General features: G+C 61.4%; 41 protein-coding genes and 1 tRNA gene (1 of these 42 only partly in view). 28 read left to right on the forward strand and 14 right to left on the reverse strand.

The annotated features are described in order from the left end of the window. The 10 genes from BFQ00_RS13910 to BFQ00_RS13955 form a co-directional block, all read left to right on the forward strand. Positions 1 to 403: the 3' portion of a fimbrial protein gene (locus BFQ00_RS13910; protein WP_065933827.1), read on the forward strand. It extends 119 nt beyond the left edge of the window; the window shows 403 of its 522 coding nt (coding positions 120-522); its start codon lies off the left edge, out of view; it ends in the stop codon at positions 401 to 403. A 51-nt stretch (positions 404 to 454) separates the two neighbouring features. Continuing rightward, complete coding sequence (locus tag BFQ00_RS13915) at positions 455 to 1,015, forward strand: fimbrial protein (protein ID WP_065933828.1); 561 nt, start codon at positions 455 to 457, stop codon at positions 1,013 to 1,015. 20 nt (positions 1,016 to 1,035) lie between these two features. Then, the gene (locus tag BFQ00_RS13920; RefSeq protein ID WP_163032686.1) at positions 1,036 to 3,639 is read left to right on the forward strand and encodes an outer membrane usher protein; all 2,604 of its coding nucleotides are present in this window, start codon (positions 1,036 to 1,038) and stop codon (positions 3,637 to 3,639) included. Next, positions 3,636 to 4,397 carry a fimbria/pilus periplasmic chaperone gene (locus tag BFQ00_RS13925; protein WP_065883291.1) on the forward strand — a complete coding sequence of 254 codons (762 nt, stop codon included), beginning with the start codon at positions 3,636 to 3,638 and terminating at the stop codon, positions 4,395 to 4,397. Before BFQ00_RS13920 ends, BFQ00_RS13925 begins: the two co-directional genes overlap by 4 nt. A gap of 17 nt (positions 4,398 to 4,414) precedes the next feature. Then, positions 4,415 to 4,996: a fimbrial protein gene (locus tag BFQ00_RS13930; protein WP_065933856.1), complete on the forward strand. Its 582-nt coding sequence runs from the start codon at positions 4,415 to 4,417 to the stop codon at positions 4,994 to 4,996. Positions 4,997 to 5,006: 10 nt separating this feature from the next. Next, the gene (locus BFQ00_RS13935) at positions 5,007 to 5,489 is read left to right on the forward strand and encodes a fimbrial protein (RefSeq protein WP_065883289.1); all 483 of its coding nucleotides are present in this window, start codon (positions 5,007 to 5,009) and stop codon (positions 5,487 to 5,489) included. Positions 5,490 to 5,517: 28 nt separating this feature from the next. Continuing rightward, positions 5,518 to 5,997 (forward strand): fimbrial protein, encoded by a 480-nt coding sequence (locus BFQ00_RS13940; protein WP_065933829.1) that lies wholly within the window; start codon positions 5,518 to 5,520, stop codon positions 5,995 to 5,997. An 11-nt stretch (positions 5,998 to 6,008) separates the two neighbouring features. Next, positions 6,009 to 6,545, forward strand: coding sequence for a fimbrial protein (locus BFQ00_RS13945; RefSeq protein ID WP_065883286.1), 537 nt, complete (start codon positions 6,009 to 6,011; stop codon positions 6,543 to 6,545). 37 nt (positions 6,546 to 6,582) lie between these two features. Further along, positions 6,583 to 7,551: a fimbrial protein gene (locus BFQ00_RS13950; RefSeq protein ID WP_065933830.1), complete on the forward strand. Its 969-nt coding sequence runs from the start codon at positions 6,583 to 6,585 to the stop codon at positions 7,549 to 7,551. Positions 7,552 to 7,626: 75 nt separating this feature from the next. Beyond that, positions 7,627 to 8,580 carry a DMT family transporter gene (locus BFQ00_RS13955; RefSeq protein WP_065883282.1) on the forward strand — a complete coding sequence of 318 codons (954 nt, stop codon included), beginning with the start codon at positions 7,627 to 7,629 and terminating at the stop codon, positions 8,578 to 8,580. A gap of 423 nt (positions 8,581 to 9,003) precedes the next feature. Here the strand turns inward: BFQ00_RS13955 and BFQ00_RS13960 are convergent, their stop codons facing one another. Beyond that, positions 9,004 to 10,392 (reverse strand): class II fumarate hydratase, encoded by a 1,389-nt coding sequence (locus tag BFQ00_RS13960; RefSeq protein WP_065895472.1) that lies wholly within the window; start codon positions 10,390 to 10,392, stop codon positions 9,004 to 9,006. 181 nt (positions 10,393 to 10,573) lie between these two features. Here BFQ00_RS13960 and BFQ00_RS13965 point away from each other — a divergent pair, with 181 nt between their 5' ends. The 3 genes from BFQ00_RS13965 to BFQ00_RS13975 all read left to right on the forward strand — a co-directional run bounded on the left by BFQ00_RS13965 (position 10,574) and on the right by BFQ00_RS13975 (position 14,511). Beyond that, positions 10,574 to 11,092: a DUF2059 domain-containing protein gene (locus tag BFQ00_RS13965; protein ID WP_003175221.1), complete on the forward strand. Its 519-nt coding sequence runs from the start codon at positions 10,574 to 10,576 to the stop codon at positions 11,090 to 11,092. A 6-nt stretch (positions 11,093 to 11,098) separates the two neighbouring features. Next, on the forward strand, positions 11,099 to 11,392 hold the full coding sequence (locus BFQ00_RS13970) for a BolA family protein (protein ID WP_065933831.1): 294 nt from the start codon (positions 11,099 to 11,101) through the stop codon (positions 11,390 to 11,392). A gap of 137 nt (positions 11,393 to 11,529) precedes the next feature. Continuing rightward, positions 11,530 to 14,511, forward strand: coding sequence for an RHS repeat-associated core domain-containing protein (locus tag BFQ00_RS13975; protein ID WP_065933832.1), 2,982 nt, complete (start codon positions 11,530 to 11,532; stop codon positions 14,509 to 14,511). Between the two features lie 65 nt (positions 14,512 to 14,576). On the opposite strand, the gene BFQ00_RS13980 is transcribed toward BFQ00_RS13975, so the two are convergent. Genes BFQ00_RS13980 through BFQ00_RS13990 form a run of 3 tightly spaced genes read right to left on the reverse strand, consistent with a single transcriptional unit; the run spans position 14,577 to position 26,775 of the window. Then, positions 14,577 to 19,133: a SpvB/TcaC N-terminal domain-containing protein gene (locus BFQ00_RS13980; RefSeq protein ID WP_065933833.1), complete on the reverse strand. Its 4,557-nt coding sequence runs from the start codon at positions 19,131 to 19,133 to the stop codon at positions 14,577 to 14,579. Then, a complete protein-coding gene (locus tag BFQ00_RS13985; protein WP_065933834.1) occupies positions 19,130 to 23,950 on the reverse strand; it encodes a Tc toxin subunit A-related protein in 4,821 nt (1,606 codons plus the stop codon). Before BFQ00_RS13985 ends, BFQ00_RS13980 begins: the two co-directional genes overlap by 4 nt. A gap of 2 nt (positions 23,951 to 23,952) precedes the next feature. Beyond that, entirely contained in the window at positions 23,953 to 26,775 is a 2,823-nt protein-coding gene (locus tag BFQ00_RS13990; RefSeq protein ID WP_065933835.1) for a Tc toxin subunit A, read from the reverse strand. A 184-nt stretch (positions 26,776 to 26,959) separates the two neighbouring features. Between BFQ00_RS13990 and BFQ00_RS13995 the strand changes: the two genes are divergently transcribed. The 6 genes from BFQ00_RS13995 (at position 26,960) to BFQ00_RS14020 (ending at position 36,756) form a co-directional block, all read left to right on the forward strand. Then, positions 26,960 to 29,866 carry an RHS repeat-associated core domain-containing protein gene (locus tag BFQ00_RS13995; RefSeq protein ID WP_065933857.1) on the forward strand — a complete coding sequence of 969 codons (2,907 nt, stop codon included), beginning with the start codon at positions 26,960 to 26,962 and terminating at the stop codon, positions 29,864 to 29,866. A gap of 131 nt (positions 29,867 to 29,997) precedes the next feature. Then, complete coding sequence (locus BFQ00_RS14000) at positions 29,998 to 30,939, forward strand: oxygen-dependent tRNA uridine(34) hydroxylase TrhO (protein WP_065883266.1); 942 nt, start codon at positions 29,998 to 30,000, stop codon at positions 30,937 to 30,939. A 3-nt stretch (positions 30,940 to 30,942) separates the two neighbouring features. Continuing rightward, positions 30,943 to 31,581, forward strand: a complete 639-nt coding sequence (locus BFQ00_RS14005) for a DsbA family protein (protein ID WP_065895479.1) — start codon at positions 30,943 to 30,945, stop codon at positions 31,579 to 31,581. A gap of 7 nt (positions 31,582 to 31,588) precedes the next feature. Beyond that, positions 31,589 to 33,373 (forward strand): ABC transporter ATP-binding protein, encoded by a 1,785-nt coding sequence (locus BFQ00_RS14010; protein WP_165386135.1) that lies wholly within the window; start codon positions 31,589 to 31,591, stop codon positions 33,371 to 33,373. Between the two features lie 71 nt (positions 33,374 to 33,444). Beyond that, positions 33,445 to 35,907, forward strand: a complete 2,463-nt coding sequence (locus tag BFQ00_RS14015; RefSeq protein WP_065933837.1) for an EAL domain-containing protein — start codon at positions 33,445 to 33,447, stop codon at positions 35,905 to 35,907. 75 nt (positions 35,908 to 35,982) lie between these two features. Beyond that, entirely contained in the window at positions 35,983 to 36,756 is a 774-nt protein-coding gene (locus tag BFQ00_RS14020) for a TenA family transcriptional regulator (RefSeq protein WP_262411909.1), read from the forward strand. Positions 36,757 to 36,780: 24 nt separating this feature from the next. On the opposite strand, the gene BFQ00_RS14025 is transcribed toward BFQ00_RS14020, so the two are convergent. Continuing rightward, the gene (locus tag BFQ00_RS14025; RefSeq protein WP_065933838.1) at positions 36,781 to 37,707 is read right to left on the reverse strand and encodes a GGDEF domain-containing protein; all 927 of its coding nucleotides are present in this window, start codon (positions 37,705 to 37,707) and stop codon (positions 36,781 to 36,783) included. A 305-nt stretch (positions 37,708 to 38,012) separates the two neighbouring features. After that, positions 38,013 to 39,149, reverse strand: a complete 1,137-nt coding sequence (gene lldD / locus BFQ00_RS14030; RefSeq protein ID WP_065933839.1) for an FMN-dependent L-lactate dehydrogenase LldD — start codon at positions 39,147 to 39,149, stop codon at positions 38,013 to 38,015. A gap of 100 nt (positions 39,150 to 39,249) precedes the next feature. Between lldD and BFQ00_RS14035 the strand changes: the two genes are divergently transcribed. The 5 genes from BFQ00_RS14035 (at position 39,250) to BFQ00_RS14055 (ending at position 43,671) form a co-directional block, all read left to right on the forward strand. Beyond that, positions 39,250 to 40,152 (forward strand): LysR family transcriptional regulator, encoded by a 903-nt coding sequence (locus BFQ00_RS14035; protein WP_065883255.1) that lies wholly within the window; start codon positions 39,250 to 39,252, stop codon positions 40,150 to 40,152. A 54-nt stretch (positions 40,153 to 40,206) separates the two neighbouring features. Then, positions 40,207 to 40,282: transfer RNA gene (locus tag BFQ00_RS14040), tRNA-Asn, on the forward strand. Positions 40,283 to 40,782: 500 nt separating this feature from the next. Next, positions 40,783 to 41,994: a YeeE/YedE family protein gene (locus tag BFQ00_RS14045; RefSeq protein ID WP_065933840.1), complete on the forward strand. Its 1,212-nt coding sequence runs from the start codon at positions 40,783 to 40,785 to the stop codon at positions 41,992 to 41,994. Positions 41,995 to 42,128: 134 nt separating this feature from the next. Further along, on the forward strand, positions 42,129 to 42,671 hold the full coding sequence (locus BFQ00_RS14050; protein WP_065933841.1) for a cysteine hydrolase family protein: 543 nt from the start codon (positions 42,129 to 42,131) through the stop codon (positions 42,669 to 42,671). Between the two features lie 4 nt (positions 42,672 to 42,675). After that, positions 42,676 to 43,671: a GlxA family transcriptional regulator gene (locus BFQ00_RS14055; protein ID WP_065933842.1), complete on the forward strand. Its 996-nt coding sequence runs from the start codon at positions 42,676 to 42,678 to the stop codon at positions 43,669 to 43,671. On the opposite strand, the gene BFQ00_RS14060 is transcribed toward BFQ00_RS14055, so the two are convergent. The 8 genes from BFQ00_RS14060 to BFQ00_RS14095 all read right to left on the reverse strand — a co-directional run bounded on the left by BFQ00_RS14060 (position 43,643) and on the right by BFQ00_RS14095 (position 51,512). Beyond that, complete coding sequence (locus tag BFQ00_RS14060; protein ID WP_065933843.1) at positions 43,643 to 43,813, reverse strand: DUF2986 domain-containing protein; 171 nt, start codon at positions 43,811 to 43,813, stop codon at positions 43,643 to 43,645. The genes BFQ00_RS14055 and BFQ00_RS14060 overlap by 29 nt on opposite strands. Before the next feature lie 86 nt (positions 43,814 to 43,899). Next, entirely contained in the window at positions 43,900 to 44,928 is a 1,029-nt protein-coding gene (locus BFQ00_RS14065; protein WP_065933844.1) for an alpha/beta hydrolase family protein, read from the reverse strand. A 100-nt stretch (positions 44,929 to 45,028) separates the two neighbouring features. Continuing rightward, positions 45,029 to 45,640 (reverse strand): transferase, encoded by a 612-nt coding sequence (locus tag BFQ00_RS14070; protein WP_065933845.1) that lies wholly within the window; start codon positions 45,638 to 45,640, stop codon positions 45,029 to 45,031. Between the two features lie 83 nt (positions 45,641 to 45,723). Further along, complete coding sequence (locus BFQ00_RS14075; RefSeq protein WP_065933846.1) at positions 45,724 to 46,380, reverse strand: hypothetical protein; 657 nt, start codon at positions 46,378 to 46,380, stop codon at positions 45,724 to 45,726. Further along, the gene (locus BFQ00_RS14080) at positions 46,377 to 47,669 is read right to left on the reverse strand and encodes an AAA family ATPase (RefSeq protein WP_065933847.1); all 1,293 of its coding nucleotides are present in this window, start codon (positions 47,667 to 47,669) and stop codon (positions 46,377 to 46,379) included. The genes BFQ00_RS14075 and BFQ00_RS14080 overlap by 4 nt, the downstream gene beginning before the upstream one ends. Positions 47,670 to 47,980: 311 nt before the next feature. Further along, complete coding sequence (locus BFQ00_RS14085; RefSeq protein WP_065933848.1) at positions 47,981 to 48,316, reverse strand: DUF6124 family protein; 336 nt, start codon at positions 48,314 to 48,316, stop codon at positions 47,981 to 47,983. Between the two features lie 489 nt (positions 48,317 to 48,805). Further along, entirely contained in the window at positions 48,806 to 50,131 is a 1,326-nt protein-coding gene (gene gudD, locus BFQ00_RS14090; RefSeq protein WP_065933849.1) for a glucarate dehydratase, read from the reverse strand. Between the two features lie 19 nt (positions 50,132 to 50,150). Then, entirely contained in the window at positions 50,151 to 51,512 is a 1,362-nt protein-coding gene (locus tag BFQ00_RS14095; protein WP_065933858.1) for an MFS transporter, read from the reverse strand. 326 nt (positions 51,513 to 51,838) lie between these two features. On the opposite strand from BFQ00_RS14095, the gene BFQ00_RS14100 reads away from it, so the two are divergent. The 4 genes from BFQ00_RS14100 (at position 51,839) to BFQ00_RS14115 (ending at position 56,271) form a co-directional block, all read left to right on the forward strand. Continuing rightward, complete coding sequence (locus tag BFQ00_RS14100) at positions 51,839 to 52,549, forward strand: FadR/GntR family transcriptional regulator (RefSeq protein WP_065933850.1); 711 nt, start codon at positions 51,839 to 51,841, stop codon at positions 52,547 to 52,549. A 13-nt stretch (positions 52,550 to 52,562) separates the two neighbouring features. Beyond that, complete coding sequence (locus tag BFQ00_RS14105; protein ID WP_065933851.1) at positions 52,563 to 53,258, forward strand: tRNA (adenine(22)-N(1))-methyltransferase; 696 nt, start codon at positions 52,563 to 52,565, stop codon at positions 53,256 to 53,258. Between the two features lie 1,164 nt (positions 53,259 to 54,422). Then, positions 54,423 to 55,577: a methyl-accepting chemotaxis protein gene (locus BFQ00_RS30465; RefSeq protein ID WP_371914197.1), complete on the forward strand. Its 1,155-nt coding sequence runs from the start codon at positions 54,423 to 54,425 to the stop codon at positions 55,575 to 55,577. Between the two features lie 67 nt (positions 55,578 to 55,644). Continuing rightward, positions 55,645 to 56,271, forward strand: a complete 627-nt coding sequence (locus BFQ00_RS14115; RefSeq protein WP_065933853.1) for a glutathione S-transferase family protein — start codon at positions 55,645 to 55,647, stop codon at positions 56,269 to 56,271. Positions 56,272 to 56,491 lie beyond the last annotated feature (220 nt).

The following is a 56,491-nucleotide window of genomic DNA, read 5'->3' on the forward strand; positions in this document are numbered from 1 at the left end:
CTCAATCAAGCCTGACTCCGTCGACCAAACCGTTCGCCTGGGTGCGATTGCAAAGCATCAGTTGCAAGCGGGTGGCAAATCGGAAGCTCGACGCGTGCTGATCGAACTGGAAGGTTGCGACCTGGCCGGCCTCACTGACAACACCGTCACCACGACCTTCACCGGCGCGCCCTCCACGGTTGTGCCCGGTGCCATCGGTACGGTCGGCGGTGCAGGCAACCTGGGCATCATGATGACCCATGGCGGTGACCTGGTTAAGTTGGGTGTTCCCACCAACCCGCAAGTCATCAGCGTGGGTGACAACACGCTGGAGTTTGGAGCCTACGTACAAGGCGCCGCCACTGGGGACATCATTCCCGGCGACTTCAGCGCGGTCACCAATTTCACTTTGGCTTATCAGTAAGTTTCACCCCCGCCACCCGGTGTGGCGGGGGGACGCTGACGGGAGATCCAGGTGAACACATTCATACGTCTGGCTATCGCCTCTTCATTAACGACACTCATCAGCCCTTGTGCCGTCGCCGAGGCGACTGCGCAAGGCGATGGGGTCGTGCTGCTGGGAGGGGAAGTGGTTGATTCCGCCTGCGGGCTGGAGCTTGCCAGTATCGATCAAACCATCGAGATGCCGCCCGAGCCGGTGGGTCGGCTGTTGCGCAACACGCGGGGCGAAGACCATCCCTTTCAACTGCGTCTGGTCAATTGCTCGTTGAGCCGCCCGGACCCTTCGCGCCCAGGTGCAAGCCTGCCGGATTGGGAACACATGCGCGTGACGTTCGAAGGCCCCACCGACAGGGCAGGGCTCTCCTTCGCAGTGTCTGGCGACTCCCAGGGGGTGGCCTTGCACATCATCGACGCCGCCGGCCAGGAAAGCCTGCCGGGGCAACGCATGGCGCCGGTCCCGCTGGCCGAAGGCGACATGACACTCAACTACCGGTTTTTCCTGGTCGGCAACGGCTTGCCATTGGTGGTCGGGGCTCACAGTGCCGCAGTGCGGTTCAAGTTGGAATACTTTTGAACAGTGATGGACAGGCTTGCATGTTGAATACGTCGAAGATCAAAAAAACGCTGCGTCCCGGGCTGTTCGGCGGGTTGATGTCACTGGCAGGCACGGCGATGGGCGCTGGGGATATCGAGTTCAATACCGACGTTCTCGACCTGAGCGATCGCGCCAATATTGACTTGTCCCAATTTGCGCGCAGTGGATTCATTCTGCCGGGCACTTACTCGATGGCCGTGCACCTCAATGCCCAGCCTATTGCTGAGCAATCGGTGGCGTTCTATCCCCCCGATAACGACCCCAAGGGCAGCCAGGCCTGTTTGTCGAGCAGTCTGGTCGAACAACTGGGGCTGAAAGTGTCCGCAGCCGGCCAACGGCTGTGGTGGAAGGACGGCGAGTGCCTGGATATAACCAGCTTGCCCGGCATGGAGGTCAGGGGTGATTTGGCCACCTCTACCCTGAGCATCAACGTGCCCCAGGCCTACCTTGAATACAACGCTATCAATTGGGACCCGCCTTCCCGATGGGATGAAGGGGTACCGGGGCTGCTGGTGGACTACAGCCTGACGGCGCAGTCCAATTACCAGCGCAACGATGGCCGGCGGCAAAACCTCAGCGGCAATGGCACCGTGGGCGCCAATGCCGGTGCCTGGCGGCTCAGGGCGGATTGGCAGGGGCGCGTGGAGAAGGGCCGGCAGGAGGCCGCCGGCCCGCAAAAGCTGGAGTGGAGCCGCTACTACGCGTATCGCGCCATTCCGGCGTTGCAGGCGCGCCTGGTGGTGGGCGAGAACTATCTGTACTCGGACCTGTTCGACAGCTTCCGCTTTACCGGCGCCGCGCTCAACTCGGATCAAAGCCAACTGCCCCCCAACCTGCGCGGTTACGCGCCGGAAGTGGTCGGTGTGGCCAGGACCAACGCCAAAGTCATCGTCAGCCAGCAGGGCCGTGTGCTCTACGAAACCCTGGTTGCGGCGGGCCCCTTTCGCATTCAGGACCTTAATGATGCGGTGACCGGCAAGCTGGATGTGCGGGTGGAAGAACAGGACGGTTCGGTGCATACCTTCCAACTCAATACCGCCGGTGTGCCTTACCTGACGCGCCCGGGCCAGGTCCGTTACAAACTGGCAAGCGGGCGACCGTCCAACCTTCAGACGGGCTCCGATGGTGCCGTCTTCGGTACCGGAGAGTTTTCCTGGGGCGTGAGCAATGGCTGGTCGTTGTTCGGTGGCGGTATCACCGATAACAACTATCGGGCGTTATCCGTGGGCGCCGGGCGGGACTTGCTGGCGTTCGGCGCCGTCTCGCTGGATGTCACGCAGTCGCGCGCCAACGTATGGAACGAGACGCTCTCGGGTAAATCCTACCGCCTTCAATATTCGAAGAACTTCGAAGAGTACGACAGCCAGGTGACCTTCGCCGGCTACCGCTTTTCCGAGAAGAACTTCCTGAGCATGAGTGAGTACCTGGATGCCCGGCATTACGGGTTGAACGGCGAACTCGGCGGACGAGGGGATTATCGCGACCCCAACGAGGGCTGGAAGCCTATCGGCGGCAGCAAGGCGCTGTACACGGTGACGGTCAACAAGCAGTTTCGTGACCTGGGCGCCACCGTCTACGCCAGCTACAACAAGCAAACCTACTGGGACCGGCCGGACACGCATCGCTGGAACGTGTCGCTGTCGCGCTACTTCAATGTGGGCACGGTCAAGAACATGAGCCTGTCCCTGAACATGTACCGCACCCAGGAATATAACTACAAGGACAACGGCATGGCGCTGACGGTCAGCCTGCCGCTGGGGCGTACCGGCACGCTGTCGCTGGACGCCAATCGAGCCGCCGGCAAAAACGGCTTTACCTCGCGCTACAGCGATCGCCTCGATGAGCGCAACAGCTACCAGCTCAGTGCCAGCGACACCTCCGCCAGCGGATACCTGAGCCATATGGGCGACAACGTCGACCTCGATGTGAGCGCCAGCAGGCAGCAAGGCGGTTCCAGCAGCCTCGGCGTCTCCGCGCGCGGCGGTGCCACGCTCACGGCCCAGGGTGCGGCGCTCCATCGAACCACCAGTACAGGCGGCACCCGGCTGATGGTCGACACCGCCGGTGTGCCCGATGTGCCGGTGCGCGGTTATGGCGCGCCGACCCGCAGCAATGCCTTCGGCAAAGCGGTGATCTCGGACATCAGCAGCTATCAGCGCACTGCCGCCAGTGTCGATCTGGAGCGCTTGCCGAGCAATGTCGAAGCCACTCAATCCGTCACGCAATTGACCCTCACCGAAGGCGCGATCGGTTATCGCTCGCTGGATGTGATTGCCGGTGAAAAGGCCATGGCGGTGCTGCGCCTGGCGGATGGCAGTTCGCCGCCTTTCGGCGCGACGGTGCAGAACCTCAAGCAACAGGACACCGGCATCGTGAATGACGGCGGCGAGGTCTACCTGAGCGGCATTCAGGCCGGCGAGCAGATGACCGTCAGTTGGGGCGGGGACGCGCGGTGCCTGCTCACGCTGCCGGCCACTTTGCCTGCCGATGGTTTGACCGATGCCCTGCAACTGCGCTGCCAGCCGGTAGCCGCCGATCCATCCCTGCCCGAGCCCGCCGGGCTGTCCGGCACGCCTATCGATACGGAGAACACAGCCTCATGATGCCCACTACACGTCGCCTCTTCCCAGCCTTCGCGCTGTTGGCCCTGGCCTTGAGCCAGAACGCCAACGCTGCCGTGGGCCTGGACCGTACCCGTGTGATTTTCGACGGTGGCAAAGACGCCACCAGCGTGAATATCACCAACAACAATACCCAGTTGCCCTATCTGGCCCAGGGCTGGATCGAGGATGAAACCGGCAAGAAAATCACCTCGCCGTTGATTGTGCTGCCACCGGTCCAACGCCTGGAGCCGGGTAAACAAAGCCAGGTGAAGGTCCAGGCGTTGCCGGCGGCCAAGGCGCTGCCGCAGGATCGGGAGACGGTCTACTACTTCAACTTGAGGGAAATTCCACCGCGCAGCGACAAGTCCAACACCCTGCAGATCGCGCTGCAGACCCGCATCAAGTTGTTCTACCGCCCGCAAGCCATCGAGCCGAGCCAACAGGACTTGTCCAACCCGTGGCAGGAAAAACTGACCCTGACCCGTGAAGGCGATCAATACCGGGTGAATAACCCTACGCCGTATTACGTGACGCTGGTGGATGCGCGTGACAGCAAGGACGGCAAAACCGTGCCGGGTTTCGTGCCACTGATGGTTCCTCCCAAAGGCACTCTGGCCTTGGGCACCACCGCCAAGGCGTTGGGCACCAGCCCTTATCTGGCCTATGTGAATGACTACGGCGGTCGCCCGCTCCTGGCCTTCACCTGCACGGGGGACACTTGCACAGTGAACCGGCAGGCCGCGCCGGCGAATGAGTAATGGTGCGGGAGAACGTCATGACGTCGCAAAAAGTGAAAGTGCTGGGCGGCCTGTTATGGGCCTTGGCCATGGGCGCACAGGCCGCGGACGAGGAGGATGTCGAAGGCATGAGCGGCATGCTCAATGTGCTCGGGTCCATGCATGAGTCGCCGTGCAGCCTGGAAATGACCTCGCTGCATCAGACCGTCGATCTGGAGGCCGTGTCGACCAGCCAGTTGCAACGTCCCGGTGACCAGGCGACGCCCAAGGCGTTTCAACTGCGCTTCACCGACTGCCTGCGCACCGCCGGTCGTATACGCAATGAGCGTACGGGCAACCTGACCTGGAGCGCCTACCAACCGGTGCTGTCGGTCACGTTCGAGGCGCCGGCCGATGCCGACGATCCACGCCTGGTCAGAGTGCAGGGCATTACCGGCATGGGCCTGCAGTTGACCGATGCCCTCGGCCGCGACGTGCAGTTGGGCTCGAGGGGCCAGCCGCTGTTTTTGCCCGTGGGCCGCAATACCCAGACCTGGCATGTACGGCCCACGCGCACCGCTGCGCCGTTGACCAGCGGGGCATTCAGGGCGGTGGTGGATTTCAGGCTCACTTATGAGTAAGGGTGCAACGATGGCTAAATCAATCGGCTTGATCGCCACCGGCGTGTTGCTGGCGGTCAGCCAGGGCCTGCAGGCCGACACCAATTTGACCATTCGCGCGGTGATCATCGCGCCCCCGCCGTGCGTCATCAACGGTGGCAGCACGCTCGACGTACCGTTCGGCAATGACCTGCTGACGTCACGGGTCGATGGGGTCAATTACCGGCGAGGGGTACCGTATACCGTCACCTGCAATTCGCCTTTCAACAATGCGTTGAGCCTGGAGCTCAAGGGCACGGCGGCGGCGTTTGACAACCGCGCGCTCGCCACCCGCAAGGCGGACCTGGGCGTGCGGCTGTTCGTGAATGGCGCTGACTGGCCGCTCAATACCGCGGTGAATTTTACCTACCCCAATTTTCCCGTGGTGCAGGCGGTGCCGGTCAAACGTGCGGGCAGCCAGCTGACCGGCGGGGTCTTCGACGCGACTGCGACCCTGGTGGTCGATTACCAATGACGGTTACCGATAAAGAGAGGAACGACCCATGACAGCTTGGCAGCCGCGAGCGCTACTCGCCCTGTGTGCCATCGGCCTGTGCAGTGGCGCGTCGGCCAACTTGACGTTCAGCGGAACGCTGAACGAACCGCCTCCCTGCACGATCGATGCGGGCAACACCATCGAGATCGACTTTGGCGATGTCGGGGTAAAACGCGTCGATGGGGTGAGGTATCGCAGAGGGGTCGGTTACGTCATCAATTGCGGCGCCGACACCCTGCCGTGGGCATTGAAGCTGAGCGTCAACGGCACGCCCACGGCGTTCGACGGTTCAGCGGTGCAGACCAGCGTGCCGGCGCTGGGCATCCGGGTTTTTCAGAACAGCCTGCCATTTGCACTCAATACGCCCATGGACATCACCTTGTCGTCACCGCCGACCCTTGAGGTCGTGCCGGTGCAACAGCCCGGAGCAACGTTGCCTCCCGCCAGGTTCACGGCGGTGGCCACGTTGTTGGCCGAATACCAGTAGGAGCTTATTCGATGCGATATCAAAGGGTTCAACAGGCAGGCCTGGCCGTTCTGCTCGCCGTCGGCCTGACCCCCGTGGGGCAGGCGGCGGACAATCTGCGTTTCAAAGGCAATCTGGTTGAAGAGGCCTGCACCCTGCGCCCCGGCGACGAGGCCATCACGCTGGAACTCTGGGACCTCACCAGCAAGTACCTCTATATCAACACGCGCTCGGTGGGTAAGCGTTTCAAGCTGCACCTGGAAGACTGCGATACCACGATCGGCAACTCGGTGACCATCACCTTCGGCGGCACGGAGAACAGAGAGCTTCGCGGCTTGCTCGCGCTGGACGGTGGCAGCGGTGCCTCGGGCATTGGTGTCGGCATGGAAACCCTGAGCGACAAACCCTTGCCCTTGAATACCGTCAGCGACAAACAGGTGTTGAGCGACGGCAGCAATGCCATCGAACTCAAGGCGTACGTGCAGGGCGAGCCGACCGCCATCAAGGATCAAACCATCGGGCACGGTGCCTACACGGTGACCTCAACTTTTACGCTGGACTATCCATAGGCTTTGGCTGGGTAGAGCAGAGCAACGAGAAATTAAAATGAAACGACTTTATGGCGCTATGGTGCTTCTTGTCCTGCTGAGTGTGGCCACGACCGTACGAGCGGCTGATTGCCGCGTTAATGGCGGTGGGTGGCAATACGTTGGCGACGGTGGGATTCTCAACCTGCAGGTCCCTGTCACCGTCCGAGTAGGCTCGGACAGCACTCGCCTGATCCTTGAAGGTGCATGGTTGGAGTGCCGATTCACTCCTTCGCCTGCCCATCCTACACGCATAGACTTTTGGGGTACCTCTGCACAGGCCGGCCCCCCTTGGGTGCCCGGCCCGAAGTTTACCCGGCAGGGTACCGGCTTACGTATCAACGGCGCGTTTTATAACACCCCGGTGCCGTTCGATATTCGGATCGCGACCATGCCAAACAACGGTGGGGGGTATCCCATCAATATAGCCCCCTACATTTTGCTGCGTAACGATCCGAGCAACCCTATCGAGGTTCGGATAGGGGATATCCTGGGCGCGTTGAACCTCCAGCAGACCAATAATTACAGTTCGGGAAGTACACGGCTGGTGCTCACGTACACGGCCGCGAATAACTTCGGCATCTCTCCATCCACCTGCACGATCAATAACAACAATCCGATCAATATCGACTTCGGCCCAGTCAACCAGCGAGCCATCGGGACTGACCCGCTGACAACATCCATCGTCAGCAACCGCAGGCTCACATATTCCTGCCCGCAAGGCGGTATCAATACACCCATCACCATCACGTACAAAGGCAGCCGCACCGGGTTCGATTCGCGCCTGCTGCTGATGACCAATGCCGATGTGGGTACGGCCCTGGTGCGTAACGGGGCTGCCGTACCGGTCAACGGTTCGTTCCTGACCCGCATCACCAACAGCTCGGGCGCCGATGACGTGACGTTTTCCCTAGTACGTCGAGCCGGCTCGCTGCCGTCCGCCGGCGCCATCAGCGGCAGCGGGGTACTGGTGATGGGCGTGCCCTGAACACAGCGTGATACCCAAAGCGCACCGCATGCCCCTAGAATGCCGGTTCCACTTCCTCTGGCATCTGGGGCACTCATGCACATCTCTTCGGGCCGCTGGGTCTACGGTTTTCTCCTGACCCTGTTGACCGCGCTGCTCTGGGGCATTCTGCCGATCAAGCTCAAACAGGTACTGCAGGTGATGGACCCGATCACGGTGACCTGGTTTCGCCTGATCGTCGCGGGCAGTTGCCTGTTCATCTACCTGGCGTTCACGCGGCGCTTGCCCAGCCGCCGGGTACTTGGCCCCAGGGGTGGCTGGCTGGTGGCGATGGCCGTGTGCGGGCTGGTGGGCAACTACGTGTTGTATCTGGTGGGTTTGAAGATGCTGAGCCCCGGTACCGCGCAACTGGTGGTGCAGATGGGACCGATTTTCCTGATGATCGCCAGCGTGTTTGTGTTCAAGGAGCGTTTCAGCCTTGGGCAGGGCGTGGGGTTGGTGGTGTTGATCATCGGCTTCGGGCTGTTTTTCAACCAGCGCCTGGTGGAATTGCTGACATCGATGGGTACTTATACCGCCGGGGTGCTGACAGTGCTGCTGGCGACCACCATCTGGATGTTTTACGCCTTGGGTCAGAAGCAGTTGCTGACGGTGTGGAATTCGCTGCAGGTGATGATGGTGATCTACCTCTCATGTGCCGTATTGCTGACGCCCTGGGCGCACCCGTTGGAGGCGTTGCAACTGAGCCCGCTGCAAGGCTGGCTGCTGCTGGCGTGCTGCATGAATACTCTGGTGGCCTACGGTGCTTTTGCCGAGGCGCTGGCGCATTGGGAGGCGTCGCGGGTCAGTGCGACCCTGGCGCTGACGCCATTGGTGACCTTTGTAGCGGTGGCACTGGCGGCGTGGTTGTGGCCGGAGTTTGTGCAGGCCGAAGCGATCAACGCGTTGGGGTATTTTGGCGCGCTGGTGGTGGTGATGGGCTCGGCGATGGTGGCGCTGGCGCCGTCGCTGGTGGCGGGGCTCAAGGCTCGGCGTGCGCGGTTGGTCTAGGGGTATGGAGAGCCAACTGTGGGAGGGGGCTTGCCCCCGATGGCGGCCTCGGGGCTGGCCGGGATGCTGGATTGGGTTGAGTACCTATCCGTTTCTGCGGTAACGGCTGCTAATGGTTCCGCTTTTACAGCGGCTCACTTTTGAAAAGCGCAAAAGTTAGCAAAACGCTCTTGCCCCACCACTCGGCACCTCGCCTGCGTTCGGCCAGCGTGGTTTAACGGGGCGCCTAGGATCAAAAGCAGATCAAGATCAAGAGCGGCTCGCTTTGCATCGTGGTTAGCGCGTTGTGTCGATACCCATGACCATGCCCTCTGTAGGAGCGAGCTTGCTCGCGAAAAACGTCAACGATAACGCGTGTTTTCTGGATGAACGCGGTGTCTATGCGTTTTTCGCGAGCAAGCTCGCTCCTACAATGGGTGGTTCTCAGTGCCCGGCCTCCAGCATGTTTTCCGGGCGTACCCACTGGTCGAACTCTGCGTCGGTGAGGTAGCCCAGTTCCAGCGCCGCTTCCCGCAGGGTCAGCCCTTCGGCATAGGCTTTCTTGGCGATCTGTGCGGATTTGTCATAGCCGATATGCGGGTTGAGGGCGGTCACCAGCATCAGCCCCCGTTCCAGGTGTTCGGCCATCTGTTCGGCATCAGGCTCCAGGCCGGCGATGCAGTGTTCCTGGAAGTTGTTGCAGCCATCCGCCAGCAGGCGGATCGATTCCAGCAGGTTGTGGATGATCACCGGCTTGTACACGTTCAACTGCAAATGCCCCTGGCTGGCGGCGATGCCGATGGTCACGTCATTGCCGAGCACCTGGCAGGCCAGCATCGACAGGGCTTCGCACTGGGTCGGGTTGACCTTGCCGGGCATGATCGAACTGCCCGGTTCGTTGGCTGGCAATTTGACTTCTGCCAACCCCGCGCGCGGGCCGGAGCCGAGCAGGCGCAGGTCGTTGGCGAGCTTCATCAGGGCCACGGCGAGGGTTTTCAGCGCGCCGTGCAAGGTTACCAGCGGTTCATGGCCGGAGAGGGCGGCGAATTTGTTCGGCGCGGTGACGAACGGCAGTCCCGACAGCGCGGCCAGTTCGGCGGCAATCGCTTCGCCAAAGCCGTGGGGCGAATTGAGCCCGGTGCCCACGGCGGTACCGCCCTGGGCCAGCTCGCACACGGCGGGCAGGGCGCTGCGGATGGCGCGTTCGGCGTAGTCGAGTTGGGCGATGAACGCCGAGAGTTCCTGGCCGAAGGTGATCGGCGTGGCATCCATCATGTGGGTGCGGCCGGTCTTGACCAGCTTCATGTGCCGCGCCGCCAGCTCCGCCAGGCCGCCGGACAGCACGGTGATGGCCGGCAACAGCTGCTCGTGCACGGCCTTGACGGTGGCAATGCTCATGGCGGTGGGGAAGCAGTCGTTGGAACTCTGGGAACGGTTGACGTGGTCGTTGGGGTGCACCGGGCTCTTGCCGCCGCGGTTGCCGCCGGCCAGTTCATTGGCGCGGCCGGCGATCACTTCGTTGGCGTTCATGTTGCTCTGGGTGCCGCTGCCGGTTTGCCATACCACCAGGGGGAACTGGTCGTCGTGCTGGCCGTCGAGAATTTCGTCGGCGGCCTGTTCGATCAGGCGGGCGATATCGGCCGGCAGGTCGCCGTTGCGGTCGTTGACCCGGGCGGCAGCCTTCTTGATCAACGCCAGGGCATGCAGCACCGCCAGCGGCATGCGCTGCTCGCCGATGGCAAAATTCACCAGCGAACGTTGGGTCTGGGCGCCCCAGTAAGCGTCATCCGGGACGTGGACTTCTCCCAGGCTGTCGGTTTCGATACGGCTCATCGGGCACACTCCTTCAGGTTCGTTTGCGCAGTTTAGGCTGTGATTGGCCAAGGGGGTTCCCTAAAAGACGTTTCATCGATCAAACCACACCTGACGCGGCCCGGGGTTGAGCCGCGAGGTTTTTTAGGCGCAGAATGGGCGCCCTTGGGGTCTTACCTCGCCAGCTAGAAAAGGAAACTCGATGACTCGTCTTCGTGCCATCTGTACCGCGGTTGCTCTGGTTTGCGCCAGCGGCCAGGTTTTTGCCGATACCGCCAGCCACAACGCCAGTGCCGAAGCCTTCCTTACCCTGGCCCACGCTGACAAGCTGGGTACCCCGGTGTACATGCAAGTGCAACAAATGTTCGCCCAGCGTTTCGAGCAGACCAAGGCGCCTGCCGCCAAACAGTCCGTACTCGACAGCTACCAGGCCAAGGCCAACGCCGCCCTGGACCAGGCCATCGGCTGGCCGAAGCTGAAACCGGACATGGTCAAGCTCTACACCACCAACTTCAGCGAATCGGAGCTCAAGGACCTGGTGGCGTTCTACCAGTCGCCTCTGGGCAAGAAAGTCCTGGAAAAAATGCCGCAGCTGACCCAGCAATCGGCCCAGATGACCCAGGCCAAGCTGGAAAGCGCAGTACCGGTGGTGAACAAGCTGTTGGAAGACATGACCAACGAGCTGGCGCCAAAAGCCGCCGCACCGGCCAAGAAGAAGTAAGCAGCAATGACTATGCAACAGCGTATCGAAACGGCGCTTGCCGCCCTGACCCCGGATCACTTGAGTGTGCTGGACGAGAGCCACATGCACAGCCGTGGGTTGCAGACCCACTTCAAGGCCGTGCTGGTCAGCCAGCAGTTCGAGGGGCTTAATCGCGTCAAGCGCCACCAGAAGGTCTATGCCACCCTGGGTGACCTGATGAGCGAGTTTCATGCGCTGGCGCTGCATACCTACACGCCTGAGGAATGGGCGAAGGTCGACGCGGCACCGGCTTCGCCGACCTGCGCCGGCGGGCATTGAGCGCAGCCTCGACCCGCGCGAGCGGGTCGGGGCGATGCCAGTACCCGGACACACAAAACATCCTCCAGCACCACCTCGCTACCCCCCGTATCCCTAGGCTTTCAGGACTACTTATCCAGCAATAAGGTCTTGAGGTCATGTCTTATTCCATCCATCGACACACACCGTCCCTGGCGGCCATCGACCCGCGCGGGTTGATCGTGCGCAACATTGATTACCACCGCGCCAGCGCGGAGGATCAAGCGCAGGTGCGCATTCATCGTCAGGTCTTTGGCAGTACCGGCCTGATGATTGAACAATGGGATCCCCGCCTGTTGCAGTTGTCGCATTCACAACCTGGCACTGCGCCCAATCAACGCACGGTTTACAGCCTTGGCGGGCACGCGTTGCGCACCGACAGCGTGGATGCCGGCTGGCGGCTGACGTTGATCGGGCAAGCCGGGCAGTTGCTGGAAGAATGGGATGGACGGGGCGCTCACCAGGCTCATCACTACGATCGATATCTGCGGCCGGTTGCCGTCTTCGAGCAGGCGGCCAGTGACGGGCAAGCGCTGTGCGTCGAGCGTCTTGCCTATGCGTCATCTTCCAGTGAAGAGGCGTCACGCAACCGCTGTGGACGGGTGGTTCGCCACGATGACGGCGGCGGCTCGCTGTTCCACGAGGCCTATGGGCTGCACGCGGAGGTCACGCAGCAGGCCCGACGTTTTCGACAGGCGGGCGCTGCGCTGGATTGGCCGCAGCCCGATGCACAGCGCGAGGCCCGCCTGGAGGCCGACAGGTTCCAGACCACCATTGGGTTCAATGCGCTGGGTGAGCGCCTGCATCACATGGACGCCAAGGGCAATCGCTTTGACTACACCTACGGCATTGACGGCCAACCGGCGAGTATCTTTGTAACGCCCAGGGCCGGCGTGCGTACGCAGGTGTTGGGCCAGCGCCATTACAACGCAGCGGGCCAGGTGCTCAGCGAACGCGCCGGCAACGGCGTGGTGCGCGCCATGCAATACCGTGAGTTCGATGGGCGCCTGCGGCAAATGACGGCCCGTTTGCACGCAGGCGCAGCGCTGCAAGACCTGCGCTATGAGTATGACAACGTGGGCAACGTGGTGCGCATCGACGACCTTGCCCAGCCGACGCAATGGTCCAGCAACACGCGCATCAGTTCGGCCAGCCTCTACGCGTACGACACGTTATCGCAACTGATCACGGCCACCGGCCGCGAGACCGCCGGCAACACGGGCGGCCCGGCGTTACCGGCAACGGTGGCGTTTGGCTCGACTGACGACAGCGTATGGCGTCGCTACACCCAGCGGTTGCGCTATGACGCCGCCGGCAATTTGCTCGAGTTGCAGCACGTGCCCAGCAGCGGCACAGGCTTCACGCGGCAGATGAGCGTGGCCGCGGGCAGCAATCATTTTCTGCCGCAGGCCGATGGCAAGACCGCACCGGGGTTGGGGCAGGGCTTTGACCGTAATGGCAACCTGCAAGTGTTGGCAGGCGAGCAGAAGATGCACTGGGATGTGCGCAATCAACTGGTGCGCCTGACGCAGGTGCGGCGCGAGGGGGGCAATCACGATCAAGAGCACTACGCCTACGATGCCACGGGCCAGCGCATTCTCAAGCGCCGGGTCTCCCAGGCCCGTGGCGTGATGCATACCGCCGAGGTGCGCTACCTGCCGGGACTGGAAATCCGCCATGACAGCGCAACGGGTGAGCAACTGAATGTTCTCAACCTCGATGCCGGTACGACCACCGTCCGCGTCCTGCTGTGGGATCGCCACCCTTCGGGAGTGGGTCAGGCCACGCAGATCCGTTATGGCTTGTCGGACCACTTGGGCAGCAATTGCCTGGAACTGGGCGAGCAGGCGCAATTGCTCAGTCAGGAAAGTTATTACCCCTACGGCGGGACTGCGTGGCGGGCGGCGAGAAATGCCAGCGAGGCGAGCTACAGCTTCATCCGTTATTCGGGTAAGGAGCGCGATGCCAGCGGGCTGTCCTACTACGGCTTCAGGTATTACGCAGCGTGGTTAGGCCGTTGGATCAGCCCTGATCCGATCGGCGATGCCGATGGCTTGAATCTGTACGCGATGGTCGGCGGTAACCCGGTCACCCACGTCGACGCGCAAGGGCTGGTCGGCGCATCGGCGTTGGAGGCACCCCAGGATAAACAAATACGCAGGCTCTCCTTCAGTCGCAGGCTCGCGACGATGGGGCGGATTATCCGCCCGAGGATACAGGCCGCGTCGTCGGCCGCGATTCGCGATGGTTTATCCACCTATATCGCCAATGTCATCGCGACGGGCGTTGATCTGGCGGTATTCGGCAACCTTGAGCCCACGCCGCAGCGCAATCAGATTGTGCGCTATACCGTCGCGTCGCTGGATGCCCTGACCACGATGCATATGAGCACCGGTGTCGTCGGTAACTGGACCCGTCTTGCACCACAGATCGGGGTTATTTCGGCAGCTGTGGCGGGTATTGGTTACGCCTATCACGCTGACACGCCGAGCGCTCAAACCGGGGAACGCTGGGACCCCGTGGCGGTGCAGCGATTGAGCGGGCACATCCGCTCGCTCTCCAGGGAACTGGTGCAGCAGATCATGCGTGGGCACGGCACCGGCGCCTCCTGGGGCAGCACACCGCTGCGGGCCAGGGTCGGCCGAACCGCCGGCGCGACGGCGGCATACGCCGTTGCAACGATCGCCAACGCCGTCTACGGCGGGGAAGTGCCTGCGCTGATGCAACCCAATGTGTCACCCGCGATTGAAGCCTACGATGCAGCGATGGGAACGCTTACGCGCAGTGGTCATCCCACGACGGTCCACGATCACCATGGGCTGACCGTGCAGACACCGGACCCTGTTGGGTTGATGCACGGCGGGCTGAGCAGAATGTTCAATCAGGTATGGACGTATTGGGCGGCAACCGGGGTCGAGGCATTGGCCGTGGCGCTGACGGGCCTGCCCCAGGCCGCGCAAAGCCGTACCACGCGAACGATTGTGATGGTTGCGCGCGGCGTGATTGCATCATTGACCGAATGGCGCGGCTTTGTCGTGGCGTTTGCCCGGCGCGGGTACACACACCTGGCGTCGAACTGGCGCGCCGCCCCGCGATCCTGACGGGCGCGCCATCAGGCAGACGATCGTTCCCATGCTCTGCGTGGGAACGATCAGTGAACGATCAGTCAGTTCAGCTCTTCATAGGTGTCGTTTTCGTCCTCATTGACGGTGTACCAGGCCCAATAGGTGGTACGCCGCATGAACCCTCCTGCCGTCAGTGTCCGGGTCGGGCGTCCCAGGGGGTCGTACCATTGCCGGTCGCTGTGGCCCAGTTCGCGCATGGCGTGATCATTGACATAGGCGTGGCTGTTGGTGAAGTAGGCGCGGTAGACCCGTATGACCAGGCCCTTGTTGTTGTATTCGACACGCTCGCTGACGCGCCAGCGGGGGTCGGCCTGCACGTTGCGCAACTGTTTCTTCACGGTGCCGGCGGCATCCGGCAGGTCGTCGACCAACAGGTTGCCCTTGGCGTCGACCGCGTGGGCCGGGCCCGGTTCGGTCTTCTGCCGGGTCTGCAACGAACGACCGAAGCCATCCCAGCAGGTCAGGGTCATGCGAATCTGGCGTTCGGCATCGCCGGGGTAACGGTCGGCTTGCAACATGAGCCCATGGACCGGCGTGCGGCTGGCCTTGTCGATCAACGCCTTGAGTTGTTTTTCGCTGTCGCCGAGGGTGTGACGAGCAGCACTCAGGCGCGCCCGCGCGCCCATGCGGATATGCCCGCCGGGGAGCAGGTACGCCTTGCTGATCCACTCGGGCTTGACCAGGGCCAGGTCGATACTGCCCATCCAACTGAACGGGGCGTAGCAGTGCGCGCTGGCCATGTCCTGCAACACGCTGTGCGCCTGTTCGATGGCCGACCCGGGCGTGACATCATGGCGCGGGCGGTCGCTTTGCAGGTCGGCGAAGCCCACCCGGAGGTTCTGTTCATGGCCGTGGAAACTGCTGGCGAGCAACTGCCCGAAACCGTCATAACGCGCTTCTTGAACAGTGCCATTGGGGTCGACGATTTTTGTCGGCAGCAGCAATTGATAGTCGTATTCGGCGGTGGTCACACAGCCGTCGGGTGTTTTTACCAGCAGGGTCTGCAGTGAGTAGGGGTCATACTGGAGTGTCGTTTCGCCGTGAGCCTCGGTGGCCCGCAGCGCCCTCAACCGACAAAACCGGCTGGGCTTGTCATAGCGGGGAAAGTGGCGGCGTATCGACCACAGGCGGGTTTGCGCGGGCGCCACCTCGCCATCGAACAGGAAAAACATCGCCATGGTGTGATAGCCACTGTCGGTGAGCTTTTGCACCAGGTCCACCCTGGGTTGGTTGGGCATGCTCGGAATGTCGTTGTAGACGCTCAGGGCCTGGTCATCCAGCTCGGCGGTTTCCAGGTAGTCAGGCAATGCCTGGGCCGTGGCGACGCCGGGTTCCAGGGTTTTGCCGAAACCACCGGCCTGCCGGTAGTGCTGGCGCGACAAGCCGCTCAGCGTTCGCCCGGCGCCTGCCGCCAACGGCCCGTCGCGGGTGTCGATGAACACCTCATAGGCGATACGCGCTGGGTCCAGACCGCCAGGCGCCGGCGCCTTGCCGAGCACCAGGGCGTTATGTCGTTGGCGGTAGGGCAAGGCCAGGCGCCACTGCTGTGTGTGGTCCAGATGAATCGGCTCAGCCAGGGTTTCGCTCAGGTAATAGGACTGTTGCGCGTCGTCATGGGTATCGCGCCACCAGCGCTGCTGGTGCTCATCCACCAGCACGGCGGGCGGCGGGCTGGCGGCGGTGGTGCGGCGGGCGTAATGCAGGGTCACGCCATGCACCAGGCAACCATAGGCATCCCAGCGCAGGTTGATCTGGTGCTGGCAGACCGGATCGTCCGCCACGCCTTCATATTGATAGCTGACCGACTCCAGGGCCAATGGCAGCAACCGCGCGTAGGGCGTATGGGCGCTGGGCGGCGCCAGTTCGCGCACCAGGTAGCGCTGGTGTTTGATGGAATAGGGCACTGCATCGTGCGCCCCGCCCGCCGCCATCACCTCGACCCGCAGCACCACGCCACTGAGTGCGCGGGCCGCCTCGCGTGCCAGCGCCGGCGCAGGATCGCCGACTACATCGTCATGATGATCCAGCGGCCGTGCCTGGGCCGTTCCCCTGTAGCGGCTGACCAGCGTGCGGCCGAGGGGCTTGGCGTGTGGGTCGTGCGTGCTGCGGCCGAGGCAGGGCATGTCAAGGGATCGTCCGGTATGGAACCAGGTCTTGCTGAGCAAGGGTGCGCTGGAACCCGGCGTCAGGGGGGCGTCCTTGGGGTTGTCGGTGTCGGTTTGCAGCAACAGCCCGAAGCCACGGAACTCGCGGTCCACACGGTCGTAATACGCCTGGCGGTAGCTCATGCGGCGGGTCAACTGGTTGCCGGTAATTTCATCGCGCTGGGTGTGTTGGCTGGCCAGCAGCAGCGCAAAGGGTAACTGGCTGATCGCGGGTTGGCCCTGGGCCTGCAGCTCGCGTTTTTCGTCCAGCCACTCCTGGGCACTGCTGCGATATTTGATCGACGCCTGGGCGCCCATGTTGTTGTCGGTGCGCGTGAGCAGCCAGGGCTTGTGGTTGAAAAAGTCGTAGCGCCAATGAACCGCGGTCTGATGGACAGCCGTCAGGATCAGGCTCGGACAGCCCAGGCCGAGCACATCGACGACGCTGACCTGGCAGTGATCGTCGTACTGCACGCCCTTTGGCCACGGGACTTTGATCGCCTGTGTCTCGAAACCGTTGCCGCCCTTGTTGAGGAAAATATTCAGGTGAGTGGCGCTCAGGTACAACAAGTCTGCCGCGCCGCCGCCGTTGAGGTCGACGAGCAGTACATGCGCCGCGTTGAACGTCTGATACCGCAACGGCAATGTGGCCAATACAAACCCCTGGCCAAAACGGCCGCGCCCCAGGTTCGGCCAGCATTTGACTTCGTTGTGGCGGATTCGCACCAGATGCTGTTGACCCGTGGCGAGTACATCGCTGAACGCCACCACTTCGTTGGGCGAGGTGGAAATGACCGGCAAACTATCGTCAGGCCTGTGGGCCACTTCGGTGGGCGGGGCGAAGCCGGAAGGACGGCGATTTTCATACAGGCGCACGCTGCGCGGGCCGATCATCGCAAAGTCGTGACGGCCTGCCCCCATCAGGTCGGCGAGCATGCCCTGGGCGTGGAAGAACTCCGAAGGGAAGGCATCGAACGGCGTATAGGCTGACCAGTTGCGCTGCTCGTCCAGGCTGAAAAAACCATGCATTCCGGGCCCCGCCACCAGCCAGTCCAGACGCCCATCGCCATCCACATCGGCCAGCGCCTGGTGCACGGGCCGGGTGCTGTCGGCGACCGGCACGCGGGTCAACTCCAGGGCCGCGCCGTAGCTCACCTCGTCGCCGGTGCGTGGCTGCGGCGGTCTCAGCGGCTCATGGTAATACCAGCTTTTGTCTACGTGATACAACACACCGGGCAAGCCTTCGCCATACAGGTCCACCAGTTGATAACGCGCGCCGTCATGCAGCCTGGGCAATGCACTGAATGCCTGGTAGCGGCTCGGATCGACCTTGAGCTGGCTCGTCTGGTAAGCGCACTCCAGCGGCGGGCGGCTCACGCAATTGCCCGCGCTGTCGTAGGCCTGCTCATGGACCGCGCTCAGCAGGCTGACATGGCTGGAGGTGCGGTATTCCAGGAGCAGGCGCTTGACCAGCACCGGGTCGGCGCCCATTCGCGCTTCTTTGGGGAAGTGGTGAAACATCAGGATCTGGCTGCAACGGCGCAGGGTGCGTAACTCAAATCCGTAGGCAAAATCCGAGCAAGGGTCGGGTCGTACCGGCCAGTCGCGGATTTTGCGATACGTCGGCCGCTGATCCAGTTCGAGGGCGCGTTCGCCGTAATCGAACAGCAATTGAAAGTGCCAGCCCATGTCCGGTTTATCGTCGGTCTGCCAGAGGTAAAGCTGCTCCTGCTCCCTGGCGCTGAAGTTGGCATAGCAGACACTTTCCAGGTAATGCCGGGCACGGCAGTCCCTGGGGTAGCGCGTGGTGTCGGTTTCTTTGACGTAGTGATAATAAATGTGCTCGCCGTGGGCATTCAGGCTTTCCTGCAACAACCATTGCGCCACATGGTGCGCCTGGTCCGGATCGGCAATCCGGGCCAGCGGGGTTTTTCCGTAAAAGTGCTGGCTGCCATCGGCACCGCGCAGCAACCAGAAGCCCGCCGTGTCGTCTGCCGATTGCCAGTGTTCGATAAGGTCCAGGCGGGTCTCGACCCTGGGGAAGTGGCGGGTAACCGTATACGCGCGCGGCAGTGGCAAGCCATTGAAGGATGCAAGGGTGCTGCTGATGATCGCCCCCTCGGCGTCGCGTTCCGGCAGCCAGATTTGCCCGTCGGGACCCACCCATGCATCGTCCACCGTGTACCCCGGCACGCCATGGGCGGTGCGTCGGCTGACGGCGCCCAGGTGCACGCCCCAGCCCAGGCCGAAGGGGCCGTTACCGGCGCCGCTCTGGTAGGTCAGCGACAGGGCTGGCGTATAGCCGCGCGCGGCCGAGATCGGCAACCCAATCTCAAGGCTTGCCGTACCACTGGAACCGATATCGCCCCAGCCCTTGCCGGTGCCCTGGATAGCGGCACCGCCCTTGGGCATTGCGGGGGTATTGACCTGCAGGTTGTGAGTATCGTCGCTCATGCCTGGCCCCCGCCGGCAGCGGCCACCCTGGCGGTGTAGCGCAGGTGAATGACAATATCGTTGATCGATTCCAGCACGGCTTTCTGCCGGTCCGGGTTGGGAAAGTCCAGGGTCCAGTCGGAAATGGCCCCGGTGTATTCGAACGGCAAGTAACGCTCGTTGCTGTCGAACGTGAGCGTGAACAGGCCGTTGTCGTCCAGCCCGGTGGAAAGGGCGATTTGCTGATGGGCACGCATGTCCGTGCGCAGCTCGCCTGTGGGCAGTTCGATGTCGTTGCGGGTCTGGGTCAGTATCGCCTTGATGTCTTCATAGGGGCCCAGCGTCGCGGGCAACGATACGCTGATGCCTTTGATCCGGCGCAGGATGTGCCGGGGGTAATCCTCCTCAAACAGGGCTGCGGGCAATTTGAAGCAGAGCCTGCCTTTGCTGACCAGTTGCAGTTTGAGACGCGTCCATTTGTCCTCAGGACCGGAGGGCGGCGTCTGGAAGGTGCCGGTTGCGGGGGAGGTGACCTCGCACTCGTTTACGCGGTGACGCAGTGAAATGGTTTTGACGATCTCCAGGTCCCGCACGTTGTGGTTCAAATAGGCCGAATTCATGTTCAACAACGACAGCTTCAGCGCTTCGCCCGCCAGATAGCCACGGTAGTTGTTGTTCCAGGCGCCGGGCTGGATAAACGTGCGCTCATGGTCCGCTATCTCGTACTGCCAGCACGCCTGGGCGGTGCGGCACAGGGAGAGGCCAAGGTCATAGACTTGATAGTAGAACTTGCTCAACTGGGCATTGAGCCAGTCATACAGCTGTGCCTTGGAAAAGCGCCTGGCCAGCAATTGATAGGTCGACCAGGCCTGGGCCAGGGAGGTCTCGGCCAGACGCAATTGCAGGCGCGTGGCTTTTTCCTGCTCGGCATAGGCTTGTAGTTGGGCATCGACCTGGGCCAGTTCGAGTCGGGCCTGATCCCGGGCATGGGCCCACTCCTGCGCCCGGCGGTTGAATTGCTCGGAGCGATCCAGGTCTGCGGCGTCGCCACGCAGCGCGGTGGCAACGCCCTGGGCCAGGGCTTGGGCGGCATAGAACGGCCCTTCCCAGCGCGAGCCGCCGACACTGGTGCCGAAGATATTCGGCGCCACCATCGCGATGCCGGCCCCTACGGCGGCGGCCGAAGCAGCGGTGTCGAACCCGTTGCTGAGCAGGTAGAGCCAGCCGGCGTGGGACTCCCCGGCGCTGATGCCTTCGGTGAGCTGGTGTGCGTAGTAATGCATCCGCGACTCGATCATGCGGCGACTGGCGTCGAGTGCCTCCCGGTTCTTCCCGTCGATCTGCAACGCCTGGGTCTGCTGGGTCACGACGATGTTGGCCAGGTCCCACGCTTGTTGTTGCTGCAACTCCAGATATTCGGCCTGTTCCTTGCGTTCAATCAGGCTCAGCACCGTATTGCCGAGTTGGATCACCGCTTCGGTGGCCGTGAGTGCGTGGCCCAACATGACCTGGAAGCGATAATGGCCGACCTGCGCGTCCATGAACGGCGCTGCCGCGCTTTCGCTGAAAGCCCCTTTGCCCTGGCTGGCCAATAACTTGAGAGGCGACAGCGGTGCCGCGTAGAGCGCCAGGCGCAAGGGTTTGCCGGTGATGTCAAGATTGTGCCGCAGGTTATGCAGACGACTTTCGAGCTTGTCCCAGCGCGCCACCAGCTCGGTGTTGAAAGGCAGGCACAGGTTGTCGGTGTCTGTCAGCGAAGCCGGTGCATCGCCTTCGATCGACAGGTTGATGTCGACGGTGGGGTGGGTTTGCTCAAGTTTTTTCAGGGCTTGAGAACCCTCCGTTGCCAACGTGGCAAGGGTGATTTGCGCCCAGGGTTCAGCGGTGGTGACCCTGGGGCGTGGGCCAAGGAAATGGTGGGCTCGGGTGTACCAGAGCTTGGCTTGGGTCAGGCTGTCCGGGGTGAGCTGGCGATAGTCGGCATCGCCGCGATTGATCAGGATGTCCAGGTAAAACAGGTAGATCGCCTTGCGAAAATACACGGGGGCGCGTGTCGCCAGTTCGTGGGGATCGTGGCTGGTGTGACCGGGCAGGCGTTCTTCACGGGCGAGTTCGCGCAATCCCCAAAAGGCGGGCCGGTCGCTGGAGGCATCGGCTGCTCGCCCCGGATCGAACAGGTAGCTGATCCAGGCCTGCGCTTCGACATACTGCTGCTCCTGATTCAGGCGATGGGCGATCAGCCAGGGCACGTACAGGAACAGCTCCCAGAAGTACTTGCCGTTGGCCCCCCGGAAGTCAATGCCTTGCGCTTTACCCTCGGGTGTGAGCGGAGGTTCTTGCCAGGTTTCCGGCGTTAACGAGAATAGGTGTTCAAGGCTGACATTTGCCGCCTGCACCAGCTTTGCGGCAAAGCAGGTATTCATGCGCAGGGTGGCGGGCAGGCCGGCGGGCAGGCTTGCCCCGCTATTGGAGAAGTCGATGAATTCAGCGGTGCCGATTCTGTCCGACTCAAGCCTCCTGATCGTCGGCGCCAGTTGCGGGTTGAGCATGGGCTCAGAAGCCGATGCTGTCAGTTTCAGGACCGCCGTATTCAACGCATAGCCGAGGATTTTCGTGCCGTCTTTCTCGGGCTCAAGGGTGACCACGCCATGGATCAGGGTGAGGCCGGAGGTCATCTGCTCCTGAGTCACCGGAATGCGCGTCGTGACCCGATGCCCGGCCGGTAATTCGGCACTCGATCCGGTGAGGCTTTCGTGCGCCGTGTCCTGGAAGTTGATGATGCGATGAGAGTTGGCGTTGATGGTCTCGGTAAAGGGGTAGTCTTTGAAGTTCGCACTCATGATGACGTGTTTAAAGGCGCGCAAGTGGGGCGTGGTCACTTTTGCCTTTTTGGTCAGCAAAACATTCTGTGAATGCAGCTTGTTGATTTTATTCTCGGGCTCGGAAAAAGCGCCGTAACGGTTAAGGGTGAAATGGAAGAGTTTGTTTGTGTATAAATTGACGAAGGCGTTTTTTTCGATGAAATGATTTTCCAACAAAAGGGTGTCTGGTTCTTTTGCGGTTGTTACAGGGGCAAACAGTGCGCTGTCAGCATGATGTACAGCATTGGGGAACTCTTCCTGCGTGATCGGATTTCTGAAATACAGGGCGTAAAAGTCGGTTTTAAACTCTGTCGAGACACCGGTGATGGTCGAGCCCTTGCTCAGTTTAAGCTGAGTCTTCGTCGGGTCATCCAGCGCATCGTGGGTAACCAGCGTGATGGTCGCACCCTGCGGTTTGGTTAATGTAACGGTGTACGGCTGCTGGAAGCGGTCACTGAGCGTCGAAGAGAACACGAGTTCATGGGTGTTTGAATCAAAAAAAACCTGAGTGCTGTCGGTGTCTTTTATTTTTGCCTGGTTGCTTTCATGGTTCCAATGCGCCTTGTCCTGGAAAATCTTCTGCGATGCTATGGAAATAGTGTAGTCGGGCGTCGGCGTTATCTTGAACTGCAAGTTGCCCTGGTTCTTGTGCGCAAAGAGCGCGAGAAAGTGTCGGGCGCTGTCAGGCAGCAGTTCGCTGTAATACCCGTTGGGACTGTGCGTCTGGCCCCTGAGTATGGCCTGCACTTTGGTCTTCTGGGACGGATCGAAGGGTTCCAGCAGTCGGTTTATTTCTTCGTCCACGTCTGAGTCGGGCAGCACGCTGTAGCGCTCGGGGCTACCGCCATCGGCGACGGTGGTGATGTTGAAAGACTGGTCGATATGCACGGCCTGGAAGAATTTGCCGATGAAATTATCCTGCTGTTTGGGATCTTTGCGGCTGGTGGCGAGGACACTTAAAAAAAGCGCAGGGGTGCTGTTGTCATCGACGATCGCCACCGTTTGCGTAATGCTTTTGAGGAGCTCGGAGGTCGAGGCGTTGACGTCTTCGGTCGCGCAGTATTTCTCAATGCACGCCTGGGGCGCGCTCCAACTGCCATCGTGTTTTTCATACGAGAAATTGAGCCGGAATTGGACGTAGTGGGTATTGATCCAATCGGCCAGAAGTTCCTTTTTCTCTGAATCCCATCGCGCCGGCTTGAATGAACTGCTTGGGGTGGGTTTGATGCACTCGGCCCAGATGAAAAATAGTCGGCTATTGAAATACACCGGTCGGATGCTTTGCTCGGCGGTAGCGTCGGAGACCGACAGGTTGATTTTTTTCCAGTCCGACCAGGCGTCCTGCAACAGCACCGCGCCGGCGCGCCTGGACAGGTCCAGGGAGCGCCAGTAATAGGTGTTCCCGGAGCTCGATTTGCCGATGAAGTAATAAGTGCCGCGATGCAGGTTGCTCAAGTCTGCGTCGATATAGCCGTTGATCGTGCGTATGTTGGCGGTTTCCTCAAACCTGGCCAGGTAACTCTGCACCGCCGTGACGACGGCGTCGGCTTGAATTCGGTATTGGCTGAGATCGTTTTCCAACTGTTGAAAACTGTCGGTCTTGTCACGCCGTAACGTCGGGTCCAGATAGTTGGCCGGGTGGTAGCGCAATTGCTGGCTGGCATTCCAGAGCGGGTAGCTGTGCAATTGTTCGCGCCAGGCCTTGCTCTGTTGCGCGGTCATACCCTGATGTTCATAACCCGGCTCAAGGCCCAGTTGAATACGGGTGATGTATTGCTGCAGGCTGGAAACGGCACAGGCGACCGGGCTGGTCGGCACGGCCTGGCTGACTTGCACGTCGAGTAACCAATACGCGTAAAGGTCATCGGCCGTGTTGATTCTGGCTTTGAGGGAGCGAGGTACTTTATGGGTGAGGTAGTACGCGAGCATGGCGTCGCGCAGGCTTTCATTAAGCTGGTGGTCAAGCGAATGCGACATGATCAGTCCTTGAGCAGGTCAAAAGGGGACAGGGTGTCAACGGCAGAGGCATGCGTACTGGTGAGCGCCTCGCCGACGGCCTTCCATTGAGCGAACGTCGAGTCGGTTTTAAGTTGGCTGGCGGCAATCAGCTGCGTGGCGGACAGTCCGGTGGCGCTGCTGGCGTGGCGGCAGCGCAGCAGCCAGTCCAGGCGATCCATTGAGGTAATGCGGGGCGGGCTCAGCTGGCCGCTGAAAACGCCTATTTCGCTGGCACTCCAGCCACAGAGTCGGGCCAGATGCTCGTTGGTTTCGTCACTGGTGTTCAGTGCCGTGCTACCGGGCGGTGTATTGGCCAGTCTGAAGTAATCGAGAATCTGTCCTTCGGTCAGGCCGAAGCGGTCGATGCAATGGTTGAACTGCTGCATGAGGTAGAGGGTGTGCGGCGTCAGTTCCAGTAACGAGGACGGTTGATGATCGCTGTCCAGCCAGTGCGGGTTTATCAGGAATTGATCCAGCGCCTGGCGGCTGATCGGCCATTGCAGAACGTCAACGGCGTGAGGGAGCAGCAAGATCAGATAGCCGAGGGTTTGCAGCGGTGGGGCATCGGGTGCGTACAAGCGCAGGAAATGGCCATGATGGTCATATTTCTGATGCCCGTTGGCGTTGCCTGGCAGTTGGGGGACGGCGTGGATGATATCTTTGAGGCGCCCGTACAGCGCCCAGAATTCGTCACGTATTGTGCTCACCAGGTTACGAAGCATGGGTTTGGTTTGTTCGATGAAGAAGGCTGTGCGTGTGGCGTTCGTGCTGATCGCAACGCGAGCCAGCACTTGGTCGAGCGCCACCTCGATGGTCGTGTTCGAGCGCATCCGTTGCAGTACCTGATGGGTCAGGGATCGCCAGTCAACGGCGGGCAAGCGAGGTGTTTCGTCAGTGGGTTGTTGAGGCAGTTCAAGCAGGTTCAACTTTGTGGAGACGGAAGCCTGATCATAGGCGACGAACTCTTTCAACAGCAGGTTGATGGCGGGGTCCAGGACCTGCTGATCAAGCAATAGCTGATGCCTGAACAGTGACAGGCTGTTGCCGTTTTCCTTGAGCCAGCGGCTGGCCCATTCCAGGTGCATGAGCACGTCGAGAAAGTCTGTCGCGCCCTTGGGCTTGCGACGCAGCGTCGGGTTGCGCAGTTGCGTGAGAACGTTGGCTCTGCCGAGCAACTGCGCCAGTTGCTGGCATTCCATGACCGACAAGCCGAACAGGCGGGCGATTCGCGCTTGTCGATACAGTGCGCTGACGGTCTCGATCGTACGCGTTGCAGGCCCACCGGCGATCAGCAGTTGCAGCGAATCCTGAGTGTCTTGCAGGCCCAGCCCGGCGCAGAGTTGTTGCGCAGTGGTAGCGTCGAACGCCTTGCCGTCCAGATACAGGGGCGGCAAGGCGGAACCTGCACGGTTGAATACCTGGTCGAACAGTGACACGCGCTCCCCCGAGGCGTGAACGGGCAACTGATGGAGCCAGGCGGCAAACTCTTCGGCTTGCAAGTTGTAGCGCTTGTTCAGATGGCAAAACACCCCCAGCGCCCGAAGGGTGTTATGGGTGATCAGCAGCGCGCGGTTGCCGGCGTTTTCGCAGCGCATGGCACTGACCAGTAACGTGTCCAATTGTGCGAAAGGCAGGCCGAGCCAGCGCTGCAGCCTAATCATGCGTTGCAGCCTGTCGAAGCGCTCGAGGCTCAGGTTGACCAGCCTGGCGGGGGCCTTGTTGTCCAGGCTGATCGCGGGTGTGGAGGCCGTCGCGCCATTGATGTAACAGGCCCCGTAAGTGAGCCCGGTGTCCTGCTTGCAGTAAGGCGATTTGCGCGGTGTCTGTGTCTGTTGTGCCAGCAGCGCTTGAAGTTGTTCGGCGTCCAGTTGCGTAGGGTGCAGAAAATCAGTGACGTTTTCCGGGCCCTGTGCGGCCGTCCAGTTGAAGTACGTCCGATAGAAAGTCTGGGCATCCTGCGCCGAGGCCAGGTCACTTTTGAGCATCGCCTGTTGTTCAGGGCTCAGCCCGGATAACAGGCATTGAACATCGTGATTGTGGGTAACGACTTGCCCGTAAGTGCTGGTTTCTGCGGCCAGGGGTAACTGGCGACTGATGCGATAGTTCAACTCACCCAGCATTGGCCTGTCGCCCGACAAGCCCAGCCGGCATTGTTGGTGGTGAAAATGATACGGCAATGAAAAGGGATACCAGGTTTTGCTCAGTCGTGTGTAGGTGTCGTTGTCGTTGGCACCGGCGATATTGCGCAGCAAGGTGTGATTGATGATCGACAGCATGGGCACCTGGCCTGCGACGCTGTGTGGGTCGATCAACAGATCCTTCAGGTCCGCGCGGCGCTCGGCCAGCTTGACCGCGTCCGCCCCCTTGGCATTCTGTTCCAGTTGCAGGGCGAACAGATAAAGCGCGCGCAGGTAGGCGGCCGGCGAATCGACGGCTGCAATGGACGAACTGGCGCAGAACTGTTCGTGGTTTTCCTTGAACAACGCCTGGTAGGTGGCACCGTCTTGAGCGGCGACATCGCGTTTATCGCGCCGGGAAGGGCGGTCCGACGAGACTTGCTGTTCGCGAAACACGCTTTCCAGTTGCGCAGCAGCGCTGCGAGCCTTGAGGTACACCGCGTGGGCATCGTCGTCGTTGCAGGTGGCCAGTTGCTCTGCAAAGGCCTTTTCGCCGAGTCGCACAATGTCGAATACCGAGTGAATGGCGAGGCGCTGCAGCGCGGTGTTGAAATCGTCCCGACCGGGGGCGGGAGGGCGTGAGTGATCAATCAATTGAGCGAGCAAGGAGCTGCTGTCGGCTTGCATATTCGTACGTTCCTTCACGCCCGCCGATGGGTCCGGCGGGCAATGAAAAACGCTATCACGCAGATTTACGGGGCCAGGCATAGGTATTTACAGGCGTCGCCGGTACCCATACGCCGATACCACCTTTATCCACGGCATCAAGCCCAGGCTTTGCCGACCTTTGTGCCATTGAGGTCATGTGATCATGTCTGCTTCGCTTCATCGAAATACGCCCTCCCTCGCGGCCTTCGACCCCCGTGGGTTGACCGTGCGCAACGTCGCTTACCTGCGCGCCACCCCCGAGGCGGCGCCAACGGCCCGTGTCATGCGCCAGGTGTTTGGGGCCAGCGGCCTGCTGCTGCAGCAGTGGGACGCGCGCCTGCATGCGCTTAAATTGAGCGAGCCCGCCACCGAGGCCAACCAGGTGTCGGTGTACAGCCTGTCCGGTGCGCTGGTGCGCCGCAACGATGTGGACGCCGGTATGCGGCTGTTGCTGGCAGCGCCATCCGGGCAGCTGTTGCATGCCTGGGATGGGCGGGGTGCCTACCAGCGCCACGACTACGACGCCTTGCAGCGTCCGGTGGCAGTGTTCGAACAAGCGGCCAACGAAGCGCGGCCGCGCTGTGTCGAAAGCCTGGCGTATGCCCCGCCAACCTCCGAACACCGCGCGCTTAACCGCTGCGGCCAGTTGGTACGGCATGCCGACCCGGCGGGTACGCAGGTGTACGACGCGTACGGGGTTACCGGGCAAGTGCTGCAACAAACGCGGCGGTTTCGCGACGCGCCCGGTGAGGTGGACTGGCCGCTTGCCCAGGCCGAGCAGAACCAGCAGCTGGAAAGCGCGGTTTACACCACGCGCTGGATGTTTGATGCCCTTGGCGGCACCCTGGAACAGATCGACGCCAAGGGAAACGGTCGGCACTTTGCCTATGGTCTGGACGGACAGGCCAAGCATATTCACCTCACCTTGAAAAGTGGCGCGCGCAAGACCGTCATCGAACGCTACGACTACAATGCCGCCGGCCAGGTGGAGGCGGCCCTGTTGGGCAATGGCGTGAGCAGCCTGGCCACCTATCGGTCCGAGGACGGCCGTATGCGCCGGCTGATGGCGTACCGCAAAAACGCGCTGGCGGCCCCCTTGCAGGACCTGAGCTACGCCTATGATCCCGTGGGCAATGTTTCAAACCTGCTCGATCAGGCGCAACCGACGAAATGGAGCCACAACACCCAAGTGCAGTCTGCCTGCCGCTATGAATACGACTCGCTGTACCAACTGACCCAGGCGACGGGCCGGGAAAGTGCCGGCGCCACGATTGGCCCGGCGCTGCCTGCGCGTATTTCGTTCGGTTCGACCGATGCCGCTTTATGGCGCAACTACACCCAGCACTATGCCTATGACGAGGGGGGCAACCTGACCCGGCTGCGCCATGTGCCGTCCAGTGGTGTCGGCTACACCCGCGCCATGCAGGTGGCGACGGGCAGTAACCGTGCGTTGTCGAGCGAGCTTGCGCTAACCGAAGGGGCGCAAGGCTTTGACGCCAATGGCAATCAGAAACAGCTCGGGCGCGGCCAGCCAATGGTGTGGAACCTGCGTAATCAGCTGGCCAGGGTCACCTCCATTGAGCGTGACGGGGAGGATGCCGACGAAGAGACCTATGTGTATGCCGGCGACGGCCAGCGTGCGCTCAAACTCACTCATCAACAGGTCGCCGGTAGCCGGCAAACGGCGCGGGTGTATTACCTGCCAGGCCTGGAACTGCGCCACCGGCCGATGCGTCGGCTGAATATCGTGCGCCTTGAGGTGGCGCGTTGCACGGTTGAGGTCCTGCAATGGGAGCTGGGACTCGATGACGGCGCTGCGCAGGAGACCCTGTGTTACTGCCTGAAGGATCAGCAATCGAGTCATGGACTGGAGCTGGGCGAGGAGGCCGAGTTATTGAGCCAGGAGAGCTATTATCCGTACGGGGGCACCGCGTGGTGGGCGTCGCGCAACGCGGTACAGGGTCGCGACAAAACCCGCCGGTATTCAGGCAAGGAGCGTGACGTCAGCGGTTTGTATTACTACGGCTTTCGCTATTACGCCCCGTGGTTGCAGCGCTGGATAAGCCCGGACCCCGCAGGCGGCGGGGCGCAGTTGAATGCTTATCTGATGGCGTCCAACAACCCGCTCACGTTCGTTGATTCAATGGGGTTGCAGCCTGCCGACGTGGAAAATACTCGGATACAGGGCGGAATCATCATCATGCTGCTTCTGGTCGTGCTGGGCCTGGGAGCGGGAGCGCTGCTGGGCAATGCGCGGTTGGGGGCGTCCGTGGGCGCTCTGGTGGGAGGCGTATTGTTTGGTGCCAGCCGCCTCAGTGCCTATCGATATATGCAACCCCAGGCGGTGGCCAGGGCCGCGGAAGGAATCGAAGAACAGTTCGCCAGGAATATCTCGGAATTGGCGATCAATTTGGCGCAGCAGGCGCAATTGAGCGACGAAGAAACGGAGCGGCTGGTGAATTTCGCCTATGGGCGCCGTCCTGCTGAAGGCGGCATGTCGCTTTATGTTTATACAACTCAGGGGGCCATCTACGGCTATGCAGGGCCGGTGGACCAACCGGGGGAAGTCGAAAGCGTACTCGCGGGGCAGCGTAACCCGATGCCGGAGCTCAAGCGCATGGGCTACGGCGCGATTTTGCTGCGAAGTCCGAGCCGTGATCCGGCTGGCGCGAGCGGCCACCAGGCAGGGGTGAGCGAGTTCGAGGTGGGGGAGGCGACAAAGGTTGTCGGCACAAGCCGCGCACGCCGTGCCCGGCGAGCACAGGCGCAGGTACCGTTGGTGGCGTCGTCGGCGGCGAGAGCCGCTGCCCCGCAGGTGGAGTTGGACACCACAGCGCTGGTGGATACCCAACTCTCGGGCCGGGAACGCCGCAGCATTGCCCTTACCCTCAGCCACTTGCGTCAAGGGCGTTTCGGCGCGGTTCATTGGCATGTTCATCGCGACCAACTGTGGTCCGCTGACTTGCACGGTTATGCCGCTGCTCGCGGACGCGGTGCCTATCGTTTGATGTTCAGCCATCTCGGCGGCCAGCGGTACCGAGTGGAGGGCGTACGCAACCCGCACCGCTGAGGGCACATCAGCGGCGGCGTGTCGATGCGGTGGCGGCATGGTTTTGCTAGAATGCCCGCCGCGTCGCCTGGTCGGCGTCATTTTGCATCCGGTTCACCCCTTACGAGGGTAGCCACCTGGAGAGATTACCCATGACTCAACCTATCGTCGTGGCGGCACTGTACAAGTTCGTCACCCTTGAAGATTACGTCGCCCTGCGTGAGCCACTGCTGCAGGCGATGGTCGACAACGGCATCAAAGGCACCCTGCTGATCGCCGAAGAGGGCATCAACGGCACCGTTTCCGGCAGCCGCGAGGGCATCGACGGCCTGATGGCGTGGCTCAAGCAAGACCCGCGCATGGTCGACATTGACCACAAGGAGTCCTACTGCGACGACCAGCCGTTCTACCGCACCAAGGTCAAGCTCAAGAAAGAGATCGTGACCCTGGGCGTGGAAGGCGTGGACCCGAACAAAAAAGTCGGTACCTACGTCGACCCCAAGGATTGGAACGCGCTGATCAGCGACCCCGAAGTGCTGCTGATCGACACCCGCAACGACTACGAAGTGTCGATCGGCACCTTTGAAGGCGCGATCGACCCGAAGACCACCAGTTTTCGCGAATTCCCCGACTACATCAAAGCCAACTTCGACCCGGCCAGGCACAAGAAGGTCGCCATGTTCTGCACCGGCGGCATTCGTTGCGAGAAAGCCTCGAGCTATATGCTCAGCGAAGGCTTCGGCGAGGTCTATCATCTCAAGGGCGGTATCCTTAAATACCTCGAAGAGGTGCCGCAGGAGGAGACCAAGTGGCAGGGCGACTGCTTCGTGTTCGACAATCGCGTCACCGTGCGCCACGATTTGAGCGAAGGCGACTACGATCAATGCCATGCCTGCCGCACACCGGTCAGCGTAGAAGACCGCGCGTCCGAGCATTACGTGGCCGGCATCAGTTGTCCGCATTGCTGGGATAAGCTGCCGGAGAAAACCCGCCGCAGCGCCATCGACCGGCAGAAGCAGATCGAACTGGCGAAGGCCCGTAACATGCCGCACCCGATTGGTTTCAACTACAAGCAAACCCCTTCCGAGGCTTGAACCATGTCCGCGCGCCTGCTCTATGTAATGGACCCGATGTGTTCCTGGTGCTGGGGCTTTGCCCCGGTGGCGCAGGCGCTGGTTGAGCAGGCCCGGGCGGCCGGCGTGGAGTTGCACCTGGTGGTGGGCGGCTTGCGCACCGGCAGTGGCGCGGCGCTGGAACCGACTACGCGGCGCTATATCCTTGAGCACTGGCAGGCGGTGACCGACGCCACCGGCCAGCCGTTCAAGCGCGAGGGTGCGTTGCCCGAGGGGTTTGTCTATGACACCGAGCCTGCGTGCCGCGCCCTTGTCACTGCGCGCAGCCTGGCGCCCGATTGCGCCTGGACGCTGCTGGGGCTGATCCAGCATGCATTTTATGTAGAAGGCCGCGACGTCACCTCTGCCCACGTGCTGGTGGAACTGGCCGAGCAGGCCGGTATTCCGCGTATCGAGTTTGCCGGCGAGTTTGACCGCGCCGAGCAGCACGCGGCCACGGCAGCGGATTTCACCTGGGTGCAGGATTTGGGCATTGCCGGTTTCCCGACCTTGCTGGCCGAGCGCAACGGCCAATTGGCGCTGCTCACCAATGGCTACCAGCCGCTGGACGAGCTGTCACCGTTGCTCGCCCGATGGCTGGAGCGCGCTACCTGTGCGGGATGAGTCAACCATCAGCGACCGCCTGACCTGGGCGGAAATCCGCCGCCTGGCCCTGCGTCACCGCAAATCCCTGTGGATCGCCAACAGCGTCGCCGTGCTGGCGACCTTGTGCAGCGTACCCATCCCGTTGCTGTTGCCGCTGCTGGTCGACGAAGTGCTGCTGGGCCATGGCGATGCCGCGCTCAAGGTGATGAACCACGCGCTGCCCCTGGGCTGGCAGAAAGCCGCCGGTTATATCGGCCTGATGCTACTGGTGACCCTGGCCCTGCGCTGCGGCGCACTGGTGTTCAACGTGGTGCAGGCGCGGCTGTTTGCGCGGCTGGCCAAGGACATTGTCTACCGCATCCGCGTGCGCCTGATCGAGCGGCTCAAGCGCATCTCCCTGGGCGAATATGAAAGCCTGGGCAGCGGCACGGTGACGACCCACCTGGTCACCGACCTGGACACCCTGGACAAATTCGTCGGCGAAACCCTCAGCCGCTTCCTGGTGGCGATGCTCACCCTGGTCGGCACGTCGGCCATTCTGGTGTGGATGCACTGGCAGCTGGCGCTGCTGATCCTGCTGTTCAACCCGTTGGTGATCTACGCCACGGTGCAGTTGGGCAAGCGCGTCAAGCACCTGAAAAAACTCGAAAACGACAGTACCTCGCGGTTTACCCAGGCGCTCACCGAAACCCTGGATGCCATCCAGGAAGTGCGCGCCGGCAACCGCCAGGGCTTTTTCCTCGGGCGTCTGGGCCAGCGGGCCCGGGAAGTGCGGGACTACGCCATTCACTCGCAATGGAAAACCGACGCGTCCAGCCGCGCCAGTGGTTTGCTGTTCCAGTTCGGTATCGACATCTTCCGCGCCGCCGCCATGTTGACCGTGCTGTTTTCCGACCTGTCCATCGGCCAGATGCTCGCGGTGTTCAGTTACCTGTGGTTCATGATCGGCCCGGTGGAGCAGTTGCTCAACCTGCAATACGCCTACTACGCGGCAGGCGGCGCGCTGACGCGCATCAACGAACTGCTGGCCCGCGCCGACGAGCCGCAATACGCGGGAGGTGCCGATCCCTTCAGCGGGCGTGCGACCGTCGGTATCGAAGTGCGCGGCCTGGACTTCGGCTACGGTGACGACCTGGTGCTCGACCAACTGAACCTGGCCATCGCACCGGGGGAGAAAGTCGCGATTGTCGGCGCCAGCGGCGGCGGCAAAAGTACCCTGGTGCAACTGTTGCTGGGCCTCTATACACCGCAGGCCGGCAGCATTCGTTTTGGCGGCGCGAGTCAGCAGGAAATCGGCCTGGCGACCATCCGTGAAAACGTCGCGGTGGTACTGCAGCACCCCGCGCTGTTCAACGATACCGTGCGCGCCAACCTGACGATGGGCCGCGAGCGCACGGACCAGGCCTGCTGGCAGGCACTGGAAATCGCCCAGCTGGATGCTACCGTCAAGGCATTGCCGTTGGGCCTGGACAGCGTAGTGGGGCGTTCCGGCGTGCGCTTTTCCGGTGGTCAACGGCAACGCCTGGCCATTGCGCGCATGGTCCTGGCCGAGCCCAAGGTGGTGATTCTGGATGAAGCCACCTCGGCGCTGGACGCGGCCACCGAATACAACCTGCACCAGGCGCTGGCGCGGTTTCTCAGTGGGCGTACTACACTGATCATCGCCCACCGGCTCTCGGCAGTGAAACAGGCTGACCGTGTACTGGTGTTCGATGGCGGGCATATCGCCGAGGATGGCGACCATCAGCAGTTGATTGCCGATGGCGGGTTGTACGCCAAATTGTATGGACACCTGCAACAAGTGCGTTGATTTAGCTTAGGCTGTGCTATCGGGAGCGGATTTTCGCGTGCGTATTGAGCTGTGCATGTGCAAGGGACTTCATGAAGCAAAAGCGGACTCTCGGAACGCCACGGCTGCTGGGCATTGTCTGGCCCTTTATTGCCGTTGTGCTGTTCCAGGCATTGTTAGGCTGCGTCAGTCTCTACGTGCTCTCGGCGGTGCGTGGCTATGTGGCAGGTGAAAGTCTGTGGTCCAAGGGCCAGAAAGACGCCATCTATTACCTGACCCTCTACGCCGATGACCGCGACGCGACGACCTATCTCAAATATCAGCAAGCCATTGCGGTGCCCCAGGGCGGGCATGAGTTGCGCATCGCCCTGGACAGCCCCACCCCTGATATTCCGGCTGCGCGCCTGGGTATCATCAAGGGCGGCAACCACCCGGACGACGTCTCCAGCCTGATCTGGCTGTACCTCAACTTTCGCCATTTCAGCTACCTGGAAAAGGCCATCGAACTCTGGACGGTGGGCGACGGCTACCTGTTGCAACTGGATGACCTTGCTCGCCAGATGCATGACGCCATTGCTGCCGATCAGGTCGATGCCGACGATGTGCGGCTGTGGAAGGCGCGTATCACGGCCATCAACGAAGGCGTGACACCGGCGGCCAAGGCGTTCAGCGATGCCTTGGGCGAAGGTTCGCGGATGATCCTGCGCCTGCTGTTGATCACCAACCTGGCCACGGCCCTGGGCCTGATCGTCCTGGCGCTGCTGCGCACGCACAAGTTGCTGGCCCAGCGCCATGCGTTTGCCGACGCCCTGCAGGTGGAGAAAGAGCGGGCGCAGATCACCCTGGAGTCGATTGGTGACGGGGTCATCACCACCGACGTGGACGGTGCGATTGCCTATATGAACCCCGCCGCCGAAGCGCTGACCCACTGGAATTCGGCCCAGGCCCAGGGCCTGCCGCTGGCGGCGTTGTTCAAATTGCTGGATGAGAACGCCGAGCCGGACGGCTTCACCCTGATCGAGCACATCATCAAGGGCGAGCTCAGTGGCGGCAGTGACCATTCCAAGCTGATCCAGCGCCTGGACGGCAGCACCGTTTCGGTGACCCTGGTGGGCGCGCCGATTCGCAGCGCAGGCAAGGTCAGTGGCGCGGTGCTGGTGCTGCATGACATGACCCAGGAGCGCCAGTACATCGCCAATCTTTCCTGGCAGGCGACCCACGATGCCTTGACCGGCCTGGCCAACCGGCGTGAATTCGAATACCGCCTGGAGCAAGTGCTGCAGCAGGTGGCACGTCAGCCAAACGGCCGGCATGCCTTGATGTTCCTCGACCTGGACCAGTTCAAGCTGGTCAATGACACCTGCGGCCACGCCGCGGGCGACGAGTTGCTGCGGCACATTTGCGCGCTGCTGCAATCGGACTTGCGCGAAGGCGATACCCTGGCGCGCCTGGGCGGCGATGAATTTGGCATCCTGCTGGAAAACTGCCCGGCATCAGTGGCCGAAAAGATCGCCGAGAGCCTGCGCCACACCGTGCAAAGCCTGCACTTTGTATGGAAGGGCCGGCCGTTCATGACCACCGTCAGCATCGGCCTGGTGCATATCTCGCAAACGCCCACCACCCTGGAAACGTCGCTGCGCGCCGCCGACATGGCGTGCTACATGGCCAAGGAGAAGGGGCGTAATCGGGTGCAGGTGTATCACGCCGATGACTCGGAGCTGTCCATACGCTTTGGCGAGATGGCGTGGGTGCAACGCCTGCACATGGCCCTTGAAGAAGACCGCTTTTGCCTTTATTCCCAGGAAATTTCCCCTCTGGGCCATACCGAAGCGGGCACCGGTCACATTGAAATACTCTTGCGCCTGCATGACGAATCAGGCCGAACCATCCTGCCCGACAGTTTTATTCCGGCGGCCGAACGTTACGGCTTGATGACGTCCCTGGACCGTTGGGTGGTGGAAAACGTATTCAAGATCATCGCCCGTTGCATGCATGAGCATCCGGGCCGACCCATGGCCATGTGTGCGATTAATCTGTCAGGTATAACCATTGGCGATGATGATTTTCTCGGGTTTTTGCGTGAGAAATTCGACACTTACAGCATTCCCCCGGAAATGATTTGTTTTGAAATAACTGAGACCAGCGCTATCGCCAATTTAGGCAGTGCAATTCGTTTTATTAATGAACTCAAGGCGTTAGGTTGCCACTTTTCACTTGATGATTTTTGCGCCGGAATGTCCTCATTCGCCTATCTCAAACATTTACCTGTAGACTTCTTGAAGATCGATGGAAGTTTCGTAAAGGATATGCTGGACGACCCGATTAACCGCGCCATGGTCGAAGTGATCAATCACATCGGCCATGTCATGGGTAAACGCACAATTGCCGAGTTTGTTGAAACGTCGCAGATAGAACAGGCGTTACTTGAGATAGGTGTGGACTACGCTCAAGGCTATCTGATCGAACGCCCGCAATTGTTTACCTGTGACCGCCTGCAATGCCGACCCGTGCGGCCGCAGCCTCTGTTATTCAAGGCGCCCGGCACCTTCCGCTGAAACTTGCCGGTCTGTACATCACACTTAAAAAGGAGCCCTACAGTGATCGACACATTCAACAGAACCGGCCCGCTTATGGAAGCCTCAAGTTACCCCGCTTGGGCCCAGCAATTGATCCAGGACTGTAGCGAGAGCAAGCGTCGGGTTGTCGAACACGAACTGTACCACCGCATGCGTGATAACACGCTCAGCGCCAGGACCATGCGCCACTACCTGATCGGCGGCTGGCCTGTGGTGGAGCAGTTTGCCTTGTACATGGCACAGAACCTCACCAAGACCAAATTTGCCCGTCATCCTGGCGAGGACATGGCGCGACGCTGGCTGATGCGCAATATTCGCGTGGAACTGAACCACGCCGATTATTGGGTGAATTGGGCGCGTGCCCATGGCGTCAGTCTTGAAGACCTGCAGGCCCAGGACGTGCCACCGGAGTTGCACGCACTGAGCCATTGGTGCTGGCACACCAGCTCGGCTGACTCGTTGATCGTCGCGATTGCCGCCACCAACTACGCCATCGAGGGCGCGACGGGGGAGTGGTCCGCCGTGGTCTGTTCCACCGGCGTGTATGCCGCTGCCTTCCCCGAGGAAGAGCGCAAGCGTGCGATGAAGTGGCTGAAGATGCACGCCCAGTATGATGACGCGCACCCTTGGGAAGCCCTGGAAATCATCTGCACCCTCGCCGGCACGAACCCGAGCAAAGCCCTGCAGGTTGAGTTGCGACAGGCCGTGTGCAAGAGCTACGACTACATGTACCTGTTCCTGGAAAGTTGCATGCACCTGGAACAAGAGAAGGAAAAGGCGCCGGCGCTCGTGCGTGAGCGCCATGCCCGAGTCGCCAGCGAGGCGTGATGCACAGGCAATGGCGGGGGGTTATTACCCCGCCATTGCGAGGCGATTACGGCCTGCGCGCTTGGCCACGTACAAGGCATTGTCGGCTCGGCGCAGCAGGCTTTCAGCCGACTCAGCCGCCAGTAACGTCGAGCAGCCGAGGCTTACCGTCAATTCGATTCGCGTCCCTTCTACCCAGTAGTCCTGGGCCTGCGCCGCCTGGCGCAGGCGTTCGCCGACCATCCGCGCCGCATCACGGCCGGTGTTGGACAGCAGGATCAGAAATTCTTCCCCGCCAAACCGAAACACCATGTCCACGTTGCGCAGCTGGCCCTTGATCGCCGCCGCCACGGCGCGCAATACGCTGTCGCCGGCGGTATGGCCATGGGTGTCATTGATGCGCTTGAAGTGGTCGATGTCCAGCATCAACAGAGACAGTGGGTGCATGTGCCGCCGCGCCATGTCGATTTCCCGTTGCAGCGTCTGGTCCATGGCGATGCGGTTGCCGGTTTCGGTCAACGGATCGCGCAAGGCGCTGCGGGTGGCGGCGCGGTAGAGCAGGGCATTGCGCATCGGATACAGCAGGGCCGCCAACAGGGATTCGAGTTGGCCCAGTTCCTCTTCCATAAAGCGCTGGTTGCGGCGGAACACCAACTCGCCCAGGTGCTCGCCATCATGGCTCAAGGTGTAGCTCATCGAATGATGGCCGCGTTGGCCGAACTCCAGGCGCAGGTCCGTGGTGACGTGGCGGTATTGCAAGGCATCCAGCGGCACCAGGCGCTGGATTTCGCGAAAGAACAGGCCAAGGATGCGTTCCGGCTCAAGGCTGGTTTGCAATTGCTGGTTAAGTTGCTGGCGGAGCTGGCCGAGGGTGGCGGGGCGAGGTGAACGCAGGGATGGCTGACCAAATCCCAGGCGTTGCAATTTGGCACTGTCAAAGTCAATTGCGTTGGTCTGGGTGGGTGTTTTCATAGGTGAGCGGCCTCTAAGCACATGACTGTCTTACAGGCGGATGAGAGTGGCAAGTGCCAGGCGTCTTACTGGTCCTTCAGTTCCGTAAAACAGTAAGGATCAGTTTAAATCGCTTTACGCCGGGTTATAAGCCCGGGGCACTGCCACACGTCTTGTCATCGCTTGACCTGCTTGAAGGGTGTTAGAGCCAGATTCGTGCCAAATCGTTTTATTTAATAAATAGCTATATGAATCAATTGACTGCCCTGGCTCGAAAACCAGCCAGCAGCACATGGCGTCATTTATCTGGCTGGGCAGTCAAAGGATTACGGGGCTACCAGCGTGGAACCGTCGATTTGTTCGATCGACGTGACACCGGTCAGCGTCATCGCCACGCGCATTTCCCTGGCGAAGATATCCAGCAGGTTTTCCACACCGTTCTGCCCGTCGGCGGCCAACGCGTACACGCTGGCGCGCCCGAGCAGGCAGGCCTTGGCCCCCAGGGCAAGCATGCGCACCACGTCGAGCCCGGAACGAATGCCGGAATCCACCAGCACGGTGAGGTCATCGCCGACGGCCTCGGCAATCGGTGGCAACGCCTTGGCGGTAGACAACACGCCATCCAGCTGGCGGCCGCCATGGTTGGAGACCACGATGCCGTCGGCTCCGAAGCTCACGGCATCCTTGGCATCCTGTGGGTCGAGGATGCCCTTGATGATCATCGGCCCCTTCCAGAAGTCGCGAATCCACTCCAGGTCTTTCCAACTGATCGAGGGATCGAAGTTGTTGGCCAGCCAACCTATGTAGTCCTCAAGGTGCGTGGGTTTGCCCAGGTACCGGGAAATATTGCCCAGGTCATGGGGACGGCCCATCAACCCTACATCGAACGCCCATTGCGGCTTGGTCATGGTTTGCAGCATTCGCCGCTGCGCGGCATAGGGGCCGGACATGCCGGAGTGGGCATCACGATAACGCGCGCCCGGGGTCGGCATATCGACGGTAAACACCAGTGTCGTCACCCCCGCCGCCTGCGCGCGCTCCAGCGCATTGCGCATGAAGCCGCGATCCTTGAGCACATACAACTGGAACCATATCGACTGCGGGCTTTGCGATGCCACCTCTTCAATCGAGCACACCGACACCGTCGACAAACAGAAGGGCACACCTTTGTTCGCCGCCGCCTTCGCCGCTTGCACTTCACCGCGCCGGGCATACATGCCCGTCAAGCCGACCGGGCTGAGGATGACCGGCATGGCCTGCTCCTGGCCGAACAATGAGGTTTTCAGGCTCAGGTTGTCGACGTTGCGCAAGATGCGCTGGCGCAGGCTTATCTCGGCCAGGTCCGAACTGTTGGCCCGCAGCGTGTGCTCGGCGTAGGCGCCGCCATCGATATAGTCGAACAGAAAGCGCGGCAACTTGCGCTTGGCGGCAGCGCGGTAATCGGATGCGGACGAAATGATCATGTAGAGGGGCTCCACTCGGCGAAGCGCTCCACGATAAGCAAAATTCTGGCATGATAAAAACAACTTTTATCGCTGCAATCGAGTCGCAAAGGGAATACTGATGAATCTGCGAACCCTGCGGGCGTTTGTTGAAGTGGTGCGCCAGGGCGGGTTTTCCCAGGCGGCTGACGTGGTGTCCCTGACCCAGTCCACGGTCAGCAAAGCGGTCAGGACGCTGGAGGAGGAACTGGGCACCCCGTTGCTTAATCGTCTTGGCCACCGGAACGAACTCACCGCCGCTGGCGAAATTGCCTACCGTCGGGCCTTGGTGATGCTGGCTGAACGCAACGACCTGATAGCCGAGATCAACGACCTGCGCGGCCTCAAGCGCGGCGTGCTGCGCATCGGCCTGCCGCCGGTGGGTTGCGGCGTACTGTTTGCCGCAATGTTTGCCACCTACCGCACGCGTTACCCCGACATCGACATCGAACTCACCGAGTACGGCAGCAAAAAACTGCGCGAATGCCTGGAAGCGGGGGAGGTCGACCTGGCGGCATTGCTGCTACCGGTGGATGAGTGTTTCGACTACCAGCCGGTGCGCAACGAGCCGCTGATCGCCGTGCTGCCCATCCACCACCCGCTGGCACGCCGCGAACGCATCGACTTCACTGACCTGGCGGACTCTGCGTTCATCCTGTTCGAAGCCGGTTTCGCCCTCAACGCGAAAATCCTCGCGGCCTGCGAACGCAAGGGCGTCGTGCCAAAGGTGACGGCCCGCAGTGGGCAGATCGACTTTATCGTCGACCTGGTCGCCGCCGGCCTGGGCGTGGCCTTCCTGCCGCGGATGCTGGCGCACAAACACCAGCACGCCGGCATTGCCCTGATCCCCCTGGACGAACCCCACACCGACTGGCACATCGCCCTGGCCTGGCGCGCCAGCGCCCACTTGCCACCGGCAGCCCGTGCGTGGCTGGAACTGGCCAGGGAGCAGGCGGTTTCGACCGGTCAGCCTTTGCAGTCGTGAAAAATGTTAGAGGAGGCTTGACTTCTTCTTTTTAATCAGTAACATACGGCGCATTCCGCGATAGCTCAGTTGGTAGAGCAAATGACTGTTAATCATTGGGTCCCTGGTTCGAGTCCAGGTCGTGGAGCCAGATAGAGAAAAGCCTGCAGCGATGCAGGCTTTTTTTTGCGTGGGATTTGCCCCGGCAAGCAAGTGCACGGTGACGATCATTAATTTGATCCAGTGCTAATGCAACCCTCACTTAACCCCAGCCATCAGCCTCGACGATTGCCTCTTTGGGAGCACCCTATCGCCATGAAGACACAACCGGGTATCCAAAAGGCAGGGTTTGCGGTGCCCAGGCCTACGGCGATCATTGACACGCCTACTGCAAACATGATGCGTTCTCCATAACCGAAATATCCATTAATCACTGGGCTGAATTTAACATAGGCCCTTAACGACTCAATAACAACTCGCGCTCGGCCGGTAATTTCGGTTCAGCGTCCGGGCTGGGCTTTCCTGTGCACCGCGTCGCCACGCCTATATCCCACGTCAGCGCATCCACCACGCGGGCGTTCTCGGGGCTTATCGCCCGACGGCCATCCCGCCGGGTTTATACTGGCCACCTTCAAACACGTCGAGATTCCCATGAGCACCTCTGTTTCCCTGACGCCGGCACGCAAGCCGGTCGCGCCCCTGGTGGCCTTTCTCATCCTGGTGGCAGGCGCCCTGTTCCTGCAAAGCGCGGTGGGCATGCGCCAGGTTGTGTTGCTGATCGTCGGCGCCGCCTTGGGCCTGACGCTGTATCACGCCGCGTTCGGTTTCACCTCGGCCTGGCGTGTGTTTATCAAGGATCGGCGTGGCGCCGGGTTGCGCGCGCAGATGGTGATGCTGGCGGTGGCGGTGGTGCTGTTTTTCCCGGCGCTGGGCGCGGGGACCTTGTTCGGCCAGCCGGTGGTCGGGCTGGTGGCGCCGGCCGGGGTGTCGGTGGTCTTTGGCGCGTTTATCTTCGGCATCGGCATGCAGCTGGGCGGCGGTTGCGCGTCGGGCACCCTGTTCACCGTAGGTGGCGGCAATGCGCGGATGCTGGTGACCCTGTTGTTCTTTATCTGCGGTTCGTTGATTGCCACCCATCACGTCGACTGGTGGTTTGCCTTGCCGTCGTTTGCGCCGGTTTCAATCGTCAAAAGTTTCGGCGTACTGCCGGCGTTGCTCCTGAGCCTGGCGGTGTTCGCGGTCATCGCGCTGGTCAGCGTGCGCCTGGAGAAGGCCCGCCATGGCCAACTTGAAACCGGCGTCACCAGCGAGCATCAAGGGCTGCGCCGCTTCCTGCGCGGGCCTTGGCCGTTGGTGTGGGGGGCGATCGGCCTGGCCTTGCTCAACTATGCCACGCTGGCGCTGGCCGGGCGGCCGTGGGGGATTACTTCGGCGTTTGCGCTGTGGGGCGCCAAGGTGGCGAGTGGGCTGGGGGTAGACGTGGCCAGTTGGGCGTTCTGGCAGATGCCGGCCAACGCCAAGGCCCTGGCGGCACCGGTCTGGGAAGACATCACCAGCGTCATGGATATCGGCATCGTGCTTGGCGCGCTGCTGGCCGCGGGCCTTGCCGGACGGTTTGCGCCGAGCTTGAAGATACCGGCGCGCTCGTTGATCGCGGCGGTCATCGGTGGCCTGTTGCTCGGTTATGGTTCGCGCCTGGCGTATGGCTGCAACATCGGCGCCTACTTCAGCGGTATCGCCTCGGGCAGCCTGCACGGCTGGCTGTGGCTGGTGGCTGCGTTTATCGGCAATAGCGTGGGCGTGCGGCTGCGACCGTTGTTCTTCGCCGGCGAACGGCCTCAAGTGGCCTTGAACGGTTGCTGAGCGAGTGGCTCCAGGTTTGCCTGGCATGTCCGAATCCGTCCCGAGACGGTCCGCCTTGCGCCTGTTGCGATCCTGAAGAGGGCTTTACCATGATTTGCAGCATCAGCCCCTAACCCAAGCCTGAAGGACCTACCATGAGCCGCACAGCCCTGATCGTAATCGATGCCCAGCATTCATTCCGGCATGCACCCTACTGGTCCGAAAGCGACCTGTCGAGCTACCTGGAAAACCAGCAGGCCCTTATTGATGGCTGCGTTCAACAAGGCATCCTGGTGGTGCAGGTGTTTCATGTGGAGGACCAGGGCGCCTTTTCGCTGGCATCGGGTAACGTCAGGGTATTGAGCGAGCTTTCGATCGATCCGCAGCTGGTCATCCATAAGCACTACCACAGCGCCTTCGCCGGTACGCCGCTGGCTGCGCGACTGATCGAGATGGGCGTCACCCGTTTGATCATCAGTGGTATTCGTACCGAACAGTGCTGCGAGACCACCACGCGGCAGGCCTCGGACAGCGGGTTCAACGTCGACTTCGTCAGTGAGGCCACGCTGACGTTCCCGATGACCCACGCCCGCAGCGGCCGGGTGTACACCCCGGCCGAGATTCGCGAGCGTACGGAGCTGGTGCTGGAAGGCCGGTTTGCGCGCATCGTCACCGTCGCCCAGGCATTGGCGGGGTGAATCAATGAGCGTGCCGGTGCTGTTCGTGTTGTTGCCCAATGTGCTGATGCTGGATCTGGCCGGGCCTGCCGAAGTATTGCGCCTGGCCGCGCAGATGGATGACCCGGCGGCGGTGGATTTCGAGCTGCACTACGTCAGCCCGGTGCCGTCCCTGCACACCTCCATCGGCTTGCCGTTGACGGGCCTGGCACCTTTGCCGGCCAGTTTGGCGCCCGGCACCCTGGTGGTGTTGGTGGGCTCGAGCATGAAGGCAGACGAAGCCGGCCTGCGCGCTTTCGAATCCGCCAGCGACAGCCTGGTGCAGTGGCTGCAAACGGTGTTTGCGCCCTCTGCCGAGCATTTGATATGCGTGTGCGCCGGCGCACTGACGGCCGCCCGCGCCGGGCTGCTTGACGGGCGCCAATGCACCACCCACCACGCGCTGTGCGCTACCCTCCAGGCCCTGGCACCCAAGGCACGGGTCCTGGAAAACCGCCTGTACGTCACCGATGGCCCGGTCAGCTGCAGCGCCGGGATCACCGCCGGTATCGATATGATGCTGCACCTGGTCGCCGAGCGTGCCGGGCCCAGACTGGCATGCGCCGTCGCGCGGGATATGGTGGTGTACCTGCGCCGCAGCGGCGCTGACCCGCAGCTATCGCCGTGGATCACCGGGCGCAACCACCTGCACCCGGCCGTCCATCGCGTACAGGACGCCATTGCCGCCGCCCCGTGTGACGCCTGGACCGTGACCCGCATGGCGAACCTGGCCTGCACCGGCAGCCGCCATCTGGCGCGCCTGTTCCACGAGCATGTCGGCATCAGCCCGCTGGATTACCTGCACCGTCTGCGCCTGGCCGTGGCCCGCGAGCTGCTGGTGGCGTCGAGCCTGGACATCGAAACGGTGGCCGAGCGCGCAGGCTTTGGTTCGGCGCGTCATCTGCGGCGTATCTGGGGCAAATATGAAGCGGGCACGCCGTCGGCAATGCGCCTTATTGAGCAGGCGCCTCCACAGGCGTGATTGGGGCTTGAGCCGCCTCGGCTTCCAGCTTCAAGCGGTCCGCCTTGCTGATGTATTTATCTTTGCTTTTCGGCGCCAGTTTGGCATTGGCCTTTTTGGCTTTCGCCTTGAAAAGCTGCTGGAGTTTTTTCTGGCGGTTCATGTGCGTGGGCCTGGCAGGTAAAGGCGCGAATGATACCAGCTAAAAAACCGTGGATTGAAAGGTTTACCTGCCGAGGAGGCCAACGATCAATGCGCGAGGAACGCGCTGATCAGCGTGATCACCTGTTGCTGAATCTGCGCCCTGGTCCGCCCGGCCTCGCCGTCTCGGCAAATCATACTGTCGCCGGGCATATCCTCGTCGAGTATCGCCGCCGCGCCGGGTTTGCACTGCGCCATAAAGCTGAAGTGGCTCGCGTCGCTGATCTCCACGTACTGCGTGGATGCTTTCGGCAGCCGTCTGGCCAAGTCGGCAGACTCCAGCCCCACAGCCATGTCCTCCGAAGGTACACCTCCAGCAATCACCAGCGCCGGCACGGCCAGCGCAGCCAGGCTGGCATCAGTCATGCCCCGCGACAGGCCCAGGTCCAAAGACACCACGGCGGCAACGCGCTTGTCGCTCAAGTCAGCGGCCAGTTGGGCTTTGCCATCGGCAACGCCGGTAGGGTTCATCTGCGCGTAGCCGATGCAACCGCCCAACTTGGGATGGGCCAGGCAGTCCCGGGCGAACAGATCCGCATCGAAACGCGCACCGGCGATTTCCAGCACCGTCCAGCCACCGAGAGAATGGCCCACCGCCGCAATCCGGTGTTGCGCCACCGCGCCAAATTGCGTTGGCTGCGCAAGTACCGCATCGATGGCGCGGCTCAGGTCTTTGGGCCGTTGCCATAACTGCGCCGCTGCGTCTGCACTGCGATCCTTGGTGGTGGTGCCCGGATGATTCACCGCCGCCACAATATAACCCTGCCGGGCCAGCGCACTCGCCAGCCACATCTGATTGCCCCAATTGCCGCGATAGCCGTGGGAAAGCACCACCAACGGGTGCTCACCACCGGTCGGCGGCGCATCGGGCACGGCGAGGGCGCCGAAGAACACCGCGTCGTCTCGGATCAACCGGGGAGCGGTCCTGATTGCCGTGGGGTACCAGACGGCCATTTCCAGCGCGCGCTGGTTGCGTGCGTCGGGCAGGGTGGTGGTTTTGAAACCGATGGGGTTGTCGTTGGCGAATGCGGGAGTGATCAGACCAATCAGGAGCAAGGCGGCGAGGGTGATTTTCACTGGTTTTTATCGTCCTTGAAGTGAGAGGCGCAGCATGATCTGAAACGGGCGGTTTGGGTAGCGCGCAAGTGGCGTGATCACTGTTCCGCGCTGCCGCTGCTTAGTCGTAGGCGAACTGATCAATCAACCCCAGGCGCGGAATACGGCTGTTTGGCTGCAAGAGTGCGCCGGGAGCTATCACTGCGTTTGCGCCAATCTTGCAGCCATCGCCCACCAGGGCGCCGAATTTGTTCACGCCCGTCTCAATGACGGCATCGGCATAGCGGATTCTGATATCCGCGCCATCCAGTTCGTTACGGTAGTTGGCGATGATTGCACCGGCTTCAATATTGACGCCTGCGCCGATCAGCGAATCGCCGACAAAGTTGAAATGCGCCAGCTTGCTTGCATCAAGCATGAAGCTGCTTTTCAGTTCGCAGCTTGGGCCCACGATGCAGTGTTTGCCCAGATAAACGCCGCCACGCAGGTAGGCGCCTGCGGCGACGAACGAGCCTTCACCGATGATGATCGGCCCCTTCAGCACAGCGCCTTCTTCGACCGTGGCACTTTCATGGATGGCACAGTTTCCGTGGCGGCGGTAGCCTGCGCCGAGGCGTGAAAGCAACGCCAGGACGTGATTTTCGCAGTCCTGGGTCACCTGCCAGGCGGCGGCAGTGCCCAGACCAAGGGAGGGCCATTGAGTGATGAATTTGCTGATCTCAGGTGGCTTCATGGAGAATTTTCCGGCGCCGGGGGATATTAAGGTTGAGTACTTTTGTGGGATTTGGTTGACTGCGAGCCATTGCTCAAGGGCGGCTATTCTGGACGCCGCAAGCGGTCCTGACGTTCCATCTCCCTGGCGACAAAAGGGCAATGTTTAGAAAGCCTTGCCCACGATAGCGCGGTTGGCTCGTCCCAGTACTGCTCAACGTACTCCATGCGGACTTCCCTACACAGCGCTTCATTAAGGCCGAGCTCCTTAATAGTGAATTCAATGATGGCCGCCAACGGCCCGTCTATCCCCGGGCGAGGTACGACCTGGAATGCGACAAACTCCATTTCGAACCATTCGTCCTGCACGGCAATCGGATCAAGCAGGTTTTTCACCCCTTTACGTGAGTTCATCAGGGAGCAGATCAGTCGGTAGTTAGTCCATTCGTACGCATATCGCCAATCCTTGGTTTTCGCTACAGAATGGTCGACGGAAGGGGCACCGGTAACCTTATGGATGTGAAAACTGGTGTAGGCGCACAAGCGATCATAGGCCTTGAGCATATCGGGGAGGGCTTCTGTCCAGTAGGGAGGGAAGTCGCAACCCTTGATGTCTTGCTTGCGAGTAGCCACGACTTTGCGCTTTTTCCCAGGCGCACGGACCACTGGATTTCCGATCATTTCCTCAAGTGCACGCAGTCCCGGCTGTCTTACTTTTTTATCGAACCCCGCAGGTTCCTGAGCGAGTGTGAGTCGGATCATTGCTTCTCCAAAAGGCTGTCACGGAAACTGCTCCAACGTACCCAAAACCGATCTACGTCGCTAAGAGACTCGCGTAGTGCCTTGTCAGTGGCTCTGATGTCGGCTTTGTCGTTCAGCGTGAGCTTCTTCTCGTGAATGGCATTATTGAGATTGCGCAGTAATGTGTAAGCGGCCGTGAGTGCTATCTCAGCCTCTACTGAGCGTGGTTCCTTCAGATTGAAGATGTCGGAAGCCAGCCATCCGTTTACATCCCCCTTGCGTGTAAAAGGAAGGTTCCTCACTTCAACATGATTTTCAACGAGGTCGAAATCGAGGATACAGTCCTTACCTGTCTCATAAAACGGTTCGACAGAGGCGAGCACCAAGGGTGAATGCGTGGCTGCAAGTAACTGGACAGGAATTTTTTCGCTTTGAGTCAGCTCACTCATTACGCTAAGTAGCGCAGGTACGATTCTGCGCTGCCACTGTGGATGCAGGTGGCACTCGATTTCATCGATCAGGAAAACGATTTCGCGAGCAGGCTTAACCCGGTACTTTTTCGACGCTTTTGTATGCTCGCGCCATGTCCACACCAGTAGGTAGGCCAGAGCGCAGATGCGGCGCATACCTGCAGACGCCAGGGGGAGTGGGACTTCCTGCCCATAAGGCATCTTCAGGGAAGGTACCTCTTCGACGTCGTCACCGATTTGCGTGGGTTCTCCGGGGACGAGCCGTTCCGCCTCGCAAGGGGACAGCACTTCCAATACCCTGATCAAGTCATCGAACGCGGGTTGACGGCCGCGTTGCCACAGTACCCAGTCACGTACCAGGCCCACACAATGCGTCACGCCATTGGGGCCCACCAGGCCTTTCCAAACTTGCTCAGGTGTGAAGTCAAAGCTTTTGGGACGCTCGCTGCCGCCTTCGTCATCGTTTTTCCAGTAGTTTCTGGCAGGATCCCATACGGAAAAACTGCCATCGACACCTGCATAAATTACGATTCCCGGGATTGTCGGACGCCCTTGCTTCAACCCCCACGTTTGTGTTCTGTGTACGAATATACTGCTGTCAGTAACATCACCAGCAGACGCTTTGGTATAGGAGAAGCCGATCGAGGGTTTGGAGGCTTGCTCACTGGGGACTGCTTTAATGTTGCGAGCCCATGTCCTGGTCAATACCCACCAAGCGGTATCGAGTACGAAGCTCTTGCCCAATCCGTTGTCGCCAGTCAAAAAATTGAGGCGAGAGCTGAACTCAAGGTTCATTTCAGGGGCAGGTCCGACCCCTTTCAGATCCAGTTTTTTGAGCATGCCGCCTCTCTTCCAGTTTGGGTTCGCGTAGGGTGGATACTGTACCTGCAAGACAAGCGCTTGTCGTGGCGCCAGGACGGCGTCTTGCACTTGGCCTGGTTGCCTGGATAGCCTGTTCTCGGATGAAAACTGCGTTCAGCATATATGACCCTGGTGGATAAAGTTGTCTGTTGCAGATTTATAGCGACTCAGTTGAGTCAGTGAAGTTTTGCTCTTTCAACGGTCCTGCATTGGCTGGCACAAACGCCATGGTAGATCACCGAGTCATAAGAAAATTGCCCTGACTCGGCGATCTATCAGCCGTTTGAAGCTCAGTTATCAGCTTGCGCTCCCTCGCGCTCCATCAGCTTATCCACCAACAAAACCCCCAACTCACTCAGTTGGTGAATCGCCAGCGCCACATCGCGCTGTTTGCCGGTCAGTTCATCCGACAGGTCGAGCAGCAAGGCGGTAACCGAGGTGAAGGTTTCATAGCTGTTGGCGATGAGTGTTTCGCTGCTGGCATCCTCAGCGACGCAGAACAGCGTGGACGAGGGTGGTGCAGGCGCCTCGGCGCCAGCGTTGAGGTAGTGATCGATCGCTCGATGCGCCGCCTGGTTCAGTTTCAGGTCGGGATCGTTTGGAGGGTTTGGCGTGACTTTGAACATGTGTGTTGTACCTGTTTTAGGGCCATCACCTTTTCGCTACTAAACGAAAGGGTGGCGGCTGTACGCAGGTTAGTAGACCGGGGAAACACACAAAGCCGGCGCGCCCGAGGGCGCCCTGCGCACAGCCACCATCAAGCACAGACAAGAACATCTGATCGATGAGGCTCATGCACTTTATGTTGTCACTCGGGCTACTAAACCCGATCACTGAGTTGTCAGCGACCGACCCACCTTAGAGACGCCCATCCAAGCGCACAAGCCGGCGGATTCTGACGCAACTGTAGGCAATGGAGCAAGGCGCTGAAGCCCGCTGTAGGACATGTCTACGGGTTGTTGCCACTATTCCACTTCCAGGCAAAACATCTTTCGATACTCCGAAGGCGATGTCCCCAGCCCCCTCCCACATCGTGCGCGGGTGTGGATTGGATTCTTTCTTGCCGGGCACGCCATTGGCATGAACGAGCAAGCTCGCTCCTGCATAAAGCCGTCTCACCGCACCAGGCAAGGCTGCTTGTTGTTGAAGCGCCATCCCGGCATCAGGAACTGCATCGCCACGCTGTCATCCCGTGCGCCGAGGCCCATGCCCTTGTACAGCTCGTGGGCCTTGGCCACGGCGTCCATGTCGATATCCACCCCCAGGCCAGGCCTGGCCGGCACTTTCACGTAGCCGCCTTCGATCTTCAGCGGCTGCCTGGTCAGGCGTTGGCCGTCCTGCCAGATCCAGTGGGTGTCGATCGCGGTGATCTCGCCCGGCGCCGCTGCCGCTACCTGGGTGAACATGGCCAGGGAAATATCGAAGTGGTTGTTGGAGTGCGAGCCCCAGGTCAGGCCCCACTCATGGCACATCTGCGCCACGCGCACCGAGCCTTGCATGGTCCAGAAGTGCGGGTCGGCGAGGGGAATGTCCACCGATTGCAACTGGATGGCGTGACCCATTTCGCGCCAGTCGGTGGCGATCATGTTGGTGGCGGTTTTCAGGCCGGTGGCGCGGCGGAATTCGGCCATGACTTCGCGGCCCGAATAGCCGTTTTCCGCGCCGCAGGGGTCTTCGGCGTAGGCCAGGACGTGATGCTGGTCGCGGCACAGGCGGATGGCTTCCTTGAGTGACCAGGCACCGTTCGGGTCGAGGGTGATGCGCGCCTGCGGGAAGCGCTCGGCCAGGGCGGTGACGGCTTCGATCTCGGCATCGCCACTCAAAACACCGCCTTTGAGCTTGAAGTCGTTGAAGCCGTATCGGGCCTTGGCGGCTTCGGCCAGGCGCACCACGGCGTCGGCCGTCAGGGCTTTTTCATGGCGCAGGCGCAACCAGTCGTCGTCGGATTCCGCCTCGTTGCGGTAGGCCAGGTCCGTGGTAGTGCGGTCACCGATGTAGAACAGGTAACCGAGCATCTTCACCGCATCGCGTTGCTGCCCCTCACCCAGCAGAGCGGCCACCGGCACCTCGAGGAGCTGACCGAGCAAGTCGAGCAGCGCCGCCTCCATTGCGGTAACGGCGTGAATGGTGATGCGCAGGTCGAAGGTTTGCAGCCCACGGCCGGCAGCGTCGCGAGAGGCAAAGGTGCTGCGCATCCGGTTGAGGATGCGCTGGTACTGACCGATCGGCTGGCCGATCACTAGGCTGCGCGCGTCCTTCAGGGTTTCGCGGATGCGCTCGCCGCCGGGCACTTCACCTACGCCGGTGTTGCCGCTGCTGTCCTTGAGGATCACGATATTGCGCGTGAAGTAAGGGCCGTGGGCGCCGCTGAGATTCAGCAGCATGCTGTCGTGACCGGCGACCGGGATGACGTCGAAATGGGTGATGACGGGAGTATTCATGGCAAGGTCCTTAATACGCTCAAAGAGGTTTGCTGATGGCGTTGGCGGTGGGCGCAATGCCGGGCGACATGAACCCCGTGGAAGGTGAGGTCCTGGCGAAAAACACCAGGATGGCCGCGAGCACCGAGGTGCCGGCCAGGCCGTAAAGCCCGCCCTGGATCGAACCGGTGGTTTGCTCCAGAAAGCCAAAGGTGGTGGGGGCGACGAAGCCGCCCAGGTTGCCGATGGAATTGATCAGCGCGATCACCGCAGCGGCGATGCGCACGTCCAGGTAGCCCTGGGGAATCGGCCAGAACAACGAAGACGCGGATTTGAAACCGATGGCCGCAAAGCAGATCGCCACGAACGCGAAGATCGGCCCGCCCGTGGTGGACATGAACATCCCGGCCGCTGCGATCAACAAGGCTGCCGCGACCCACGCCTGCTGGAACTTGAACTTGCCGGACAGCGTTGCGAAGGCGTACATGGCGATGATCGAGATAAGCCACGGAATCGAGTTGAAGAAGCCGACTTGTATATCACTCAGGTCACCCATCTTTTTGATGATGCTCGGCAGCCAGAACGTCGCTGCATAAATCGTCAGTTGGATGCAGAAATACAACACGCAGAACAGCAGAATCTGCCGGTCCTTGAGCAGCTTGCCGAGGGTCGGCTTGACCGTGGTCAGGGCTTCGCGGTCACGCTGTTCCTGATCGATGGCCGCAACCAGTGCGTCCTGTTCTTCACGGCTCAGCCACTGGGCGTCATGGGGTTTGGAGTCCAGCCAGAACCACACAAAGAAGCCCAGCGCCACCGAGGCCAGGCCTTCAATGGCGAACATCCATTGCCAGCCGTGCAAGCCGAAACCTTCGATCTGTAACAGCGCACCCGACAGCGGGCCCGAGATCAATGACGCCACCGCAGAACCGCTGAGGAAGATCGCAATGGCCTTGCCGCGCTCAACCCCGGGCAACCAGCGCGTGAAGTAGTAGATCACCCCGGGAAAGAAGCCCGCTTCAGCCACGCCGAGCAAAAAACGCAGGATGTAGAAGTGGGTTTCGTTCTGGATGAACGCCATCAGCGTGGCGACGATGCCCCAGGTGAACATGATGCGGGTCAGCCAGATGCGTGCGCCGACCTTTTGCAGCAGCATGTTGGACGGCACTTCAAACAGCGCGTAGCCGATGAAGAACAGCCCGGCGCCGAAGCCATAGGCCGCCGCGCCGATGCCCAGGTCGTGCTCCATGTGCGTACGCACGAAGCCGATATTGACCCGGTCGATGTAGTTGAGGATGAACATGACCACGAATAGCGGGAGCACATGGCCCTTCACTTTGCTCACGGCGCGGGTGAGCACCGAGTCGGTTTCTGGTGCAGCGGATGCATGGCTGGAATGGTTCACGATGGAAAACGCCCCCTGATTTGTTTTTATGCGGGTTGTGGTTTTGTTGCCAGACATCATACAAGTTGTTTTTTGAAAATCGCAATGCGCCGCAATGAGTATTTGTTCTCATAAAAGCGCTGATGGAATGATATTTTGGTTATTTGCTCGTGCTATAGGGGGTTTTGTATCAGCGGGGCACGGTTCTCTCCGCAGGATGTTTCGGGGCGGAATAGCGGTCTGTCAGATTGGTTGTCATACAAGTTAACTGTCTCGTGAATCAACTCGGCGTCGTCGGTGAACGGGATGTTAAGCTCCCTCCAGCCCAACCCCGTGGACCCTCAGCGATGCCCATTGAAAACGCACCTCCCGTGCGCAGACGCTCCACCAACCTGGCCCAGGGCGTGGTCGACGCGCTGACTCAGCACATCCTGCTCGGCCAGCTCAAGCCGGGCGAAAAACTGCCGTCCGAATCCACCATCGTGCTTGAGCATGGGGTGAGCCGCACGGTAGTACGCGAAGCCATCTCCAAGCTGCAGGCGTCGGGGCTGGTGGAGACGCGCCACGGCATCGGCACGTTCGTGTTGGCGCAACACGCCCGGCAGGGCCTGCGCCTGCACGTCGACACCGTCGCCAGCGTGCGCAACATGCTGGAACTGCGCCTGGGTCTGGAGGTGCAGGCGGTAGCGTTGGCCGCGTTGCGCCGTACCGACGCGCAACTGGCCCATATGCGCCAGGCGCTGGACGACTATCAGGCCTGCCTGGCCAACAACGACAGCTGCGTGGAAGACGACAAACGCTTCCACCAACTGATCGCCGAAGCCACCGGCAACACGTTTTTCAGTGAAATCATGCAGCACCTGGGCAGCGCGATGATCCCCCGCACCCAGGTCAAGGCTGACGAGCGCGGCGGGGCGGATTTTGCCAGGCTGGGTCAACTGGCGAGCCTGGAGCATGAGGCGATCTTCAATGCAATCAAGCGCCAGGACCCGGATGCGGCGCGGGCGGCAATGGTGCTGCATTTGACCAATAGCCGCGATCGATTTTCCGGCGAATGAAAAGGAACCCGCGTTGAACCCACAGACATTGTCCCTGCGCCTGGAGCGCGTGGCGGCGCACGTGCCGGCCGGCGCGCGCCTGGCCGATATCGGCTCGGACCATGGCTACTTGCCGGTGGCGCTGATGCGGCGTGGCGTGATTGCCGGCGCGGTGGCGGGGGAGGCTGCAACCACGCCCTTTCATGCGGCCCGGCGCACCGTGCGCGACAACGGCCTTGAAGCGCACATCAGCGTGCGCCTGGCCGATGGTCTGGCGGCCATCGAGCCCGGCGACGCCATCACGGCCGTCAGTCTGTGCGGCATGGGCGGCGAGACCATTCGTGACATTTTCGACAACGGCAAGGCGCGGTTGAATGGCCAGGAGCGCCTGGTCCTGCAACCCAATGGCGGCGAGTATCCGTTGCGCCACTGGTTGATGCACAACGGCTACCGCATCGTGGGCGAAGAGCTGCTGCACGAGAACCGCTTCTACTACGAAATCATCGTCGCCGAGCCGACCGGGCCTGTGCCCTACACCGAACAACAGCTGTATTTCGGACCGCTGCAGTTGCTGGCGCGCAGTCCCGCGTTCGTGGCGAAGTGGCAGCGCTTGCTGCAGCAGAAACAAAAGACCCTGGCCAGTTTCGAGAAGGCCAGGCAGTCGGTGCCGGAAGAGAAAGTCCACGGGATCGCCCGGGAAATTCAGTGGATCACTCAACTGCTGACCTGAGGACCGTTCGTGATTGTCAGCGCTCGACCTCTCCCGCGTCGCGCCGTGTCCCCGGCGGTTACAGGCGCGCGCCCGATAATGAGTGCTTTCGCCCCATTTTCGCGCACCGATCAAAGGTTTTTTAGCGCCATGGCACGTGTCGTCACGCTTGTATCCCACGGCCCAGATCTTGCTTGAGCCAGAGTAATCAATGACATGGCATTTTGCCGGTAGTCATTCCCGGCTGTGAAGTATGGGGTTGTTCAGGGGAGTGTGTAAGGCATGCAAAGATTTTTATCACCCGGTATCCGTCTGCTCGGGCGGTTCGGCTTCGCGCGTAAGTTCCAGGTGCTGTTCTTGCTGTTCATGCTGCCGCTCGCCGGCAGCCTGTGGATGATCGGCCAGGACTACCACGACAAACTCGCGGTGATTTCCAGCGAACAGTCCGGGGTGCGCCAGCTGTTGGCGCTGGACCTGCTCGATGGGCAACTGAGCGCCCAGCGCAACCTGGCCGCCCGCTGGAAAGCCCTGGATATCCTGCATACGCCGACCCCTGCCGCCCAGGCCGCGATGGCCAGGGTGGATGCGGGCAGCCCGCTGATTCAGCAAGGCCTGCAAACCCTGGGGGACGCCCTCAAGACCCATCATGCCAGCGCCGCTACCCAGGCGCGCTTCGACACGCTGCAGGCCGCAGTCAAGGGCATGGACACCCAGGCCCTGCGCACCGTCGGCTGGTGGCCGGATGGCTACGACCGTTTCACCGCCGCCCTGACCGCGATGCAATCGCTGCGCGAACAGATCACCCTGGACGCCGGCCTGATCCTCGATCCCTGGCTGGAAACCTATCTGCTGATGCAGATTTCCAGCCAGCACACACCGGACCTGATCGAGCGTATCGGCCGTACGGCCAGCGTCGGCCAATCCTCCATTGCTTCGGGCCAGTTCACCCTGCAAAGCCGCTTGCAGATGCGTGACCTGCGCGGCCGCATCGGTGATGCGCGGGACCAGTTGGTCAAGGCTGCCACTGCGCTGAAGGCCAAGCAATACCCCGGCCTTGAACCCTGGACCGAACAATACGACGCCAGCCTGCAACGCCTGGACAGCGAACTCAAAACCCTGGACGACGGCGTATTCGGCGGCACCATCAAGCTCGACAGCGCTGCGTTCGATCAAAGTGTCGACGCCATGCTTGCAGCGTTGGGCGCGCTGCGCAGCCAGTCGCTGCATTCGCTCGATGCACGCTTGAGTTACTACCGTGAACGATCGTTGCAGCACTTCATTCCCGTGGCGGCCACGTTCAGCCTGTTGGCGCTGGCGGCGCTGTACCTGTTCATCTGCCTGCAAGCCTCGATCCGTCGCAGCGCCAGTGGCATCACCACGCTCGCCGAGTCCCTGCGTGACGGTAACCTGCACGTCGAAGTGGCGGTGCAGGGGCGCGACGAACTCGCCGCCATCAGCACGGCGCTCAATGTGGCCGTGGTGCAACTGCGCACCAGCCTGCTCGGGGTCAATCATGAGACCGAGCAACTGGGCGCCACCGTGCTGACCCTGAGCGCGCAATCGGGCAGCACCCTCACCGACGTCGAAGATCAGCGCCACCAGATCAGCCAGATCGCCGCGGCCGCCACCCAATTGGCCGCCACCTCCCTGGGCGTTGCCAGAAGCTGCGAGCAGGCGGCCGACAGCGCCCGGCACACTCGCCGTATCGCCGAAGACAGCAGCCGCGACAGCCAGCGCACCACCGCCAGTATCCAGCAACTCAACCAGCGCCTGAGCGACACCGCCAATGCCCTGGAACAGGTCAGCCAGCAGGGCCAGCAGATTCAATCGGTGGTCGACACCATTCGCGGCATTGCCGAGCAGACCAACCTGCTGGCCCTTAACGCCGCCATCGAAGCCGCCCGCGCCGGCGAGCAAGGGCGAGGGTTTGCAGTGGTCGCCGATGAGGTGCGCAGCCTGTCGCAACGCACCCAGGCGTCCACCGCGCAGATCGCCGGCACGGTGGACAGCCTGCGCGCCACGGTCAGCCAGGCCGTCAGCCTGATGGGCGCCGCGTGCGAGCAGGCGCTCACCGATGCCGAATCCGTCACCGGCCTGGGCACGCGCCTGGGGGAAATTGCCGGTGCGGTGCAGCACGTCACCGACACCTTGGCGCACATCGCCGCCGCCGTGGAAGAACAGGCTGCGACGGCGGACGAAGTGAGCGGCAATATCCAGCAGGTCGACCAGGCGGCCGGGCGCCTGCTCGACGGCGCGCGGGCGGTCAATCAGGCTGCCGACAGCCTGAGCCAGGGCAGCCGGGCGTTGAGCGACAACACGGCGCGGTTTCGATTGGGATGACGTCCATTCAGGGCACTCCATCGCCGTGTTGTAGTCTTCTCCTTAACCCCAATGGAGCTGCTTGCCTATGATTACCGTCCATCACCTCAACAATTCCCGCTCCCAGCGCATCCTCTGGCTGCTGGAGGAGTTGGGCCTGCCTTACCAAATCAAGCGCTACCAACGCGACCCGAAAACCAACCTCGCGCCACCCGAGCTCAAGGCGATTCATCCCTTGGGCAAATCGCCGGTGATCGAGGACGGGGCCCGCGTATTGATTGAGTCGGCGGCCATTATCGATTACCTGATTCGTCGTCACGGCAAGGGACGGCTGCAACCCGATCCGGCCAGCGCCACCTACGACGATTATGTGCAATGGCTGCATTTTGCCGAAGGCTCGGCCATGCTGCCGCTGATGCTCAACCTCTACGTCGGGCGCCTGGGTGAAGCCGGCGCGCCGCTGCACCCGCGCATTGAATCGGAGTTGGGCAACTACCTTGGTTACCTCAATGACGTGCTTGGGCAAACGCCGTATCTGGTGGGTGACGAACTGACGGGTGCGGACATTCAGATGAGCTTTATCGGCGAAATCGCCAGGGCCCAGGGCAAGTTGCAGGCGTATCCGAACCTTTCGGCGTGGGTGGACAGGCTTCAGCAGCGACCGGCTTATCGCAAGGCGGTGGAGCAGGGTGGCGAGTACGCGTTTGCTAAATGAATGTGTGTGAGTGAACGGTTGAAGACTGGATGCGGATTCAGTGTGGGAGGGGGCTTGCCCCCGATGGCGGCCTCTGGGCCGACCAGGATGCCGGATCAGACCGAGTACATATCCGTTTCTGCGGTAACGGCTGCTATAGGTTCCGCTTTTACAGCGGCTCACTTTTGAAAAGCGCAAAAGTAAGCAAAACGCTCTTGCCCCACCACTCGGCACCTCGCTT

Origin of the sequence: Pseudomonas sp. 28 E 9 (assembly GCF_900004785.1) — a bacterium.
Taxonomy (GTDB): Bacteria; Pseudomonadota; Gammaproteobacteria; order Pseudomonadales; family Pseudomonadaceae; genus Aquipseudomonas; species Aquipseudomonas orientalis_A.

Bases quoted from the DNA above. Each gene is read 5' to 3' on its own strand.
- BFQ00_RS13975 (WP_065933832.1), top strand. From the start codon at position 11,530: ATGTCTTATTCCATCCATCGACACACACCGTCCCTGGCGGCCATCGAC.
- BFQ00_RS13930 (WP_065933856.1), top strand. From the start codon at position 4,415: ATGACGTCGCAAAAAGTGAAAGTGCTGGGCGGCCTGTTATGGGCCTTG.
- BFQ00_RS14025 (WP_065933838.1), bottom strand. From the start codon at position 37,707: ATGAAAACACCCACCCAGACCAACGCAATTGACTTTGACAGTGCCAAA.
- BFQ00_RS14005 (WP_065895479.1), top strand. From the start codon at position 30,943: ATGTCCGCGCGCCTGCTCTATGTAATGGACCCGATGTGTTCCTGGTGC.
- BFQ00_RS14080 (WP_065933847.1), bottom strand. From the start codon at position 47,669: ATGCTCAAAAAACTGGATCTGAAAGGGGTCGGACCTGCCCCTGAAATG.
- BFQ00_RS13970 (WP_065933831.1), top strand. From the start codon at position 11,099: ATGACTATGCAACAGCGTATCGAAACGGCGCTTGCCGCCCTGACCCCG.
- BFQ00_RS13990 (WP_065933835.1), bottom strand. From the start codon at position 26,775: ATGCAAGCCGACAGCAGCTCCTTGCTCGCTCAATTGATTGATCACTCA.
- BFQ00_RS13945 (WP_065883286.1), top strand. From the start codon at position 6,009: ATGCGATATCAAAGGGTTCAACAGGCAGGCCTGGCCGTTCTGCTCGCC.
- BFQ00_RS13980 (WP_065933833.1), bottom strand. From the start codon at position 19,133: ATGAGCGACGATACTCACAACCTGCAGGTCAATACCCCCGCAATGCCC.
- BFQ00_RS13960 (WP_065895472.1), bottom strand. From the start codon at position 10,392: ATGAGCCGTATCGAAACCGACAGCCTGGGAGAAGTCCACGTCCCGGAT.
- BFQ00_RS13935 (WP_065883289.1), top strand. From the start codon at position 5,007: ATGGCTAAATCAATCGGCTTGATCGCCACCGGCGTGTTGCTGGCGGTC.
- BFQ00_RS13950 (WP_065933830.1), top strand. From the start codon at position 6,583: ATGAAACGACTTTATGGCGCTATGGTGCTTCTTGTCCTGCTGAGTGTG.
- BFQ00_RS13925 (WP_065883291.1), top strand. From the start codon at position 3,636: ATGATGCCCACTACACGTCGCCTCTTCCCAGCCTTCGCGCTGTTGGCC.
- BFQ00_RS14115 (WP_065933853.1), top strand. From the start codon at position 55,645: ATGATTACCGTCCATCACCTCAACAATTCCCGCTCCCAGCGCATCCTC.
- BFQ00_RS14020 (WP_262411909.1), top strand. From the start codon at position 35,983: ATGGAAGCCTCAAGTTACCCCGCTTGGGCCCAGCAATTGATCCAGGAC.
- BFQ00_RS14100 (WP_065933850.1), top strand. From the start codon at position 51,839: ATGCCCATTGAAAACGCACCTCCCGTGCGCAGACGCTCCACCAACCTG.
- BFQ00_RS13920 (WP_163032686.1), top strand. From the start codon at position 1,036: ATGTTGAATACGTCGAAGATCAAAAAAACGCTGCGTCCCGGGCTGTTC.
- BFQ00_RS13995 (WP_065933857.1), top strand. From the start codon at position 26,960: ATGTCTGCTTCGCTTCATCGAAATACGCCCTCCCTCGCGGCCTTCGAC.
- BFQ00_RS14075 (WP_065933846.1), bottom strand. From the start codon at position 46,380: ATGATCCGACTCACACTCGCTCAGGAACCTGCGGGGTTCGATAAAAAA.
- BFQ00_RS30465 (WP_371914197.1), top strand. From the start codon at position 54,423: ATGCTTGCAGCGTTGGGCGCGCTGCGCAGCCAGTCGCTGCATTCGCTC.
- gudD (WP_065933849.1), bottom strand. From the start codon at position 50,131: ATGAATACTCCCGTCATCACCCATTTCGACGTCATCCCGGTCGCCGGT.
- BFQ00_RS14055 (WP_065933842.1), top strand. From the start codon at position 42,676: ATGAGCGTGCCGGTGCTGTTCGTGTTGTTGCCCAATGTGCTGATGCTG.
- BFQ00_RS14085 (WP_065933848.1), bottom strand. From the start codon at position 48,316: ATGTTCAAAGTCACGCCAAACCCTCCAAACGATCCCGACCTGAAACTG.
- BFQ00_RS14060 (WP_065933843.1), bottom strand. From the start codon at position 43,813: ATGAACCGCCAGAAAAAACTCCAGCAGCTTTTCAAGGCGAAAGCCAAA.
- lldD (WP_065933839.1), bottom strand. From the start codon at position 39,149: ATGATCATTTCGTCCGCATCCGATTACCGCGCTGCCGCCAAGCGCAAG.
- BFQ00_RS14015 (WP_065933837.1), top strand. From the start codon at position 33,445: ATGAAGCAAAAGCGGACTCTCGGAACGCCACGGCTGCTGGGCATTGTC.
- BFQ00_RS14050 (WP_065933841.1), top strand. From the start codon at position 42,129: ATGAGCCGCACAGCCCTGATCGTAATCGATGCCCAGCATTCATTCCGG.
- BFQ00_RS13940 (WP_065933829.1), top strand. From the start codon at position 5,518: ATGACAGCTTGGCAGCCGCGAGCGCTACTCGCCCTGTGTGCCATCGGC.
- BFQ00_RS13965 (WP_003175221.1), top strand. From the start codon at position 10,574: ATGACTCGTCTTCGTGCCATCTGTACCGCGGTTGCTCTGGTTTGCGCC.
- BFQ00_RS13985 (WP_065933834.1), bottom strand. From the start codon at position 23,950: ATGTCGCATTCGCTTGACCACCAGCTTAATGAAAGCCTGCGCGACGCC.
- BFQ00_RS14035 (WP_065883255.1), top strand. From the start codon at position 39,250: ATGAATCTGCGAACCCTGCGGGCGTTTGTTGAAGTGGTGCGCCAGGGC.
- BFQ00_RS14070 (WP_065933845.1), bottom strand. From the start codon at position 45,640: ATGAAGCCACCTGAGATCAGCAAATTCATCACTCAATGGCCCTCCCTT.
- BFQ00_RS14000 (WP_065883266.1), top strand. From the start codon at position 29,998: ATGACTCAACCTATCGTCGTGGCGGCACTGTACAAGTTCGTCACCCTT.
- BFQ00_RS13955 (WP_065883282.1), top strand. From the start codon at position 7,627: ATGCACATCTCTTCGGGCCGCTGGGTCTACGGTTTTCTCCTGACCCTG.
- BFQ00_RS14045 (WP_065933840.1), top strand. From the start codon at position 40,783: ATGAGCACCTCTGTTTCCCTGACGCCGGCACGCAAGCCGGTCGCGCCC.